Genomic DNA, 56,507 nt, shown 5'->3' with positions numbered 1-56,507 from the left:
GTGAAGGAGGGTCAGTCCCTGCAACTCGGCCGTGGCCGCCACCACGAGGTCGACGGCTCCGGCACTGCGGTGCTGTCCGCGCTGGGTGAGGATCTCCTGGACCTGCCAGGCGCGGTCGTAGGCGCGGTCGTCGACCGGCACCCAGCCGAAGAGGAGACGCAGATCCGCGATGTCCTGTGCACCGACGACTCAGGGAAGCAGGGCGGTGGTTCGGGCCTGCCTGAGACGAACGAGCCGCGAGCGCAGGGATTGCAGCGATCTTCTCCGCGGTCAGGGTCGACCAGTCGGTCCAGGAGGGCGTGGACTGTGGTGACGACGACGGTTGCCGGCGTCACCAGATCGGCCTCGGTGAGCAGGGTGAACTCGACGTCGCGGTAACCGGCGCCCTTGCCGATGCGGGTGCCGTCGCGGTTGAAGGCAACGCTGCCAAGGACGATCGCCGACGCACACAGCGAGTGACGCGTGGACCAGCGAATGTTGGTGACGTATTCCTCTATGTACATCACCAACATCGTTTGCCTCGGAGGTGCGGCATGTCCGTGACGCAGATCGACATCGATGACGATGCCCTGGAGCGCGCCATGGCTCTGGCCCGTGTCCGGACCAAGAAGGAGGCGGTCAATCTCGCTCTGAACTTCTACGCCGAGCAGCAGGAGCGTGCGGCGCGCATCAGCCGGCACTTCGAGCGTGCTCGTGAGTGGGGTGCCGTCGAGGACGCCGAGCGTCTGCACAGGGCGGAGAAGCACAGCCGGTGATCTACCTGCTCGACACGTCCGGCCTGGTCCGGCTGCTCCGCGATCCGAAACTGCAATCGGCCTGGCACGACGCGATCGATGCCGGGGCCATCGCATCCTGCTACGTGCAACGCACCGAGTTCCTGTACAACGCCCGGAACCGCCGTGAGTACGACGAGATCGCGGAAATGTTCTCCGACCTCTATCCCGATGCGGCGGTGCCGAAGAACGCAGGGCGTTGGGTCAGCGCGGTGCAACACCGTATGGCTCAGGCCGGGGAGCACCGCAGGGCCTCGGCAGTGCACCTTGTCATCGCAGCCACCGCCGCCCATCACGGCCTGACTGTCCTCCACGACGATGCCGACTACAGCACTGTCGCCCGGCACGCGTCCGACCTGAACGAGCACAACATCCACGACGTTGTCTGACGTGCCATGCCGCGTGGTGGGTGGTGCGTGCCGAGGGGTGAGGGGCTGACGTAGGACGGGTGAATCCGCCGGGCAGCCGCTTCGGCAGGAGTGCGAGCCGTGGCGAGGGCGGCGGTGGAGCGGCTGGTGAGAGGCCATTGCCGGGCCACGCGGAGGATCCGCCGGCGGTGGTGCGCCGGCCGCTGACTCCGGTGATCGGCGCTCTGACTCGCCACGGCCGAGCGTGCGAAGCACCACATCGACGACCGCGCGCACCACAGGGAGGAGCCACCGGCGGGCTGGTGGTGCGGTTGTGATGCGGCACCCGCTCACCGGTCTGGACAACAAAGAACCCCCGGGTCACTGACCTGGGGGTTCGCATGGAGCGGGTGACGAGAATCGAACTCGCGCTCTCAGCTTGGGAAGCGAGGGCGCTTCACGGGTGAGACCACCTCTCACCTGCGGCTACGTATTCTGGAGCGCGCTTTCGGCTACCTGTTCCGCGCCGCTGTTTACCGTTGTTGTCCGGTCGTATGGGCACGCTGTGGGCACGAGGCTGGTCGGCGCTGCTTCGCGGAGGGCCGCTGGGCACTTGGCGATGAGGAATGCCTGGCGGGGGAGCACCGCTGCCACGGTGACTTGCGTGTGCACACTCCTAACCGAGGATGCCAAGATCACAAAAAGCGTCTCTTTGGGTACAGACTTCGATCTTCGCCGCAGGCAGCCTGGGGTTCTGGGCGAGGAGGCGGCCGATGTGGTGGATCGGGATGGGGCTCGGAGGCGTCGCGGGTGTTGTGGTCCTGCGCGTTCTGCTCCGGCAGGTCCGGGGGCTGTTGCTGGACTTCGGCGACGTGACGCGAGCCTGGACCGAGGTTTTGTCGAGTATCGGTGGTGGGGAAGGCCGACGGGTTGGTTGCTGCGCTGCGCGCTATCGGTGCCCCGGGGCCGTGGATGCTCCGAGGTGTGTACGCCGGCTCAAGTAGGCGATCTGTCGTGAGGCCATGGTCGATCCGAGTGCGGGCTGCGGGCGTTGCTCATGACTGCGGCTCTGGCGCGATCTCCTTGATCAGGCCCTCGACCAGCACCTTGATCTCGTCGCGGATCGGGCGGACGGCCTCGACGCCCTGGCCGGCCGGGTCCTCCAACTGCCAGTCCAAGTAGCGCTTGCCCGGGAAGAACGGGCATGTGTCGCCACAGCCCATGGTGATGCAGACGTCGGACTCCTTGACCGCGTCCACGGTCAGCATCTTTGGCACCTCGGCGGAGATGTCGACACCGACCTCGCGCATCGCCTCGACGGCGGCCGGGTTGACGTTCTCGCCCGGGTTGGATCCGGCGGAACGGACCTCGACGCGATCCCCGGCCAGGTGGGTCAGCCACGCGGCTGCCATCTGCGAGCGGCCGGCGTTGTGGACGCAGACGAACAGCACGGAAGGCTTGTCGGGCATCAGGAGGTCTCTCTTGTCTTGAGACGGCATCAGGCGCGCATGGCATCAGCGCCCGATGGTGTCAGTCACCACTGATGTGAGAGTATCAGTGCATGATGACGTCAGTCGACACTGACCTGATCCGGGTCCTGGCGGACCCGCTCAGGCTGCGGATCGTGACCCTGCTCGCCAAAGAGACGCTGTGCACCACCCACCTCGTGGAGGAGACCGGTGCCCGGCAGACCAACCTCTCCAACCACCTGAGAGTGCTGCGCGAGGCCGGCGTCGTCGAAACCGAGCCGTGCGGCCGCTACACGTACTACAGGCTCCGCCCGGACGTCATCGCCTCGCTCGCCGGTCAGTTCGCCGACCTGGCCGACTCCGCACGCAACGCCGTCGACAACAAGAGGGCCTGTCCGTGACCCGCACCGAAGCCCCCGCGACGACCGCCGAGGAGCCCTCCGTCGTCGCGAAGCTGTCGACGCTCGACCGCTTCCTCGCCGTCTGGATCCTCATCGCCATGGCCGTCGGCCTCGGCCTGGGCCGAGCCATCCCGGGCCTGAACGACGCCCTCGCCAAGGTCGAGATCGGCGGCATCTCCCTGCCGATCGCCATCGGCCTGCTGATCATGATGTATCCGGTCCTGGCCAAGGTCCGCTACGACAGGCTCGACGCCGTCACCGGCGATCGCAGGCTCATGGCCTCGTCGTTGGTGATCAACTGGATCGTCGGCCCGGCGGTGATGTTCGCGCTCGCCTGGATCTTCCTGCCGGACCTGCCCGAGTACCGCACCGGCCTGATCATCGTCGGCCTGGCCCGCTGCATCGCCATGGTCATCATCTGGAACGACCTCGCCTGCGGCGACCGCGAGGCCGCGGCCGTGCTCGTCGCGCTGAACTCGGTCTTTCAGGTCCTGGCGTTCGGCCTGCTGGGCTGGTTCTACCTCGATCTGCTGCCCGGCCGGCTGGGCCTGGGCGACGGCGAACACCTGGACATCTCCATGTGGAAGATCGCCCTGAACGTCGTCATCTTCCTCGGCGTTCCACTGCTCGCGGGCTTCCTCACCCGCCGCATCGGCGAGAAGAGGCTCGGCCGCGAGAAGTACGAGTCCCGCTTCCTGCCGAGGATCGGTCCGTGGGCGCTCCACGGCCTGCTGTTCACGATCGTCATCCTGTTCGCCCTGCAGGGCAGGACCATCACCTCGCAGCCGCTGGACGTGGTCCGCATCGCGCTGCCGCTGCTGGTGTACTTCGCGGTCATGTTCTTCGGCACCTTCCTGCTGGGCAAGGCGATCGGCCTCGCCTACGACCGGACGGCCACCCTCGCCTTCACCGCCGCCGGCAACAACTTCGAGCTGGCCATCGCCGTCGCCATCGCCACCTTCGGCGTCACCTCCGGCCAGGCCCTGTCCGGCGTGGTGGGACCGCTCATCGAGGTGCCCGTCCTGATTGGCCTCGTCTATGTTTCGCTGGCCTGGCGCAAGAAGTTCACCCCGTCCGCTCCGACCACCGAGGGCAGAGGCTACTGATGCATTGCCTCACGGCCCGCACCGTCCGGTCCACCACGTGCGCGGCGGCGCAGGCGGCATGACACAGCACTCCGACGTGGTGGTGATCGGCGGAGGCCAGGCAGGGCTCGCCGCCGGCTACCACCTGCGCCGCCTGGGCCTCAACTTCGTCGTCCTCGACGCCCAGGCCACGCCGGGCGGGGCCTGGCAGCACACCTGGGACTCGCTCCACCTGTTCTCCCCGGCCGCCTTCTCCTCGCTCCCCGGTCGCCTCATGCCGCCGCAGCCGGGCCAGGAGTACCCGGACGCCGGGCACGTGGTGGCCTACCTGAGCGACTACGAGAAGCGATACGACCTCCCGGTGCAGCGACCGGTCCGGGTGATCGGCGTGCACGCCGACAGCCGGCTGCTGCGAGTGGAGACCGACTCCGGCCCGTGGTACACACGCGCGGTGATCAGCGCGACCGGCACTTGGTGGCGTCCCTTCCTCCCCGCCGTCCCCGGCCGCGGCGACTTCCAGGGCAGGCAACTGCACACCGTCTCCTACCGCGGACCGCGGGACTTCGCGGGCCAACGCGTGATCGTCGTCGGGGGCGGCAACTCCGGCGCGCAGATCGCCGCCGACCTCGCCCACGACACCGAACTGACCTGGGTGACCCGGCGTCCGCCCCGGTACCTCGCCGACGACATCGACGGCCGCGCCCTGTTCGACGCGGCCACCGCCCGACGTCGCGCCCTCGACGAGGGCCGCACCGACACCGGAGGCGTCGCCTCGCTGGGGGACGTCGTCGCCGTACCGCCCGTGCGCGAGGCCCGGGACGCCGGGCGGCTCAAAGCGTCACCCATGTTCGCCCGCCTCGACCGCGACGGCGTCGCCTGGGTCGACGGCACGCGAGCGCCCGCCGACGTGGTGATCTGGTGCACCGGCTTCCGGCCTGCCCTCTCCCACCTGTCACCCCTGGGCCCGCGCGGCCCGCGTGGCCACATCCCCACCCAGGGCACGCGTGCAGTGGCGGACCCCCGGCTGCACCTCCTCGGATACGGAGACTGGACGGGCCCCGCCTCCGCCACGCTCATCGGCGTCGGACGGCCGGCCCGCGACGCAGCGCGGGAGATCGCCGGGCTTCTCGAAGGAGCAAGGTGATCCGCGTGCGCTACCGAACGGCCAGCAGTTGTCCCATCGCCGCCAGTACCGACGGCTCGACCCGGTAGTAGACCCAGGTGCCGCGCCGCTCGGACGTGAGCAGGCCGGCCTCCTTGAGTTTCTTGAGGTGGTGGGAGACGGTCGGCTGCGAGACACCGACGTCGGAGATGTCGCACACGCACGCCTCGCCGCCCTCGTGCGAGGCGACGGCCGAGAACAGCCGCAGCCGCACGGGGTCGCCGAGCGCCTTGAACATACGGGCGGTGCGCTCGGCCTCCTCGGCGGTGAAGGGACGCTCGCTCAACGGCGGGCAGCACGGCACCGCGGCGACGGGGGCCTCGGATCGTTCCAGCAGCGGCAGTGCCTTGACATTCGACATACGTCTATGTTGACACATGTCGAACTAGGCTGCCCAGAGTCAGCGGGCGTCGAGATGGGCGACAAGGCGCCGTACGACGAGGGCGGCGTCCCTGCCGACCCCGCGCAGGGAGTTCGAGGAGAGGCTGCGCTGCCATTCCAGGCCGACGTACGCCAGTCCGGGATGGGTGGTCGACAGGCCCTCCCGGTGGCGCGGGTGGCCGTCGCAGTCGAGGGCGCCGAGCGGGCGCAGATAGCCGAGGTCGGGTCGGTACCCGGTGGCCAGGACGATCGTGTCGATCTCCTCGGTGGCGCCGTCGGTCCATGTCGCCTTCGTGCCGTCGATCGCGCTGAACACCGGGCGCAAGTCCGGGGCGCCGGCTGCAACCGCGGCGCGGTAGCGGCCGTCGTCGATCACCAACTGTGTCGGCGGCGTGCGCAGGAACCTGCCCACCGGCAGGGTGTCGAGCCCTGTCCGCTGTAGCCACCAGTGCAGGTCCCGGCCCAGCGGGCGCTGCCGGGCGAACCGCACCGGATGCCGCGCCGCGAGCGTCACCCGGGTATGTGTGGCCAGCTCGGCGGCGATCTGCACCGCCGAGTTGCCGGCCCCGACGACCACGACCCTCCCCCAGCCTCCGGCCGGGGAGCCCCCCAGCCCGGCGAGTGGTTCCGGCCCCCGGTACTCGGCCGCGTGCAGCACGGTGCCCGTGAAGTCGTCCAACCCTGGGAGGGCGGGCCGGTGAGGCCGGCCGAAGGTTCCAGAGGCCGCCACGATGCCCCGGGCCGTCATGCGTTCTCCGGTTTCCAGGGTGAGGACGAAGGCTTCGTCGCTCATACGCACCTCCTGCACACGCATACCGGTGCGGACGTCGGCGTCCAGGCGCTCGGCGTAACGCAGCAGGTAGGAGACGACCTCGTCCCGGTGCGGGTAGCGGTCCGGATCGCCGCCGAACGGCAGGCCCGGAAGGGAGCTGCGGGCCGCGGGGGAGAAGAGGGTGAGGCTGTCGTAGTAGCGGGGCCATGACCCCGCCGGCTGCCCGGACGCTTCCAGGATCACCGGTGCCAGACCCTGCTTGCGCAGGGCGTGTGCGGTGGCCAGTCCGGACTGGCCACCACCGATGACCGCCACGTCGACGTGTTCCATGCCCGCTCCCTCGGATCGCTCAAGTACTACGGCTTCGATAAGTGTCTATGTTGACGCTCATCGAAGCAGGTGCCATCCTGGTCTCGCAAGGGATCGACAGATGTCGAAGCAAAAGGGAGTGTCGTCGCCGTGTCCAACACCAGCGTGTCCACCACCGACCACCAGCAGCCCGTTGTGGTCATCGGCGCCGGCCCCGTCGGCCTGGCCGCAGCCGCACACCTCGTCGAGCGCGGCGCGGAGCCCCTGGTGCTGGAGGCCGGCCAGTCCGCTGCCACTGCGGTGCGCGAATGGGCGCACGTCCGCCTGTTCTCGCCCTGGGCCGAGGTCACCGACCCGGCCGCCGAGAAGCTGCTCGCTTCAACCGGCTGGGTCCGCCCCGACGGGACGACGTACCCGACCGGCGGCGACTGGGTCGAGCGGTACCTCCAGCCGCTCGCGGACGTCCTCGGCGACCAGGTCCGCTACGGAGTGACGGTCACCGGCGTGGCCCGCGCCGGCCGGGACCGGATCGTCGACTCCGGCCGTGAGGAGCAGCCCTTCGCCGTGCACATCGTGACGGCGGACGGCGGCGAGGAGCGGATCACCGCTCGCGCGGTCATCGACGCCTCCGGCACCTGGTCCGTGCCCAGCCCGATGGGTGCGAACGGAATCCCCGCCCTCGGCGAGAAGAGGACGGCCGAGCACATCACCTACCGCGTCCCCGACCTGAAGGACCCGGTTGTCCGAGCCCGCTACGTCGGCAAGCGCACGGCGGTCGTCGGTTCCGGCGCCTCCGCGTTCACCGCTCTCGCCCTGCTCGCCGACCTGGCCGGGGAAGAGGCGGACACGCACGCGGTCTGGATCCTGCGCCGCAGCATCGGCGACGCCACGTACGGTGGCGGCGAGGCCGACCAGCTCCCGGCCCGCGGCGCCCTCGGCCTGCGTGCCAAGGCGGCGGTGGAGCAGGGGCACGCGAGCGCCGTCACCGGGTTCCGTACGGAAGCGGTCGAGCGTGACGGCGACCGGCTGGTCCTGGTCGCCGAGGACGGCCGCCGCCTGGACGCGGTCGACGAGGTCGTCGTCCTGACCGGCTTCCGCCCCGACCTCAGCTTCCTCTCCGAGCTCCGCCTCGGCCTCGACGAACGCCTCCAGGCCCCGACCGCGCTGGCTCCGCTGATCGACCCGAACGTCCACTCCTGCGGCACGGTCTACCCGCACGGCGTGAAGGAGCTGTCCCACCCGGAGCAGGGCGTCTACCTGGCCGGCATGAAGTCCTACGGCCGCGCCCCCACCTTCCTCGCCATGACCGGCTACGAGCAGGTCCGCTCCATCACGGCCGCACTCGCCGGTGACCACGAGGCGGCCGAACGCGTCGAGCTGACCCTGCCGGAGACCGGTGTGTGTGGCGGCGCGGGTCTGTTCGACGAGCCCGACGCCGCGCGGAGCGGCGAAGGCGGAGGTTGCTGCGCGGCCCCTGCCACGCTGCAGATCGGCATCGGCGCACCGGCCGCCTCCGGCGGCTGCTGACAGACCGACACCGCGGGCGCTGGCGCGTTCCTTGCGTTGGCGGCGAGTACGTCGGGGTGACGGGCCTTGGTGCCGCCCAGAAGCGCAGGTCGAGGGAAGCACACCTCGACCTTGTTCTTCATCGCGTGCGGCGATGACGGTGAGTAGCCCGGTGATCGTGGAATCCCGGCCGTCGTCGGCCGAGGAGTACCGTGAAACCAGGAGACTTTCGGTTTGCCGTCCCCGGTAGGCAGGCGAGTGCGATGTCCGACCCCGACCCCCCGCGGGTGAGCAGGCTCCTGCCCGACGCTGTGCATCAGGCGGTTTCGCGACCTGGAACCGCGGTGGTGCGGCTTGAGACGACGCATGACCGGAAGGGTGCGCTCGACGGGGCGTGGTGGCCCCGCTCCCGCGACATCGCCGGTGAACTGCCCGGCCTCGTCTCCGCGCTGTCCGAGTACCTCGGGCCGATCACACGTGTCGGTCTGGACACCGACGCCTGGGACGAGCTGCCGACGCGGCTGACGATCGACGGTCGTGTCGTCCGCATCGACTCCTTCCCGGTCGGAGACGACACCGTTCTCATCACCCGGGGCAGCAATGATCTCTTTTCGCTGCTGGTGGTTCCGCCGCACACCGCGGCCGACGCGGCCCGCGCGGCCATGGCCGCGGCCGTGCGCGCCGGCAGTCAGACGTCGGCGGAACAGATCCTCATCGACACCGGCACGGAGCGTGTGGGTCCGGGGCATGCACGCGCCGCTGCGCTACGCCACGGCCGCCATGAGCCGGGCTGCTGACGACGCGCTCGTCGGGGGCGGCACCACGAGGAGATCCCAGCGGCCCGCGGTGTAGGACTGCAGCAGGATCCTGTGCGGGTTGAGCACCTCGGTGAATCGGTCGACCGCCACCTCGTAGCCGTTGACGACGACCAGGCCGTGCGGGAGAGGCTGCCAGTGGCGGGGATTGACGGCCACGTGGGTGAGCCGGCCCCACAGCGGATCGATCACGTCGGCCAGTTCGCCGAGTTCTCGTGCCAGGTCGCGGGTCCGTGGCCACCAAGCGCCGTCCGGACGGCCGAAACGGCTGGCGGATCCGAGGACGAGGCGCGCGGCACGTGAGCGGAACGGTGCCGCGTGCGGACGCAGCTGAGTGGAGTTCATGATCATGAGGAAGAAGCCTGACTGCGGGCCTGCGCTGGCTGACGGAGCGCCCGGTGGTTGGGTGACCGAGGACGGGACCGGCGGCGCCGGTGCACGAAAGCCCTCGAAGTCCTCAGGCTACTCCTCGACGAGCCCCGACGAGAGGCTTCGGCCTCATCGGGTGGGCTGCTCCCGGCGTACGGCCTGCTCGGGCGCCGCGAAGAGTAGGCTGGAGGTACCGGGAACACTCCGCGCACGGACATTTCGCGTCTGTGCCGTTTTCGGTGATCGAATACGCCGGGTCGGCTCAGGCCCGCCCGGGGCAGGGTTCGCGTCATGACTGCGACCGTCTCCCCTCCGACGACGTCCGAAGACCGGCGTCCCATGTCCCCCGTACGCCTCTCGCTCGCTCCCGCCGGTTCGGCACCGCTTCTGCTGGACGGCGCCTGGTGGCCACGCTCGCGTGATCTCGCCGCCGAACTGCCTGCCCTGGCGTCTGTTCTCGATCCGCTGTGGGGGCGGGTCACCCGGGTCACGGTGAACCCCGCCCAGTGGCCGGTCGTCCCGCGCAAGGTGCCTGTCGCCGGGCACGTGGTGAAGGTGGGCTGGTTCCGCTTCGAGCAGGACGAGCACGAGTTGCTGCTGCTCTCCTACCACGTGGGCCGCTGGAACCTGCTGGTCGTTCCCCCGCAGACGCCTCCGGCCGCGGCCGCCTGGCTGATGGCCGCTGCGAGCGACCCGCGCCGGATAGCGACCGCGAGCAGCCTGCTGGCGGATGCCGCGCGTCTGACGGTGACCGCCGAGGCCGACCGCACCAGGGAAGCGGTGTGGGAGTCCGAAGGAGGACATGGAGCCGGTGCTTCCGTCACTTCTCCATGGCTTCGAGTCGCCGTCGCCACACCGGAGGACCGGCCGGAAAGGGTGTGAGGGCCATGGACATCCTGGTGACGGTGTTCGTGCTGCTGGCGGTGATCGCGGCAGGCGCGTTCCTCATCCACTGGCTGAACTCTCAGCACGGGGACAGAAGCGCCGCCTTCCACTACGGCCGCAGCGGTGTCGTCGCACCAGACCGGAAGACCGACGAAGGGCCGGCGGTACGCCGACGGTCCCCGGTTGCCAACGACGGCGGCGAGCGCCGGGGCTCCTGGTACGGCGGACGCGGACGGCTGCGTCCTGGACGCCGCCGTACCCACGGCGGCGTCTCGCCCCGCTAGGTGGGGACGCGGGTCCGTCGGAGCGGGGCGCCGGCGTCGTGGAGGCTGGTGAGTGCCAACCGGTAGGAGGCGACCAGGCCCGTTTCCGCGTAGTCGACGCCCAGGTCCCGGCAGTACCGCCGGACGATGGCGCGGGCCTTGCGCAGGTTGGGGCTGGGCATGCTCGGGAACAGGTGGTGCTCGATCTGGTGGTTCAGGCCGCCGAGCGCCAGGTCGGTGAACCGGCCGCCGTTGACGTTGCGTGAGGTCAGCACCTGGCGGCGGAGGAAGTCGGGGCGGTCGTCGGCCGTCAGGATCGGCATCCCCTTGTGGTTGGGTGCGAAGGCCGAACCGAGGTAGACGCCGAACAGGCACTGGTGGACGGCGAGGAAGGCGATCGCCATCCCGGGCGGCAGGACCCAGAACAGGGCGGCCAGGTAGACGGCGCAGTGCCCCAGGAGCAGAGCGCCGTCGACCGCCCGGCGTTTGAGCCGGCGGTTGGCCATGGCCCTGCAGCTCGCCACGTGCAGGTTGAAGCCCTCCAGCGTGAGCAGGGGAAAGAAGAGGAACGCCTGCCAGCGGCCGAGCAGGCGGGGCAGTCCGGTGGCGGCGCGGGCCTGGTCCGGGGACCAGACGAGCAGGTCGGGTCCGATGTCGGGGTCGAGGTTCTCGGTGTTGGGGTTGGCGTGGTGACGGGTGTGCTTGTCCTGCCACCAGCCGTAGCTCATGCCGATCGACGCGCCGGCGATCCGTCCGGACAACTCGCTGGCCCGGCGGCGGCGGAACACCTGCCGGTGGGCCATGTCATGGGCGACCAGGGCGACTTGCCCGTACATCACGGCCAGGAACGCGGCGATCGCCAGTGTCCACCAGGAGGCGCCGACGAGGATGAACGCGGCCCATCCGGCGGCGTAGAGCCCGGTCACGGCGGTGATGCGTAACGTGTAGTAGCCGGGGCGGCGCCCCAGCAGTCCGGCGTCCGCGATCTTCTTCGACAGCCGGGCGAAGTCGCTGCCGGGAGTGTCGGAGCGCGTGGCGGTGGTGGTGGCCATGGTCATGAGGACGTCTCTCTCAGAAGCGGGCGGATGACTCGGGGCGGCCCCAGGGCGAGTTGGGCGCGGGGAGCGGGTGCGTACATGGACGTGCCCGCGGCGGCTCCTACCACCGAGGTGCCCGGGTGCCCCGCCCGGTGGGTCCCACACGGCCGTGGGGACCTGCCGCCGCCGTCGGGGTCGGGGGCCGGGCTTCTCCGTCGGCGCCGGGCCGCCGGTCGTCCAGGGCGGCGGCCGTGAGGAGAGCGGCTGCTTCCTCCGTCGCGTCCGGCGGGATCACCTGCAGATCCCAACGGCCGAGCCCGGGGGAGAGCAGGACGACCCGGTCCGGAGCGTGCGGAGAGGCGGGGGCCTTGTGCAGGCGGACGACCTGGTTGGCGACGAACATGCGCCCCGGTGCCGCCGACCAGGCCGCGGCGTCCACGGTGACGCCGGTGATGTCGCCCCACGCTCTCGGCAGCGCGGCGAGCATCTTCGGGAGCTGTGTCAGAAGATCGCGGGAGTACGGCCACCACACCCCGTCGATCCGGCGCGGCAGCGCGCCGTGTGGCGCGAGACGCAGGCGGACGAGGGGCAGGGGCGGGGGCGGAGGCGGGGTGGACGGTGCGGTGGGGACTGTGGTGATCACGTGGGTTCTTTCTGACGAGGTGGGTGCCGGCCGGTTCGGCAGGGCACGGCGGCCGACGGTCCGCGGGCTGTCGGGCAGCGCCGGACGTGGCCGGTGGATCCGGGTGCTGGAGGTCGTGCCTGGCCGCTCTTGCCGGAGGAAAACGCCGACGACCGCCGCGAGTTCGCGGGAAGGGAGTCGGCGGGCGTATGCGGGGTGAAGGGGGAGACCCTTCCGCGTGACGAACGCCGGTGGATACCGGGGTGGAGCCGGTCCGCCACCGGCGTGCCTGATGCCCTCGGTCTCCTCAGACTACTCCTCGGCGCGTAAAGGCGGCGTGACAGCAGGTCATCAGTGGCGTGGCAGATGGTGGGCGCCTCCGCGGCACCGGCCCGGTCCGACGGCCACCACGTCTCATGGCGGCGGTACACGCAGGGCGAGCAGAGCCACGTCGTCGGTGCTGCCGGGCGGCAGGTGGGCGAGGACCTTTCCGCACAGCCTGTCCAGCGGTTCGTGGACGAGAGTGAGGGCGTGCCGGAGCAGCCGGTCCAGGCCCGTGTCGAGGTCGCTGCCCGGTGTCTCGACGAGCCCGTCCGTGTACAGCAGCAGGGTGGAGCCGGGCTTCAGGGGATGCGTGGCGTCCGGTCGGTCCGCGTCGCCGACGGATCCGGTGCCGAGGAGCAGCCCCTGGCCGGCTTCAAGAAAGCATGCGGTGCCGTCCGGGGAGAGGAGCAGCGGGGGCGGGTGCCCCGCGCTGGTCCAGCGGAGCGTCCACGGTCCCGTGTCCGGGTCGCCCTCGACGCGGGCGAGGATCAGGGTGGCCAGCGGGACGGTGGTGATGACCGGCATGGCGGCGTCGAGGCGGTCGACGACGGCGCCGGGCGGTCCCGTGTGGTCCCAGGCCAGCGAACGCAGAATGCCGTGCAGTTGGGCCATACCGGCCGCCGCGGTCAGGTCGTGGCCCACGACGTCACCGATGACCAGGGCGAGCGCGCCGTCCTTCAGGATGAAGGCGTCGTACCAGTCCCCACCGACCTGCGAGCCCGCAGGTGCGGGCTGGTAGCGGGCGGCCAGCCGGAGATGGCCGTGCTGCGGCAGCGGGGCGAGCAGGTTGCGCTGCATCGCCTCGGCGACGGCGCGCTGACGGCCGTAGCGGCGGGTGCTGTCGATGACCACGCCGACCCGGCGGCCGACGTCACTCACTGCCGCCAGGTCGTCCTCGTCGAAGGGATGCGCCGGGTCGGTGCGCACCACCGTCAGCGCCCCGGTGATCCGGTCCCGGGCGCCGAGCGGCACCGTGATGGCGGAGCGCGCACCCACCGCGGCCAGGAAGCCACTGTGGAGAGCCACCAGAGGCGGATGTGCGGCGGCCGGGGTGACGGCAGCCACCCGCTCCTGGAGCACGGATTCGCCCCCGGTCAGCGCACGGCCCAGCGGCGAGTCCTCCCCCTCACCGGCTCCCTCCGCGCCGAGTACGCTCCGGCCCTGGAATCCGGCGTCCCGTCCCTCCGGACCGGTCACCGTCACCCGGTGGACCTCGCCGGAACCGGTCCGCAGGTCCACCGCGGCCCAGTCGGCCAGACGGGGCACGAGCAGCCGCACCAGGCGGGCCAGCGCCTCGTCGGTCTCCAGAGTCTGCCCCAGGACGTCCGTGATCTCCGCGACCAGGGACAGCCGCTCGTTGAGGTCCTCCAAGGCGCGCGTGCGCGCCGTTCGCTCCCGATGGACGCGGCGGTCCCCCGTGGCGTCCGTGAACAGCAATGCCATGCCTTGCACGGAGCCGTCCTCCGTCAAGGGGGACGCGGACCAGGAGACAGCCAGCAGACGACCGTCACCGCGCAGATACGTGCCGCCCTCCCCTCGCGCCCCCTGCCCCTCGGCCAGCGCGTGGAGCAGTGGGCACCGGTCTCGCGGCACCTTGTTGCCGTCCGCGTCCCGGTGCAGCAGATCGTGTGCGTCGGCGCCCCGCATCGCGGCGGCGGTGCGGCCCAGCAGCCGCTCGGCCGCCGGGTTCGCGGCGATCACCCGTCCGGCTGTGTCCAGCACCAGCACCGCCGTGCCCAGCCGCTCGACGACCTGCCGCCAGAAACCCGGTTCGTCCGCCGGCCACGGCCCCACGTCATCACCCACCGCATCGCGCACGGACCCTCCAGTGGCTGCCTTCCCGTCGATGGTGCTCCGACGCGGCCCTGCTCGCACGGCACCGGGGCAGTCGGCGCACACCGCGCGGGCACGGCCCACGGGCCAGCCAGGTATGTCCGGACCAGGGGCAGTCGTCATCCCGCTGTCTGTCCAGACGCAGTGTCTCCCGGGCGGTTGGTCGGCTCGTCTCCGGCGAGCCGTACTCAGCGCCGTCCTCGCCCCGGTCCGCGAGGAGCGCAGCTCCGCCCGGGCACGGGCGTCGGATGCTCAGGACCACGGACGCGGTCAGGACCGTGACGAGGACGGCGAGGCCAGCAGGTGGCGGGATCCCCGGGATGCTGCTCGATGAAGGCGTCGTCGCCGACCGTCAGGACGGCGAGCACACTGTTTACGGCTACGACGGTGTTGCAGCGGCTGACGGGCTGGCCACGATGGTGACAGTCAAAGCCTCGGCGGTCGTGGGGGAGGAAGCCCGTCCCGAGTCGGGACAAGAGGTTTGTCCCGAGTCGGGACATGACGCCCGTCCCGAAAAGGGACAACCAGAAACCCCGCAGAACAGTTCGGAGCCGCGCGCATGCTCAGCAGGATCCGCCCGCTGTCCGGCCCCCTCGCCGCGCCGGTCCCACAGGAGCTGAACCGTGACGCGGCGGTCGGAAACGAGCCGCGAAGGGAGGGCCGATCGACGCCGTAGGAAGCCCGGCGGTTGCGCAGGCCGACTTTAATGGCAGTCCCGTGCGACTACTTCAGAGCGTCCTCGATCGCCTCGAAGATGTCCGCGTCGGTCTCCTTCTGCCAGTCGGGCAGGGCAGCCCAGTCGGCGACATAGCCCGGCTTCGGGTTCTCGAAGTGCTTGTACATCTGCGCGGTCCAGCAGGTGGCGACAAAGCGGCTCTTCTGCTCGCGGGTGAGGCGGGAGGCGTGGCGGTCGCTGAGGTCGAGGAACTGGCGCACCTGGTCGTGGACGGCGCCGGCGGCCTGGCGCTCCCACTCGGGTGTCTCTTCCCAGGGGGTGACGTAACCGGGCTTGGGCTCGCCGGGGAAGTGCTTGCGCACTCCGGTGATCCAAGCCTCGCGGAACAGTCGGGCGCCCTCGGACTGCGACATGCCTTCCCCTCTCGTCACGTCGTGCACAGTGCGTCGATCTCGGCGCCCAGCTCCGCCACACGAGCGTCGCGGGTGAGCGGGCCGAGGTCGGTTCGTAACCCCAGAAGCTTACGGGCGACGTAACCCGAGGAGGTCGTGCGGGCGAGTCGCAGCGCCTCCCCGCCGTAGGCGATTACTTGGTCGGGGTCCTGGCGCCGGGCGCCGACGGCCGCGAGGTCGGTCAGGACCGCACCGCGTCGGCGGAAGGACTGGCTGGAAGCGAGGATGTCCTGGCTGAGCGCGCTGCTGAGTGCCTTCTCGGCGAGGTCGAGGCGACCGAGCTGGAGGTAGCGCGCGCCACGCTCTTCTGCGCCTGGGCACCCGAATGGCGCTGGTGTGGCGGCCTGGACTCGACTTAGGGCACGCCGAGGGCACGCCGCCCCCTGATTGGACTAGACAACAAGTAAGGCCCAGATCGGTGATCTGGGCCTTCTTCGTGGAGCGGGTGACGAGAATCGAACTCGCGCTCTCAGCTTGGGAAGCTGATGTTCTACCATTAAACTACACCCGCGTAAGTCGCCTGAACGCCGTCGAAGTGATCGGTGTCCGGACGCTTGCTCACTGTACCCCATGTCAGGCCCCCGGTGTTCGAGACCCGGGGGCCTGATGGTGTTTCAGGGGATGGATGCGGCTGCGGGGGGCACACGTTGGGGCGTACGGTGGAGGGGTCGGGGAGGCGTCGCGGGGGTGCGGAGTGCCGCCTGGAGGGTGGTCCCTTTGATCCCGTAACGTGGCTTTTGGCGTCCAGGGCAGCAAGCCGGACGCGCCTCTTGGGGAAGGGACTCTGGGACTTGATGGAGCGCACCGTCGTCCGCTGTGCCGATGGGCACGTGTTCACCGCCGCCTCGTTTCCGATGCAGCAGGCCGAGCGGCTCGGCCCCGGTCGGCTTCTGCGCTGTCCGCGCTGTGCGCGGCTCCGCAGTGTCGTGCCGGTGACGCTGCAGAAGCGGTAGAAAACGACACATACCGGCTGAGGTGGAGCCGGGGCGTGGGCGCGTGGGACGGCGATGGTGGCCGGTCCGCGCGCCTTGCGTATTCTCGGGGCGTGCTTCTCTCTGACAAGGACCTCCGGGCCGAGATCGACGCCGGGCGGGTGCGCATCGATCCCTTCGACGATTCCATGGTGCAGCCGTCCAGCATCGACGTGCGTCTCGACCGCTTCTTCCGGGTGTTCGAGAATCACCGGTACCCCCACATCGACCCCTCCATCGAGCAGCCGGATCTGACCCGCCTCGTGGAGCCCGAGGGGGACGAGCCGTTCATCCTGCACCCCGGTGAGTTCGTGCTGGCCAGTACGTTCGAGGTGATCTCGTTGCCCGACGACCTCGCCTCGCGGCTCGAGGGCAAGAGCTCGCTCGGGCGGCTCGGGCTCGTCACGCACTCCACCGCCGGCTTCATCGACCCCGGGTTCTCCGGGCACGTCACCCTGGAGCTGTCCAACCTGGCCACGCTGCCGATCAAGCTGTGGCCCGGGATGAAGATCGGCCAGCTGTGCATGTTCCGCCTGACCTCGCCCGCCGAGGCGCCGTACGGCAGTGAGCGGTACGGGTCCCGGTACCAGGGGCAGCGCGGTCCCACGGCCTCGCGGTCCTTCCTCAACTTCCACCGGACGCAGGTGTGAGCGGCGTGAGTGAGGAGAGCGGCGTGAGTGGTGGCGGTGACGTGCGGGAGAACCTGAGCTACGAGCAGTTCGGGGTGGCGGTGCGCGAGCTCGCGCAGACCATCGCCGACGACGGGTACCGGCCGGACGTCGTACTGAGCATCGCGCGCGGCGGTGTCTTCGTCGCCGGCGGGCTCGCCTACGCGCTCGACTGCAAGAACATCCACCTGGTGAACGTCGAGTTCTACACCGGGGTCGGCACGACCCTGGAGATGCCGGTCATGCTGGCTCCGGTGCCGAACCGGATCGACTTCACCGAGAAGAAGGTGCTGATCGCGGACGACGTCGCCGACACCGGCAAGACGCTCAAGCTGGTGCGCGACTTCTGCCTCGACGCGGTCGCCGAGGTGCGCAGCGCCGTCGTCTACGAGAAGACGCAGTCGCTGGTGAAGTGCGAGTACGTGTGGAAGCGGACCGACGACTGGATCAACTTCCCGTGGAGCGTTCAGCCGCCCGTCGTGCGGCGGGACGGCCAGGTGCTCGACGCCTGAGGGCGCGGGCGGCGGCCGGTACGCGCGTGAGGGGCTGCTCCCGGTCGGACGAGACCGGGGGCAGCCCCTCACACGTGTGTGAGGTGGGTCAGCGGGTCACAGGGTGCCCAGCTTGATCAGGGACAGCAGGGCGATCAGCTGGATCGCGGACGCGCCCAGGGCCTTCGGCCAGGGCAGGTCGTGGGAGCGGCTGACCATGACGGTGAGCAGCGCTCCGCCCGCGACCCAGGTGGCCCAGCCGACCATCTGGACGAAGGTCGCGTCGCCCCCGGCGAACATGGCGAGGAGCAGGCGGGGGGCGTCCGTGATCGACGTGATCAGCATGGACAGGCCGACCGTCGGCTGCCAGGCGCCGGTGCCGCCGAGCTGGCGGGCCAGGGTGTGGGTGACCACGCCCAGGATGAAGAAGCTGATGACCATCGCCACGCCCGTCATCAGCACGATCGGGACCGCGCTCGACAGGGTGGCGTTGATGGCCTCCTCGCGGGCCCCGTCGAAGCCGAAGACGGCGAGCAGGCCGTAGAGGAACGTGACGACGAGGGCCGGGCCCCACATCGCGTAGTCGCGCATCTGGAAGAACGTGCGGGACGGGGCGGTGACGATGCCCTTCAGCAGGTCCTTCCAGTGCAGGCGGGGGCCGACCGGGCCGGGGGCCGCGCCCGCCTGGTAGGTGCCGCCCTGGGTGTAGGGGTCGTCGCCGATGGCGAACGCCTGGGTGTGGCCGGGGTTGTTGGCGGCGTACGGGTCGTAGCCGCCCTGGGGGCCGTGGCCCTGCGGGTGGCCGTCGCCGAAGTACTCGGGCTCGCCGTGTCCGCCGTAGCCGCCGCCGGGGGCTCCCGGGTGGCCGCGGCGCCCCGCGTGGGGGTCGGGCCACGGGCTGCCGCCCCCACCGCCCGCGCTGCCGTACGACGGCTGCTGCGGGTACGGCGGCTGAGGCGCCTGCGGGTAGCCGTACGACGGCCCCTGCGGTGCCTGCTGCCCGTACGGGGGGTGTTGCGGTCGCGCGTGAGGAGCGCCGTTGTTGTCCCGGCCGCGTCCGATCCTGAATCCAGCCACGTCTTCGAACGTACCTGGTCCGGGCCCGGGGCGTGGCGGGCCCCGGCATTCGGGAGGGCCTTTGCGGCCGAGCTGTGACATCCCCTAAGGGGTAGTCAGCTGCGGTGTCCGTCCTGCGTAGGGGGTGTGCCCGGCGGGGTCCTCCGGGCGACGGACGGACCCCGCCGGGCGGGTGGGGAGCGGTGCGCCCGGACGGGGAGGGGAGGGAGAGGGGGACGGGGGTGAAGGGGAGGGGGAGCTACGCCGAAGGGCCGCCCGTGGCGGGCGGCCCTTCGGGGTGCTGCGTGCCGTGGCGTGGCTGCGTGCCGTGGCGTGCTCGGCCGCTCGGCCTACTTGACCGGCTCCGGTTCCGGTGCGTCCTCGGTCTCCGCCTCGCCGGCTGGGTCCAGCGGGGTCTTGACGGACTCCAGCAGGAGCTGGGAGACGTCGACGACCTGGATGGACTCCTTGGCCTTGCCGTCGTTCTTCTTGCCGTTCACGGAGTCCGTGAGCATGACGAGGCAGAACGGGCAGGCGGTGGAGACGATGTCCGGGTTGAGGGCGAGGGCCTCGTCGACGCGCTCGTTGTTGATGCGCTTGCCGATCCGCTCCTCCATCCACATCCGGGCGCCGCCGGCGCCGCAGCAGAAGCCGCGTTCCTTGTGGCGGTGCATCTCCTCGTTGCGCAGGCCCGGGACCTTGCCGATGATCTCGCGCGGGGGCGTGTAGATCTTGTTGTGGCGGCCCAGGTAGCACGGGTCGTGGTAGGTGATGAGGCCCTCGACCGGGGTGACCGGGATGAGCTTGCCCTCGTCCACCAGGTGCTGGAGCAGCTGCGTGTGGTGGATGACCTCGTAGTCGCCGCCGAGCTGCGGGTACTCGTTGGCGAGGGTGTTGAGGCAGTGCGGGCAGGTGGCGACGATCTTCTTCGCCGACGCGGGCTTCTTCGACTCGGGCGTGACGTTGCCCTCGTCGTCGATCTCCTCGCCGAAGGCCATGTTCAGCGCGGTGACGTTCTCCATGCCGAGCTCCTGGAACAGGGGCTCGTTGCCGAGGCGGCGGGCGGAGTCACCGGTGCACTTCTCGTCGCCGCCCATGATCGCGAACTTGACGCCCGCGATGTGCAGCAGCTCCGCGAAGGCCTTGGTGGTCTTCTTGGCGCGGTCCTCCAGGGCGCCGGCGCAGCCGACCCAGTAGAGGTACTCGACCTCGGAGAGGTCCTCGATGTCCTTGCCGACGACCGGGACCTCGAAGTCGACCTCCTTGAGCCACTCCAGGCGCTGCTTCTTCGCCAGGCCCCAGGGGTTGCCCTTCTTCTCCAGGTTCTTGAGCATCGTGCCCGCCTCGGAGGGGAAGGCGCTCTCGATCATGACCTGGTAGCGGCGCATGTCGACGATGTGGTCGACGTGCTCGATGTCGACGGGGCACTGCTCGACGCAGGCGCCGCAGGTGGTGCAGGACCACAGGACGTCGGGGTCGATGACGCCGTTCTCCTCGGCGGTGCCGATCAGCGGGCGCTCGGCCTCGGCGAGGGCGGCGGCGGGCACGCCGGCCAGCTGCTCCTCGGACGCCTTCTCCTCGCCCTCCATCGTCTTGCCGCCGCCGGCGAGCAGGTAGGGGGCCTTGGCGTGCGCGTGGTCGCGCAGCGACATGATCAGCAGCTTGGGGGAGAGGGGCTTGCCGGTGTTCCAGGCGGGGCACTGCGACTGGCAGCGGCCGCACTCGGTGCAGGTGGAGAAGTCCAGCAGGCCCTTCCAGGAGAACTGCTCGACCTGGGAGACGCCGAAGACGTCGTCGTCACCGGGGTCGGTGAAGTCGATCGGCTTGCCGCCGGAGGTCATCGGCTGCAGGGCGCCCAGGGCGGTGCCGCCGTCGGCCTCGCGCTTGAACCAGATGTTGGGGAACGCCAGGAAGCGGTGCCAAGCGACGCCCATGTCGGTGTTGAGCGAGACGGTGATCATCCAGATCAGCGAGGTGCTGATCTTGATCATGGCGACGAAGTAGACCAGGTTCTGCAGCACGCCGACGGACAGGCCCTTGAAGGCCAGGACCAGCGGGTACGAGGCGAAGTAGGCGGCCTCGTAGCTCTCCACGTGGTGCAGGGCGCCCTCGAGGCCGCGCAGGACGTAGATCGCCAGGCCGATGGTGAGGATGACGTACTCGACGAAGTACGCCTGCCAGGCGGTGGAGCCGGTGAAGCGGGACTTGCGGCCGGCCCGGGAGGGCAGGTTCAGCAGCCGGATCACCATGAGCACGGCGATGCCGATCACCGTCATGACACCGATGAACTCGATGTACATCTCGAACGGCAGGAAGCCGCCGAGGACCGGGAGCACCCAGTCGGCCTCGAAGAGCTGGCCGTAGGCCTGGGCGAGGGTCGGCGGCAGCGTCAGGAAGCCGATCGCGACGAACCAGTGGGCGACACCGACGATGCCCCACCTGTTCATGCGGGTGTGGCCGAGGAACTCCTTCACCAGGGTCACACTGCGCTGGTAGGGATTGTCGGTCCGGGTGCCGGCCGGGACCGGCTGGCCCAGCCTGAAGTACCGGACGAACTGGCCGATCGCGCGTGCGATGAGCGCAACGCCGACCACGGTCAGTACCAGCGACACGATGATCGCGGCGAGTTGCATGGGGGCTCCTCGGGCCTGCGAGGGGTTCGGTGAGGGTCGTCCTCAGGGTGCTCCATGACGGGCTTCCCCGAGATTACTAAGCGGTAACTTATGCAGTCCGTTTGAGACTACCCCTATCTTCAGCCGCACTGTAGCCGGGCGCGGGGTGATCTGAGTCGCTGAGGGTTGCCTGAGAGGGCACCCGGAGGGCGCCCGCGCGGGGCGGTGACCAGATCGCCGCAAAAGGGGGCATCGCCCTCTAACCTATCTCCGGAGGGCGCGCGTGCGATGTGCGGCCCCGCAGCTGTTCCGGCCCCCTCGGTGGCGCCCCTCTCCCGCGCGTGTGGCGGTTGCGCGTAAGGAACGGATAAGAGTTGAGCCCGGTCGACTCAGCTCTGTTGATTCTGCGCGGCGAGTCAGGCATGCTTGAGTCTGATCCACTCAAGTCAGCTGGAGGAATCGAAATGGCACGTGCGGTCGGCATCGACCTGGGCACGACTAACTCCGTCGTCAGCGTTCTGGAGGGCGGCGAGCCCACCGTCATCACCAACGCCGAGGGCGCCAGGACCACGCCGTCCGTCGTCGCCTTCGCCAAGAACGGTGAGGTGCTGGTCGGCGAGGTGGCCAAGCGTCAGGCGGTCACCAACGTCGACAGGACCATCCGGTCGGTCAAGCGCCACATGGGCACCGACTGGAAGATCAACCTGGACGGCAAGGACTTCAACCCGCAGCAGATGAGCGCCTTCGTGCTGCAGAAGCTGAAGCGGGACGCCGAGGCGTACCTGGGCGAGAAGGTGACCGACGCGGTCATCACCGTCCCGGCGTACTTCAACGACGCCGAGCGCCAGGCCACCAAGGAAGCCGGCGAGATCGCCGGTCTCAACGTGCTGCGGATCGTCAACGAGCCGACGGCCGCCGCCCTGGCCTACGGCCTGGACAAGGACGAGCAGGTCATCCTGGTCTTCGACCTCGGTGGCGGTACGTTCGACGTCTCCCTGCTGGAGATCGGTGACGGCGTCGTCGAGGTCAAGGCGACGAACGGCGACAACCACCTCGGTGGTGACGACTGGGACCAGCGCGTCGTCGACTACCTGGTCAAGCAGTTCCAGTCCGGCCACGGCGTGGACCTGTCCAAGGACAAGATGGCGCTGCAGCGCCTGCGTGAGGCCGCGGAGAAGGCCAAGATCGAGCTGTCCTCGTCGACCGAGACCACGATCAACCTCCCCTACATCACCGCGTCCGCCGAGGGCCCCCTGCACCTCGACGAGAAGCTCACCCGCGCGCAGTTCCAGCAGCTGACCGCGGACCTGCTGGAGCGCTGCAAGACGCCGTTCAACAACGTCGTCAAGGACGCCGGCATCCAGCTCAGCGAGATCGACCACGTCGTTCTCGTCGGTGGCTCCACCCGTATGCCCGCCGTCGCCGAGCTCGTCAAGGAGATGACCGGCGGCAAGGAGGCCAACAAGGGTGTGAACCCGGACGAGGTCGTCTCGATCGGTGCCGCGCTCCAGGCCGGCGTGCTCAAGGGCGAGGTCAAGGACGTCCTGCTGCTCGACGTCACCCCGCTGTCCCTCGGTATCGAGACCAAGGGCGGCATCATGACCAAGCTGATCGAGCGCAACACCACGATCCCGACCAAGCGCTCCGAGATCTTCACGACGGCCGAGGACAACCAGCCGTCCGTGCAGATCCAGGTCTACCAGGGCGAGCGCGAGATCGCCGCGTACAACAAGAAGCTGGGCATGTTCGAGCTGACCGGTCTGCCGCCGGCGCCCCGTGGCGTCCCGCAGATCGAGGTCTCCTTCGACATCGACGCCAACGGCATCATGCACGTCACGGCCAAGGACCTCGGCACCGGCAAGGAGCAGAAGATGACCGTCACCGGCGGCTCCTCGCTGCCGAAGGACGAGGTCGACCGGATGCGCCAGGAGGCCGAGAAGTACGCGGAGGAGGACCACGCCCGCCGCGAGGCCGCCGAGTCCCGCAACCAGGGCGAGCAGCTCGTCTACCAGACGGAGAAGTTCCTGGCCGACAACGCGGACAAGGTGCCCGGCGAGATCAAGACCGAGGTCGAGTCCGCCGTCGCCGAGCTGAAGGAGAAGCTCAAGGGCGACGACACCGCCGAGATCCGCACCGCCACCGAGAAGGTCGCGGCCGTCTCCCAGAAGCTGGGCCAGGCCATGTACGCCGACGCCCAGGGCGCGCAGGCCGCCGGTGCCTCCGCCGGAGCCGGTCCGGATGCCGGTGACGCCAAGGCGGACGACGATGTGGTCGATGCCGAGATCGTGGACGACGAACGCAAGGACGGTGCGGCGTGACGGAAGAGACTCCGGGCTTCGACGAGCAGCAGCAGCCGCAGCAGCCCGACGTTCCCGCCTCTTCCGACGACACCGAGCCGACGGCCGCCGCCACTCCCTCCTCCGAGGAGGGGGCGGCCCAGGTCGGGGACGCGGGTCAGAACGCGGCCCTGGTGGCCCAGCTGGACCAGGCGCGGACCGCGCTCAACGAGCGCACCGCCGACCTCCAGCGCCTCCAGGCCGAGTACCAGAACTACCGTCGCCGCGTGGAGCGGGACCGGGTCGCCGTGAAGGAGGCGGCGGTCGCCAACATCCTCGGCGAACTGCTGCCCGTGGTCGACGACATCGGCCGCGCGCGGGACCACGGCGAACTGGTCGGCGGGTTCAAGTCCGTCGCCGAGTCGCTGGAGGGCACGCTCGCGAAGATGGGCCTGCAGCAGTTCGGCAAGGAGGGCGAGCCCTTCGACCCGACGATCCACGAGGCCCTGATGCACTCCTACGCCCCGGACGTCACCGAGACGACGTGCGTGGCGATCCTGCAGCCCGGGTATCGCATCGGCGAGCGCACCATCCGCCCCGCGCGGGTGGCCGTCGCCGAGCCCCAGCCGGGCGCGCAGCCGGCCAAGCAGGCGGAGGAGCAGCAGGCCGAGGCGGAGGACGACAAGGAGACCGGTGGCCCGGAGGAGGGCTGACGTCACGAAGGACACGCGGAAGGAGGGACGTCGGGGATGAGCACGAAGGACTTCATCGAGAAGGACTACTACAAGGTCCTCGGCGTCCCCAAGGACGCCACCGAGGCCGAGATCAAGAAGGCGTACCGGAAGCTCGCCCGCGAGTTCCACCCGGACGCCAACAAGGGCAACGCCAAGGCGGAGGAGCGCTTCAAGGAGATCTCCGAGGCGAACGACATCCTCGGTGACCCCAAGAAGCGCAAGGAGTACGACGAGGCCCGCGCGCTGTTCGGCAGCGGCGGGTTCCGTCCCGGCCCCGGGGCGGGCGGCGGCTCCTTCAACTTCGACCTGGGCGACCTCTTCGGGGGCGCCCAGGGCGGCCAGGCCGGGGCCGGCGGCTTCGGCGGCGGCCTCGGTGACGTCTTCGGCGGCCTGTTCAACCGGGGCGGCGCGGGCACCACGCGCACCCAGCCGCGGCGCGGGCAGGACATCGAGTCCGAGGTCACCCTCAGCTTCACCGAGGCGATCGAGGGCGCGACGGTCCCGCTGCGGATGTCCTCGCAGCAGCCCTGCAAGGCCTGTTCCGGCACCGGCGACAAGAACGGCACACCGCGCGTGTGCCCGACCTGTGTCGGTACCGGGCAGGTCGCGCGGGGCAGCGGGGGCGGCTTCTCCCTGACCGACCCGTGCCCGGACTGCAAGGGCCGCGGGCTGATCGCGGAGCACGCCTGCGACGTCTGCAAGGGCAGCGGCCGGGCCAAGTCCTCGCGGACCATGCAGGTGCGCATTCCCGCGGGTGTCAGCGACGGGCAGCGCATCCGGCTGCGCGGCAAGGGCGCCCCGGGCGAGCGCGGCGGTCCGGCGGGCGACCTGTACGTCGTCGTGCACGTCGGCACCCACCCGGTGTTCGGCCGCAAGGGCGACAACCTCACCGTCACCGTGCCCGTCACCTTCGCGGAGGCGGCGCTCGGCGGCGAGGTCCGGGTCCCGACCCTGGGAGGCCCTCCGGTCACGCTGAAGCTGCCGCCGGGCACGCCCAACGGCCGCACCATGCGGGCGCGGGGCAAGGGCGCGGTCCGCAAGGACGGCACCCGCGGTGATCTGCTGGTCACCGTCGAGGTGAGTGTTCCGGGGGACCTGTCGGGGAAGGCTCGTGACGCGCTGGAGGCGTATCGCGAGGCGACCGCGGACGAGGATCCGCGGGCGGATCTGTTCCAGGCCGCGAAGGGAGCTTGATACAGATGGACGGCCGTCGACGCAACCCGTATGAACTGACCCAGGACACTCCGGTCTACGTCATCTCGGTGGCGGCCCAGCTCTCCGGTCTGCACCCGCAGACCCTGCGTCAGTACGACCGTCTGGGGCTGGTGTCCCCGGACCGCACGGCCGGCCGTGGCCGCCGCTACTCCGCCCGCGACATCGAACTGCTCCGTCAGGTGCAGCAGTTGTCGCAGACCGAGGGCATCAACCTGGCCGGTATCAAGCGCATCATCGAACTGGAGAACCATGTCGCCGCCCTCCAGGCCCGGGTGGCCGAGCTGGAGGACGCCGTGGACGGGGCCGCCGCGGCGATGCGTCAGCGGGAGGCCGCGGTGCACGCCTCCTACCGGCGTGACCTGGTGCCCTACCAGGAGGTCCAGCAGACCAGCGCGCTGGTGGTGTGGCGGCCGAAGCGGCAGCAGCAGGCCGACTGACACCGGCGGCCGGTGAAGACACGCGTGGAGCCCGGAGGTTCAGCTGCCTCCGGGCTCCCGCGCGTGTGAAGGGAGTGGCGGCACTTCCTCGACCGCCCGCGCGCATTCCGCTCACGGTTGTGCGGGACGCATGCAGGGGTGTGCGGAGAACCTCCATGCCCCCTTCGCGAGGCCCTCACGAGTTCAGCGGACCGTGATGTGTCCATCTCGTTAAGTGGTTCCACTTGACTCCGGTGGTGGCTGAAGCGTTGGCTTTCAGTCACAAGGGTCGCAAAGTTGTGCCCACGTCCCGAACGCACCCCGAAGTGAGCTGTCGCATGCGTCGCAATGCCATATCCGTCGTGGCTGTCACCTCGTTGTCCGTCGTGCTCGCCGGCTGCGGCATGCTCGACGCGACGGGCAGCAGCGACGACGCGAGTCCGGCCAAGGGCAACGACATCCGGGTCGGCCTGCTGCTCCCGGAGAAGTCCAACACCCGCTACGAGCAGTTCGACTACCCCATCTTCAAGAAGAAGGTGGACTCGCTCACCAACGGCAAGGGCAAGGTCGACTACGCCAACGCGGACGCGAGCGCGGACAAGCAGGCCGGGCAGATGCAGCGGATGATCGACGACAAGGTCGACGTCATCGTGCTCGACGCGGTCGACTCGAAGGCGATCGCCGACGGGGTGAAGCGGGCCAAGGACGCGGGCATCCCGGTCATCGCCTACGACCGGCTGGCCGAGGGCCCGATCGACGCGTACATCTCCTTCGACAACGAGCTGGTCGGCGAGGTGCAGGGACGCTCACTGCTGGAGTCGCTCGGTGAGAAGGGCGACCTCACCGACAAGATCGTGATGATGAACGGCTCGTCGACGGACCCCAACGCCAAGCAGTTCAAGGCGGGCGCCCTGTCCGAGCTCAAGGGCAAGGTGACCATCGCCAAGTCCTACGACACCAAGGACTGGAAGCCGGAGAACGCCGAGGCCAACATGGCCGAGGCGATCAACGCCATCGGCAAGGACGACATCGCCGCGGTCTACTCCGCCAACGACGGCATGGCCGGCGGCATCATCAAGGCCCTGCAGGCCGCCGGGGTGACCGACATGCCCCCGATCACCGGCCAGGACGCCGAACTCGCGGCCGTCCAGCGCATCATCAGCGGCGAGCAGTACATGAGCGTGTACAAGTCCTACCCCGAAGAGGCGGAGAGCGCCGCCGAGATGGCGGTGGCGAAGGTCCAGGGCCGGTCCATCCAGTTCGACGCGCTGACCCGGGACCGGGTGGACAGCCCCACCGACAAGAACATCCCGGCCCAGCTGGTGCCGGTGGTGGCGCTGACGCAGGACAACATCCAGGACACCGTCATCGCCGACGGCATCTACACCAAGTCGGACATCTGCACCGCCAAGTACAAGGCGGCGTGCAGCGCGATCGGCCTGAAGTAGTCCCCCGCGCGGGAAGGCGCGGCCCCGGCCGGGGGGACGGCCGGAGCCGCGCGTCTAGGGAGCGGGGGAATCGGGCGGGCAGTCCTCGCCCAGCAGCCTGAGCCACTCCCGCTCCCGGTCCGTGAGCAGACCCGGACCGGGAGCGGACACGACGCGTTCCGTGCCGTCCACCTCGGGCGGCGGAGCGGCCGACGCCGCCCGGATGCCCGGCTGTTCGGTTTCCCACCTGGTCACAGTGGTGCCTTCCCCCGTCACGCGTCGCTCCCGGGACCGCCGGCCGGCGGTCCCGGGGCGGTTTCCCCCGGTGCACCGACCTTGGCACCGGCCGTGCGCCGTCACCACCCTCATCTTGTTGCGGCCCGTCATACCTGAGAGGGGGAATACCGGACGGATGGGTACTTATCGTGACCGGCGCGTGCGGGAGTCGTGTTGCGGATCACGTTCCGTCCGCGCATAGTTGCGCTTCGGAATGCGGCGCAACCGGGGGTGGGACGGGCGATGGCCGGGCACGGGACGGACGGGCATCCGCACGGTGCTGACCGGCTGTGCGGGGCCGGGGACCGCGTCTACTCCCGCGCCGTGCGCCGCGGACGGGTGCCGCGCCGGGACGCGGAGCCCGTGCCGTGCCTGCTGGAACTGGCGCTGCTGCACCCCGATCCGGACGACATGGACTGGCTGGTGCCGACCTCCCCGCAGGAGGTCATGACCCGGCTGCTGCGCGGTATGTACGACGAGGTCAGCGAGAGCCAGCGCCGGGTCGGGGCGGCCGTGGAGGCGTTCGAGTGGTACGCCGGTCTGGGCCGTCACGTGCCGCCGGCGGTGTCGGCGGAGGGCCCCGCGATCCGGGTGCTGGACGGGCTGGCGCGTATCCAGGCCGCGATGGACGAGGCGACGCAGGCGTGCACCGCCGAGGTGCTGACCGTGCAGCCCGGCGGCATCCGGCGGGAGGCGGAGCTGTCGGAGGGCATGCACCGGGCGATGGCGCTGCGGGGCCGCGGCGTGCGCATGCGGGACCTGTACACGCACGTGGCGCGGCACGGCCACGGGCTGCTGTCCTACCTGGAGCTGATGGGCGACGCGGTGGAGGCGCGCACGCTGGACGAGGTGATCGAGCGGCTGATCCTCTTCGACCGCACGGTCGCCTTCATCCCCGCCAACTCCGAGCGCACGATGGCGCTGGAGCTGCGGCACCCGGCGCTGGTGGAGTACCTGGGCACGGTCTTCGAGCGCCTGTGGCGGCTGGCCATCCCGCTGACGGCCCCGCTGCCCGACACCGGCATCGAGGGCATCTCGCACCGCGAGCAGTCCATCGCGGCGCTGCTGGCGGAGGGCCACCAGGACGCGGTCATCGCCGAGCGGCTCGGCATAAGCGTGCGCACCTGCCGCGCGCACATCGCCCGGCTCTCCGAGACCCTGGGCGCGGCCAGCCGCACCCAGTTGGGCGTGCGCATCGCCCAGGCCGGCCTGGACGGCCCCCGGCCCCGGCCGGCGGCCCCGCTCACGCTTCCGGGTCAAGGATCCCCGAGCGTGCGATGAGGTAGCCGAGCTGCGCCCGGCTGCTGCTGCCCAGGGTCGCGGCCAGCTTGGCGATGTGGACGCGGGCGGTACGGATGTTCATGCCGAGGCGCTCGGCGATGACGGCGTCGGTGTGGCCCTCGGTGAGGAGTTGGGCGATGGCGCGCTGGCGGGGGGTGACGCCGTTGACGCTGCGCAGGTCGGCGGTCCTCAGGTACATCGGTGGGGCCAGCCGCCAGAAGCGGTCGAAGGCGGTGCAGAGGTAGGTGACGATCGCCGGGTGCCGGATCTCGATGGCCACGGAGCCGTCCTTGTCGGCGGGGAGGAACGCGACCTCCCGGTCGATGAGGATGAGGCGGTCCATGACCTCGTCCAGTGCGCGGACCTCGACGTCGCCCTGCAGCCGCTCGTGGCGGGCCGTCACGATGGGAAAGTGGCGGACCGTGGCCTGGTACAGGGTGCGGATGCGGCCGCCGCGGTCCAGGAGGCTCTGGTCCCGGGCGAACGAGACGACGTCGGCTATCTCGCCCCGGCGGCCGGTCAGGCCCGCGCGCGGCTGCACGGTGAGCACTTCGTGGCGCGCCTCGTTCATGGCTTCCGTGATGGCCTCGTTGATCCGCGTCGTCCCGCTGAGCACCCGGAGGGTCGGTGGGTCGGCGGGTGCGGCGCCGCTGTCGTCGAGGCGCAGCAGCGGCTCGAAGGTGTGGGCCAGTTGTTCTTCCTGTCGGCGTACCTGCGCGAGGCGCTCCGCAGAGACGCGCAGCAGCCGCTGCAGGGCCACCGCGGGGGCGACCGGCTGGAGGCGTTCCAGGTCGTCGACGGCCGGGTGCAGGAGGCCGGAGTCCACGAGACACGGCGCCTCCCGGGCCTCCGCGGCGGTCACCTGGCCCTCGCGCAGGGCGCGTTCGTAGAGTGCCGTACCCGCCGGGCAGAGTTCACCCGGCCCGTGCTCGGTGTGCGGCGGCGGTGTCACTTGACCGTGGCCTCCTGGTTGAGGATTCCCGACTGGGCGATCAGGTAGCCGAGTTGGGCCCGGCTGCCGCTGCCGAGGGCGGACGCCAGCTTCGCTATGTGGGCGCGGCAGGTGCGGACGTTCATGCCGAGCCGCCGTGCGATCGCCTCGTCCACGTGTCCTTCCACGAGGAGCTTGGCGATGGAGTGCTGGATCTCGGTGATGCCGTCGGGTGCCGTCTCGTAGGGGGCGCCGACGCTGAGGGGTACCGCGCGGCTCCACATGAACTCGAACACCTTGCGCAGATAGCGCACGAGGCCGGGATTGCGCAGTTCGAGGGCGACCTGCTGGTCGTCGCGGCTGGGGATGAAGGCCACGGTCTCGTCGCAGATGATGAGACGCTCGACGAGTTCGTCGATCGTCCGGTGCTCGACCTTGCCGTCGGAGAGTTTCTCTGCGTAGGCGAGCTTCTCGGGGCTGTATCGCGCGGTGTGCTGATACAGCGTTCTGATGCGCACACCGCGTTCGATGAGGGGCCGGTCCCGCTCCAGCCCCTGGATCAGGCTGCGTTCCGGCCGGTTGCCACTCGGCTGGACCGTGAGCATTTCGGTCTGGCACTCCGCCGTGGCCAGGTTGAGTGCAGCGTTGATGCGCTGACCGCCTTCGAGGACCGTGATGGAGTCGCTGGGCGTCGCTGCCTGGGCACTGAGTGCCATGAACGGGGCGAAGGTCTCCGACAGGTGCAGTGACTGGCGTCGGCGCTCGGCGATTTCGTACTCCAGCGGGTTGAGCCGCTGGGCCAGGACGATGGCCGGCGGAACGGGCAGCAGCCAGTCCGGATCGTCCGCATCGGGGTGGAGGAGGGCGAACTCGATGAGGCAAGGAGCCGCCTGGACATCCGCACGGGCTATGCGTCCGGCACGCAGTGCAGCGGTGTACAGTCGCGCCCCCTCCTTGCACAACTCCGTCACCGCATGGGGATGTGTCTCATTGGTCTGATTCGTTGGCAAATCTCCACCCCCCAGGGTCCTGAACGTGCAGGAACATGATGCATCGATCCTGTGGCCATAACGTGCCCGAATGAGCCATCGTCGTATGCGACGGGGGAAGAGGGGACCTTCAAGTGAGGACGAAGCCGACTATGCGTAACAGAATGCTTCGCTCGGTGCTTGTCGCCGCCTTCTCCGCCGTCATGGCCGTCGGAATTCTGGTCGGCCTGTCCGAGTCGAGCGGTGATGTGCAGGCTGACAGCGCTTGGCCCGCCAGGGTGACGAGTGAGATGCAGCCGGCGGACAGTGCGTGGCCGGCGCCCCAACCGATCGTGCCGTCGTTCGACGGAGCCGGGAGCTGACGTGACCACTCCACCCGACGACCGCTCCTTCCGCAGGGAGATGGCCACCGCCTACCGGTCCGGCTGGCACTTCATCGACCTGGTCACCGCCATCCCCCACAGCGGTGACTCGTTGATGGTGACGGTGTTCGGCGAACCGGTGGTGGTCACGCGGGACGAGGACGGTGACGTACGGGCGTACCGGTGTCTGCGCCGCCCCCGGGGCGCACCCCAGCCCGTGCGGTGTGCCATCCGGTACGGAATGATCTTTGTGAACCTGGACCAGCGGGACCACCAGCGGGTGGAGTCCGACTCCCCCGTGACCCGGACCATCTCGGCCACCCCCCGCAGTGCCTGACGCGATTCCCCCGTCGTAAAAGATCGCTCAGGTGCTTCCCCCCGCAGCGGCGTCACCGTGACCTGAACACGGTGACGCCGCTGCAGTTTGGGCGGACATGTGGGGCTATCGGGCGGCCCGCCCGATGGCCGGAACCGATCGGCCGTCCGTGCGGCCGCCGTCCGCCCTGCCCGACACCCCGTGCGACCCGGCCGCCCTGCGCGCGCCGGGTCCTCGTGTTTGCCTGGTGCCCGGCGAGTGGTTGTGCGGCCCCCGGTGCGTCGAGTCGCCCGGCCCCCGGCACCGTAAGAAGAGGCGGGGGTGCCCCGCTGGGGGCGGTCATGGTGTCGTGCGCGCCGGGAACTCGCCCGATGCGCTCCTCGTTCTGGCCTTGAGTGGAATAGACTCAAGTTTATGTACGTTGACCGAGTCAGCCACGAAGGCCGCTGAAGGGTCACCGCAAGGAGGAGAACGGACACGTGGACGCCGAGCTGACCAACCGGAGCCGGGACGCGATCAACGCCGCCGGCAACCGCGCCGTGACCGAGGGACACCCCGACCTCACCCCCGCCCACCTGCTGCTCGCGCTGCTCCAGGGGCAGGACAACGAGAACATCACGGACCTGCTCGCCGCGGTCGAAGCCGACCAGGCGGCCGTGCGCTCCGGGGCCGAGCGCGTCCTCGCCGGCCTGCCGAGCGTCACCGGGTCCACGGTCGCCCCGCCCCAGCCCAACCGCGAGCTGCTCGCCGTCATCGCCGACGCCCAGGCCCGCGCCCGCGACCTCGGCGACGAGTACCTGTCCACCGAGCACCTGCTGATCGGCATCGCCGCCAAGGGCGGGGCCGCCGGTGAGGTGCTGTCCCAGCAGGGCGCCACGGCGAACAAGCTGCAGGAGGCCTTCCAGCGGACGCGGGGATCCCGCCGGGTGACCACCGCCGACCCCGAGGGCCAGTACAAGGCGCTGGAGAAGTTCGGCACCGACCTCACCGCCGCCGCCCGGGAGGGCAGGCTCGATCCGGTCATCGGACGCGACCAGGAGATCCGGCGCGTCGTGCAGGTGCTGTCCCGGCGCACCAAGAACAACCCCGTCCTCATCGGTGAGCCCGGCGTCGGCAAGACCGCCGTCGTCGAGGGGCTCGCCCAGCGGATCGTCAAGGGCGACGTCCCCGAGTCGCTGAAGGACAAGCGGCTGGTCGCGCTCGACCTCGGGGCCATGGTCGCCGGGGCCAAGTACCGGGGCGAGTTCGAGGAGCGGCTGAAGACCGTCCTGGCGGAGATCAAGGAGTCCGACGGGCAGGTCGTCACCTTCATCGACGAGCTGCACACCGTCGTCGGCGCGGGCGCCGGCGGCGACTCCGCGATGGACGCGGGCAACATGCTGAAGCCGATGCTGGCCCGCGGCGAGCTGCGCATGGTCGGCGCCACCACCCTGGACGAGTACCGCGAGCGGATCGAGAAGGACCCGGCGCTGGAGCGGCGCTTCCAGCAGGTGCTGGTCGCCGAGCCGTCCGTCGAGGACTCCATCGCGATCCTGCGCGGCCTCAAGGGACGCTACGAGGCGCACCACAAGGTGCAGATCGCCGACAGCGCCCTGGTCGCCGCCGCGACCCTCTCCGACCGCTACATCACCTCCCGCTTCCTGCCCGACAAGGCCATCGACCTCGTCGACGAGGCCGCGTCCCGGCTGCGCATGGAGATCGACTCCTCGCCCCTCGAGATCGACGAACTCCAGCGCTCCGTCGACCGGCTGAAGATGGAGGAGCTGGCCATCGGCAAGGAGACCGACCCGGCCTCCCGGGAACGCCTGGAGAAGCTGCGCCGCGACCTCGCCGACAAGGAGGAGGAGCTGCGGGGCCTCACCGCCCGCTGGGAGAAGGAGAAGCAGTCCCTCAACCGGGTCGGTGAGCTGAAGGAGAAGCTGGACGAGCTGCGCGGCCAGGCCGAACGGGCCCAGCGCGACGGCGACTTCGACACCGCCTCCAAGCTGCTCTACGGCGAGATCCCCTCCCTGGAACGCGACCTGGAGGCCGCCTCGGAGGCCGAGGAGGAGGTCGCCCGGGACACCATGGTCAAGGAGGAGGTCGGCTCCGACGACATCGCCGACGTCGTCGCCTCCTGGACCGGCATCCCCGCCGGGCGGCTGCTGGAGGGCGAGACGCAGAAGCTGCTGCGCATGGAGGACGAGCTCGGCAAGCGCCTCATCGGCCAGACCGAGGCCGTGCGGGCGGTGTCGGACGCGGTCCGGCGCTCCCGGGCCGGGGTCGCCGACCCCGACCGCCCCACCGGTTCCTTCCTGTTCCTCGGCCCGACCGGTGTCGGCAAGACCGAACTGGCCAAGGCGCTCGCCGACTTCCTCTTCGACGACGAGCGGGCCATGGTCCGCGTCGACATGTCCGAGTACAGCGAGAAGCACAGCGTGGCCCGGCTGGTCGGCGCCCCGCCCGGCTACGTCGGCTACGAGGAGGGCGGCCAGCTCACCGAGGCCGTGCGGCGCCGCCCGTACAGCGTGGTGCTGCTGGACGAGGTGGAGAAGGCCCACCCGGAGGTCTTCGACATCCTGCTCCAGGTGCTGGACGACGGCCGCCTCACCGACGGCCAGGGCCGCACCGTCGACTTCCGCAACACCATCCTGGTGCTGACCTCCAACCTGGGCAGCCAGTTCCTGGTGGACCCGCTGACCAGCGAGACGGAGAAGAAGGAGCAGGTGCTGGAGGTGGTGAGGGCCTCCTTCAAGCCGGAGTTCCTCAACCGCCTCGACGACCTGGTGGTCTTCTCGGCGCTGACCAAGCCCGAGCTGGAGCGGATCGCCGCCCTCCAGATCGACCGGCTGGCCCGGCGGCTCGCCGAGCGCCGGCTCACCCTCGACGTCACCGACGAGGCACTCGCCTGGCTGGCCGACGAGGGCAACGATCCGGCCTACGGCGCCCGGCCGCTGCGCCGGCTGGTCCAGACCACGATCGGGGACCGGCTCGCGAAGGAGATCCTCTCCGGCGAGATCCGGGACGGCGACACGGTGCGCGTCGACCGCTTCGGCGACGAGCTCATCGTGGGCCCCGCCACCGGCAAGACCCTGTAGGCACCGGGCCGCCCGGGACACCGGGCCGGGCCCCGCGGCGGCACCCGCCGCAGGGCCCGGCCCGACCCGTTTCCGGCCCTGTGTTCCCGTGTGCGGTGGGTGCTCCCCTCAGGGGGTACCCGGGCCCCGGCAGGACCACAGACCGGATCATTGACCGGATCGAGTCAGCCGAGGGCTGACAGGCCCCGTCGGGGCTTGCCACGCCCCTCCCCGCATGGGAGAGGATGGCGGGATCCGTACGAAGGGAAAATCACGGTGAGCATCGACCCGTCCTCGATTCCAAGTTTCGGGGGCCAGCCCGAGCCGCAGCCCCAAGGACCGGCGGGCCCCGTCGTCCCGGATCAGGACCTCGTGAAGCAGCTCCTCGACCAGATGGAGCTGAAGTACGTCGTCGACGACGAGGGTGACCTCGCGGCGCCGTGGGAGCAGTTCCGTACCTACTTCATGTTCCGCGGTGAGGAGGACCAGCAGATCTTCTCCGTGCGGACGTTCTACGACCGCCCGCACCAGATCGACGAGAAGCCCCAGCTGCTCGAGTCCGTCGACGACTGGAACCGCCGGACCCTGTGGCCGAAGGTCTACACGCACACCCACGACGACGGCACCGTCCGTCTGATCGGTGAGGCGCAGATGCTCATCGGCATGGGCGTCAGCCTGGAGCACTTCGTGTCGTCCACGGTGAGCTGGGTGCGGGCCGCGATCGAGTTCGACAAGTGGCTCGTGGAGCAGCTCGGCCTGGAGCAGGACATCAACGAGGCGGACAAGCCCGACGACGAGTAGTCCGCCGCCCCCGGCGGCCGGCGGCACCGGCCAGGTGGACGCCGCGCGGGAGCAAGCACAGCACAGCCCGGCCCGGAGGCCGGCCGACCCGGCCGGCTGCGGGGCCGGGCTCTGTCGTGCCGGGACCGCGGCGGCCACTCCGCTCCGTCCGGCTTCGCCTCCCCGCCCGCGAATGCCCGCTCCGGGCGCCCGGAGCCGCCTAATCTTGTGGGCATGACAGCCCAGCCCCCGGAGCACCTGCCACAATCCGTCCCCCCGGGCGGTCTCCGCGCCTCCCACGACGACCGGGAAGCGGTGGTGGAGCAGTTGCGCGACGCGGCCGCCGAGGGGCGCATCGGCCTCGACGAGCTGGACGCGCGCTTGGAGCAGGCGCTGACGGCCAAGACCTACGCCGAGCTGGACGTCCTGACCGCCGACCTCCCCAAGCCGCAGTCCCCCGTCGACCAGCCACCCCTGGTACTCAAGGGCGGCCTGCACGGAGCGTCCCGAGGCCCCGGGAGCTGGGACGTCCCCGGGCACGTGATCGCCCGCGGCGGCCTGGGCGGCGTCAAGCTGGACTTCACGCGGGTCGAGTGCCGCCTGCCCGAGGTCACGGTGGAGGCGTACGGGGAGGCGGCCGGCGTCACCGTCGTCATCCCCGACGGCTGGGCCGCGGACACCGGCGCCCTGGACCCCGGCATCGGTGGCCTGAAGGACATCACCACCCCCGACCGCCTCCCCGGCACCCCCCTGATCCGGCTCACCGGGTCCGGCGGCATGGCGGGCGTGGTCGTCCGCCACCCCAACCGCTGGGAGCGGCGCAAGCTGAACAGCAATCCGGTGCGGCGTTAGCCTCGACATCGCGACCCAGTCCGGTCCGTCGGCCAAAAGGGGTGTCCTTGTGGCTTGGGGTCCGACCCACACCGTAGGGACGGCCCGGTGGGCTGATAGGCGGGGCGCTAACGAGTCGGAGCAGTTCGTCTCTCGACAGTCAGCGTGCGGTGGTCCGTGGTGGAGTATGGCATGCAGCTCGGTCTGAGGAGCAACCGTCACGCGAGGGTTACGCCACCAACCGCCGGATGCCCGGCGAGGCGCCGTCCGGCGGAGTGGAGGCGATGCCGCAGACCTCGACCTGGACACCCCACGCTTCGAGGGTCCTGGCCGTTTGTACCAGGGTGACCTGCGAGAACGGGAACAAGGTGTCGGCGGTGAGGTCGGTGCCGTCCTTCAGCAGGATCCCGAAGACGACCTTCGAAGGCCGGAAGCCTTCCGGCAGGCCGCTCCCCTTCCGGGCCGCGGCCACCTTCTCGGCGAACCGTTCCCTCCCTTCCGGGGAGTTCCGCAGCGTCTGCACGGCGACGAGCGCCTGGCTGAAGAGATGGCTCAGTGCGTCGGAGCCCTTGGCACGCTTCACCATGACCAGGACGTTGTCCGGGCTCAGCAGATCGCAGATCTCCACGCCGTTCCCGCGGTGCAGCGCGGTCCGGACGTTGTCGCGATCGAAGCAGACGTACCCGGGCCGCCGGTCCGGCACGGATTCGTTGTACGTGCGTTCCTTCTCCCCGAGCACCCACGGAGGAAGGTCGACGGACGGGGTGTCGGTGATCAGCCGTTCGACGTGCGAGCGGATCGTCCTGAGGTACTCCTGGTCGATCTCGTACCAGTGCCCGTCCATCAGGAAGAACCGGCGGGAGCCGAGGAACACCTCCGCCTCGATCCACCGGAGGGCGCTGGAGGTCCAGATCTCGTCGGCCCGGTCGGCGCGGCTGTGCCGGTAGAGGGTGACGGTTCCTTCCCGGAGCGCGGTCATACGGCTGCCCGCACGCTGCACCCGCGCCCGGCAGAGGACGTACTCGAGGTCGAAGTCGTTGGTCGACCGGCCGACCTCGGTGCTCCTGATCCTGGCCCTGAAGGCCCGGGCGGCCTCGTAGTCGTCCCAGTGGTCGGCGGGGACGGCGACGCGGATCCTCCCGTCGGGCTCCTGGCCCAGGAGGTCGTCGAGGACCGCCTCCAGGCGGGTGAGGAGGAGGGGGTCACCGACGGGCACGACGTGCTCGACGAACTCCAGCTCCGGGCTCGGCTTCTCCTCGCGCAGCACCCGGGCGATCGCACGGATGTCGGAGATCAGGTCGGTGCCCTCCACACCGAGCTGCAGACGCAGACCGGCACCGCCTTCGGCGCTGGAGATCCGCGCCGGGTTGTTCCGGGAGATGGTGAGCGGGATGTCGTCCAGGTGGCCACCGAGACGGCGCACGATCTGGGCGTGCTCCACGATGCCCAGGCTCCACACCGAGGCGCCGCCCGGGACCAGGGTGATGTCGGTGCGCCCTCCGCCCGGGGTGTGCGACACCAGGTCCCGGATCCGGCCGGGGTCCACCCGGCGGGACGCGAAGCCCAGCCCGAAGCGGTGGTCCTTCAGCCGTTCGGGCACCAGGCGGAAGCCCTGGTCGTAACCGATGGCGTACACCTCCCCGTCGACGGCGAGCATCAGCAGTCCGGCCGAGCGCTTGACCGGCAGCACCACCTCCACCCCCGTCGTACGGAAGACCTCGTCGCACCAGCTCGCGACGGGCTGCTCGAAGCTGCCGGTGACCAGGACCGCCGGTACATCGAGGCTCTCGGGGATGTCGAAGTCCGCATGGACCCGTTCCAGCTGGCCTGCGTCCAGGGCGTCGAACATCGCCTCGACGGTGGGGGCGACACCTCTGAGCCGGTACAGGGTTCGCTTGGACGTACGGGTTGTCATGGTTCCGCTCCTTGTGCGCGGGTGCGATAACGGTCGTCCCCGCGGTGTCGTTCTCACGTGTGTCTCCTTGCGGCGGCGCGCTCCGCGCCGCCGCGGGCAGGCCCCGCCTCCCGGTCACCGGGCGGGTAGGGGTCGGTGGCCGGCGGTGGTCAGGGGGCCAGCAGCGTGATGACCGCCGCGACCTCGGTGCGCCAGGCGCGCACCTGGTCCTCCGTGGGACCGATCTCGTACTGGTGGTAGTGGCAGCCCAGGCAGAGCCGGCTCCACACGGCCCTGGCCCGGCGGGCGGTCCCGGCCTCGGCGCAGCAGCGGAGCCAGAGGAGTGCGCCGCGCATGCTGCCCTCACGGATCGTGCGCGGTGCGCCGTGCGCGGTGAGACGGGCGGTGACCGCGCTCTCCAGGGCGGCCCGGAGGGCGAAGGCGGCACCGCGGCACCGGCTCGCTGTGGTGGCGGTGAGCACGGCGGCCGACGCGGGTGTGGCTGTGCCCGCCGCCGAGGTGTCCACGGGTTCGCCGTCGTCCCAGACGAGCAGGTCGGCGGTGTCGAGCAGCTGGCGGATCGTCGGGTTCACGGCGTGGCCCCCTCCGGCTCGCGTACGGTCCGGGCGACGGCCGCGACGTCCCGCACGAACCGGAGGGGATCCGGCATCGGGGTGCCGGACGGGTGCGCGCCCTTCTGGCACCGCCGGACGAGGTCCACCGCCTCGGGGCCGCACCGTCTGCGCAGCTCGCGGTAGACGTCACCCGCCGTCTTCGACGGGTCTCCGAAGAGGCCCAGGGCGGCGATGTCCAGCAGCGTGACGGCTGCCGCGACGGTCTTCTCCGCCTCGTGCTCGGGCAGTCCGGCGCGGTGCAGGCGCAGCCACGCGGCCTCGGCGAGGGCGCACTCCAGGACGGTGCGGCACAGACCGGGCAGGACGTGGGTCATGGCGGCCGGCGGGAGGTTCGGCGTACGGGCGAGGGCCCGCGCGTCGGCCAGCGCCTGCGCGACCGGATCGGTCACCCGGCGCACGCTCACCGCCGAGTTCTCCTCCCGCTCCACCTCCAGGACGGTCACGGGCAGTTCCTGACCGGTGAAGGCCCGCTGGAGCCGCGTGTCGTGGGTGAAGACCACGACCTGACGGGTCTCGCCGAGGTCGTGCAGGACCTTCGCGAGGCCGTGGACCTTCGCGGGATCCATGGACTGCACCGGGTCGTCGATGACGACGAACCCGAAGGGGCTGTCGGGAGCGGCGGCGCGCGGCAGGAAGAGCGAGAGCGCGAGGGAGTGCAGTTCGCCCTGGCTCATGACGCCGAGGGCCGCCGCCTCCGTCCCGTCCACAGACACGTCCATCACGAGCTTGCGCACGGCGGCCTTCTCGCCACCGGTCAGGCGTACGGAGCGCAGGTCGACGTTGCTCTGCTGGCGCAGTTCCTCCCAGATCCGCTGCGAGTGGTTCTCGAAGGGCCGCAGCCGTTCCTCGCGCAGCTCCGCACACGCCTCCTTGAGCCACTTGCGGGCCGCCCGGACCTGGCGCAGCCGCGGCTTGCCGGCGTGGGCGGCGCGCGCCCGGCCGAGCCAGGCGGCGAGGCGGGTGACGCAGCGCCGCCACTCCTCGTCGAGCTTCTCCAGCTCCCGGGCGGCCCCCTCCCGCAGGGCCGCGCAGGCGTCGGCGAGGACCAGCGCGGCGGTCTCGGCGCGGGTGGCGAGCCGCTCGGCGTCGTCGACCGCCCGGCAGGCCGCCCACTCCTCCCACGGGTCGACGAGTGGGGCGGGCAGCCACGCGGGGACCGGAGTGACGAGGTGGCGGACGGCGTCCTCCGCGTCCCGCAGCCCGGTGCGGGCCTGCCGCGCGGTGGCGGCCTCCTCCCGCAGGACCGCCACCTGCCCGGCGGCCCGGTCGGCCCACTCCTCGTCGAGCGGCCGGTCGGACCCGCACACCGGGCAGGTGTCCTCGTCCGTGTGCCGGCGGCTGTGCTCCAGGGCCCTGTCCAGCAGTTCGGCGCGCTGGTGGGCGTCCTCGGCACCCGAGGCGCGCACGTCGTCGAGCACGGCCACGGCCTCGCGCAGCCGGTCCACGGCCGCGCCGACCGCGTCGAGGTCGGGACCGGTCAGCCCGACGGTCGCACGCAGTTCCCGCAGACGGTCGTCGTCCGCGTCGGGCAGTCCGGTCACCAGGGCGTCCAGCCCGTCGAAGTCGGGAGTGCCCGACCCGGTGACGGCCGCGAGCGCGCGGGCCGCCCGGGGGTCGTCCAGCGCGGACAGCGCCTCGACGAGTGCGGGCAGTTCGGCCTCGGCGTCCTTCAGCGCGGAGGTGAGCGCCCTCTCGACGGCGTGGAGCCGCTCGTCCGCGGCCGTCAGTTCGCCGAGCCCGAGGATGGTGGCGACCGAGTCGTACTGCTCGCTGGGCCTGCCGCTGATGACCTTGTCGAGGTCGGAGTAGGACAGGAAGGGCCGGTAGTCGTTCAGCGCCCGCCCCCAACCGGCGTTCTCGAAGGGCCGCCGGCCGTGGCCCGGCCGCCTGAACTCGACCTCGGGGGCCGTGACGTCGTCGCCCGGCCAGGTGCACGTCAGCGTGGACGGCCGGGGGTCCCCCGCGAGGGCGAGCCGGACCTCTATCTTCGGGTCGGCCCCGTCGTGCAGGTTGCGCCAGTGCCGGCGCCACACCTCACCGCGCCTCTTGTCGAGCCGGGCGGTCCGGCCGGTGAACGCCATCTCGGCGCCTTCGGCGAAGCTGGACTTTCCCGAACCGTTGCGCCCCGTCACGAGGATGACACCGGGCTTCGCGTTCAGCGGCAGACGTGCCGTGCGGCCGATGCCGCGAAAGCCGCTCACACTGATGGATTCGAGGAACACCCGCTGGTCGGGAGAGGGGCTGTCGGAGGTGCCCGAGGCGGCTGCCACCTCGCTCAGCGCCTGGCGGAGCAGCTCCCGGGGCGCCTCGGCGAGGGCGGACGCGTCGAGGCGGTCGGCCAGGCGGGAGAGCGTCGAGGAGCCGGATGCAGGGCGGGGGCGGGTGCCGGGGCCCGGGGGCTGCTCGCTCCGCTCGACGCTCTCCGGGTGCTGGTTCTGCTCGGGGTGTTCCGACATGGCGCTCTCCGCCCTTCCGCGGTCCGTTCCGATGAGGAGTCGACCGGGCGGGACACGGTGCGGGGCGAGTGCCTTCGGCTCCGTGCGAGCCCGGTGTGACGGAACAGACGTTAGGGAGAGGAGAGAGATTCATACCATGATTGCGTTGATAACCCAGGTTATCGAAGTAGATGCTATTTGCAGCAGAGTTGGTGCTTCCGTGCGCACCTCTGCCCACACCGTCTTGCCCAAGGGGCGGCGAGGCGCCGAACCCCAGCGCACCGCCAGGGCTTCCACGAGGAGCAGCCCTCGACCGGACTCGCCTTCGGGAGGGGGCGGGGGAGCGGAGGTGGGTGGCTGCTTCGCGGAGGCGGCGTCCGCGACCTCGACCCGCACCAGGCCCGCGACCTCGTCGAGAGTGAGCAGGAGGCCGAAGTCCCGTCCGGGGACCCGGCCGTGCTGTACGGCGTTCGCCGCGAGTTCACCGACGACGAGGGCGATCGCGCACGACACGTCCGACACGGGCGGGTGACCCCACGCCTCCATGCACCGGACGGCGAAACGCCGGGCGAGCTGCGCACCTTGTGGTGAGGAGGTGCACTGCGCGGTGGCCGTGGGCAGCCCACTTGCGTTGTCGGCGAGCGTGACGATGTCCGAAGCGGGGGGCGTGGAGCTCCGCCGTGGCTCTTCCCGAGAGGCGGTCGCTCCTGTGAGCACGGCTTCGTCCGTCCTTCTCCATCGAGCTCGAGATGCCTCGTGACGTACACGATTCATCACTTTCCGTGTTCAACGTTCGTCGGATCGCCCTACGCTCGACAGGAGGCGCAGGCTTACCTTTCAGGCCATAAGGAACGGAAGTGACGCTTTGGCCAACAGAATTGACCCCAGTGCGTCGATGGCGGCGCTGTTCGGTGCGCGGGTGCGCAGGCTCCGCACGGCGGCCGGACTCACTCAGGCCGAACTCGGCGCCAGGATGCACGTGGTGAGCACCCGGATCACGCAGATCGAGCGGGCGTCGGGAGCGAAGCCGACACTGGAGCTGGCGCGTGCGCTGGATGCGGCTCTCGGCGCGGACGACCTCCTGGTCGAGCTGTGGCCGTACGTGTACCGGGAGGCGTTTCCGGACTGGTCGCGGAGGTTCATGGAGTACTCGGAGTGGGCGGTGGCCATCAGGCAGTACGCGGCTCATGTGGTGCCGGGTCTGTTGCAGACGGAGGACTACGCGCGGGCAGTTCTCGGTCTGGACGCTTTGCTGGACGGTGAAGAGCAGTTGGAGGAGCGCTTCAACGCCCGCATGGGGCGGCAGGAACGGCTGAGCTCACCCGGCCGTCCGGAACTGTGCGCGCTCCTGGACGAGGCGGTACTGAGGCGCCCGATCGGCGGGCATGCCGTGATGCGGAAGCAGTTGGCACGACTGCTGGATGCTGCCGAGATGCGTCACATCACTGTGCAGGTACTTCCGTTTGACCAGGGTGGGCATGAAGCCATGGGTGGCTCGCTGACGGTCTTGATCATGCCGGACGGGTCGGAAGTGGCCTACACAGAGGGCGCGGACTACGGCCAACTCATCGAAGAGCCAGTCAATGTCAGTCGCTACAAGGTGATTTACGATCGGCTGCGGGCGGCAGCCCTGCCCCCGACCATGTCACTCGACATGATCCGGTCCACGATGGAGGGGAACTACCGTGGCGCAAATGTTCCGTCCCGACCTGACCGGCGCCGCTTGGCGCGAGAGCAGCTACAGCAATCAGGCGGGGGGCGATTGCGTGGAGGTGGCCGACGGATTCCCCGGCGTCGTCCCCGTCCGTGACAGCAAGGTTCCGCACGGTCCGGCACTGTGTTTCGAAGCCACTTCTTGGACCGCCTTCATAGGCGAACTGAAGGCGGAACCCCACCGTCCCTGAGTAGGCCGGGCTCCGGTCGCTGTCCGTCTTCCGGGCCCACCGGTTCCTCGTCCGCGAGGGCCCGGTGGGCCACTGACCTCCTCAAAGAACCAGGGGAAAGAACTACCCGCCCGCCCACCCACCCCGCCGAAAAGCCCGCGTCACCCGGACGGGTGACTAGCTTGCAGGCGCGGGTCACGGGCGGTTACGTTCGCCGCACCCACCGCAAACAGATACGGCCCCCGGCCGGGAGTGGCATCCCGAACGAGGGCCTGACCGATCAGGAAGAAGCAACCTTCCCGATGGCTGACTCGCAGTCTAACGCGCGCCCGCGCGCCGACGCCGGGGCTCCGACCTCCGGCGTGATCCACGTACGCACCCGGCTCACCGCCGACTTCACCGTGATCTCCAACGCCCTCGCGCAGCGGCGCGGCAGCGCGGTCACGGTCGGCGTCGCGGTCTACATCCTCTCCCTGCCCACCGGCACCCCGGTCAGCATCTCCGCCCTGTGCGCGCACTTCACCGAGGGCGAGATCCTGATCTCCCGGGCGCTGCGGGAGCTGGAGGCCGCCGGATACCTGGAGCGACGCCGGGAGCGTCTGCCCTCGGGGCGGATCCGCACCCGGACGTACTTCTACGACGTCCCCGGCGGCACTCCCCAGCCGGGCCCGGACGAGTCCCCGCAACCGCCGAAGCCGCCCCGGCCCCGGCAGCCGCCCGCAGCCGAGCAAGCTGTCCCCTCTCCGGCAGCTACGCAAGCAGCTCCCGTACCCACTCCGGACCAGCCGGAGGAGCTGGCATCGCTCTCCGACGCCGACCCGCAGGCGGTCGCCGTCCTGGCCTCCCTCCGCCGCGTCGATCCCCGGCTCGTCCTGTCCGAACGCGAGGCCGTGCGCCTGGCGCCGGCCGTCACCGCATGGCTGGCGGCCGGTGTCGCGCCCTCCCGGATCACCGCGGCGCTCACGACGGGACTCCCCGACCGCTTCCTGACCCGCCCGGCGGGCATCCTCGCCTTCCGCCTCCGGGAGACCCCGTTGCCCGTGCCGCCCCCGGATCCGCTCCCGCCGCTCCCCGACCGCCCGGCCGCGCTGCCGTTCCAGACCTGCGACGGCTGCGAGCGCGCCTTCCGCGCACCGGAGCCCGGACACTGCCGGGACTGCCGAGGCCACCTCGTCGGGGGTCTTCTTCGTGCGGCCGGCTGAGCAGAAGGGCGCGTGTGCGATCACTCGCCGGACGGGAGACTTGATGTGCGACGATGCGAGATCCGCCGGCGGACACGACAGACGGAGGAGGTGGGGCATGGTCGACCGGTTTAGGGACGGACTTCTGACTCCCACGGAAACAGCTTCTCACCTGCAGATTCCGCAGTCGACGCTGCTCTCGTGGCTGAAGAGCAGGGCCGCCGGGGCGCCGCTGGTCCACCAGGTGGAACCACTGCGCAGGGGACAGCCCTCGGTGCCGTTCATCGCGGTGGCCGAGGCACACGTTCTCCGTTCCCTGCGCACCCTGGGACTGCGAATGAGCGAGATCAGGGAAGCGGCTGCCGCCGTACGGGATGCCTTCGACACCCCCTACGGCCTTGTCTCGAAGCGGATCGCGACGGATGGCGTGGACATCTTCGTCGAGCACGGACTGGGGGACCTTCGCAGGGCCCGGGACGGTCAGGCCCCCATCCACGAAGTGGTCTCCGACTATCTCCGCTACCTGAACTGGGGACCCGACGACGACTTCCCCACCAGTCTGCGGCTCAGGCAGTACCCGGAGTCCGTCCCCGTCGTGATCGACCCGAGGTTCGGGCATGGAAGGCCCGTCGTGGCCGCGAACCGTGTCGCGGTCAAGGCCATCACCGACCTCTGGGAGGCCGGGGAGAGCGTCGAGGACATCGCGTACGACTTCGACATGACACCCGAGCAGGTCGACGCGTTGTGCCGGGCAGTGGTGCTTCTTGCCGCCTGAGTTCTTCCTCGACCGTAATCTCGGACGTCGCGTCGCGGAAGGACTGAGGGCGTGCGGCTGGATCGTTCACTGCATCGGGGACGTCTTCCCCGACGACGCACAGGACATCGCTGACGAAGACTGGATCGCTCACGGTCTCGACCAGTCATGGGTGCCGATCTCGAAGGACGGCCGGATCAAGAGCAGGGACCTGGAGATCCAGCCGGTGCTGGAGCGAGAAGCGGTGCTCTTCTACCTCGACAACCAGCAACTTCCCAGCGCTGAGATGGTCGGGCGGTTCGACACACACCGTGAGGCCATCCACCGGGTCGTGGCCAGGGGTGGCCCCGCGGCCTACGCGGTGCGACGCGACCGCATCGAGCGCACCTGGCCGTGACGTGCGTGACGGCCCGGACCTGGTCCCGGACCGTCACGCACGCGCAGCTACTTCTCCTTCGCGCCGGGCGCCCACAGGGCGGCCACGATCTCCATCTGCTTGAGGACGAGGTCCACCGCCTCGCGCTCCTCCTCCGGCGGGTAGTCGAACATCGCCAGCACGCGGCGGATACGGGTGCGCAGCTTGGCGCGCACGGGTTCACGGGACAGCCAGTCGACGGAGAGGTTCTTCCGGATGTCCTTCACCAGGGCCCTCGCGATCTCGGCGAGGGTGTCCTGGCCGCCCTCCATCAGCTCGGCCATGTCGCGGTGGGCGACCGCGTCGTAGAAGGCCAGCTCGGCGTGGCTGAGCGGCGGGTCGAACTGCTCGCCGCGGCGGGCCTCCGCCGACACCTCCCTCGCCAGGGCGGCGAGTTCGGCGATGACCTGGGCGCTGGTGAGCTGCTGGAGCATGTACCGCTTCATCAGGTCGTCGAGGCGCTGGGCGAAGCTCTCGTTCCGGACGACGTTGTGCTTGGTCACCTCGCGCATCTTCTGCTGGATCATGCGCCGCAGCGCCTCGGTGACCAGGTGCGGGGTCTCGGAGTTCTCCAGCTTGCGCAGCTGCGCCTCGTTGATGCGGGTGATGTCCAGCCGGCCGATGCCCGCGTCCGCGTACAGGTCGGTGATCTCGTCGGCGTCGACGACCGAGGCCGCCAGGGCTTGCAGATAGCGCTGGACCTCGGCACTGAGCGGCTGCCCGCTCGCCTCGCGCTGGGCGGCATCCAGCTTGATTATCCAGGCCCGGACCTCGCTGAAGAAGGCGATGTCACGGCGCCAGTCGTCCAGGTCCTCACAGCGTTCGGAGATCTCGCGGCTCATCGCACAGACGCGGTAGAAACGATCGAGCCGGGCGGCGCTGTCCTTGAAGCGGACGGAGAGTGGCTTGGCGCCGGGCTCGACCTGGTTGCCCGGGTTCTTCGGGTCGCGCAGGAAGTCGGCGGTCAGGCGCAGGGCGCGCTTGCGGGAGTCGGGGCGGCCGGTGTCGGCGAGCCACTGCCGCCAGTGGCATCCGGCGAGCAGTCCCTTGATGGTGGACAGCTCGTTCTTGACCTCGGTGATGGCCCGCTCGATGTCCGCACCGAGCGTCTGGTCCTTGCGGTCCTGGTCCGAGTACTCGCGCAGGGCCTTGGCGAGGTTGTCGGTGAGCGGCGCGTAGCCGACCAGGAGGCCGTCCTGCTTGCCCCGGAAGCGGCGGTTGACGCGGGCCAGGGCCTGCATCAGGTTGGCGCCCTGCATGGGGCGGTCCATGTACAGGGTGTGGATGGGCGGTGCGTCGTAGCCGGTGAGCAGCATCGAGTGGACGATGAGCAGCTCCAGCTCGTCGTCCGGGTCCTTGGCGCGGGCCTGGACGACCTTCTGCTGGGAAGGACGGAGAGCGTGCTTGCGCAGGTGCTTCTCGTCGGAGGGGTCGCTGTGGAAGACGATCTTCATGACGCCCTGGTCGGGTTCCTTGCCGACCCACTTGGGCCGCCGCTCGGCCAGCGCGTCGAAGAGGGACACACAGATGTCCCGGGTCATGCACACGACCATCGCCTTGCCGGGGCCGCCGAGGTCCGGCTTGACCAGTTCCCGACGTGTCTCCCAGTGGGCGATCAGGTCGTCGGCGAGCGTCGCTATCCGGTCGGGGGCGCCGTAGACGGTGTTCATCGCCGTGGCGAACTTGATGGCGCGGCGACGCTCGGCGTCGTCCATGCCCTCGGTGAGGGCGTTGGCCTGCTCGTCGATCTTGCCCGGCTCGACGTCCTTGGGCAGGTCGACCTCGATGACACGCGGCTCGTGGAACACGCGGACCGTGGCCCCGTCGTCGACGGCCCGCTTCAGGTCGTAGACGTCGATGTACTCGCCGAAGACGGCACGGGTGTCGGCGTCGGCCTTGGAGATCGGCGTGCCGGTGAAGGCGAGCAGGGTGGCGTAGGGGAGGGCGTCGCGCAGGTGGCGCGCGTAACCGTCGAGGCTGTCGTAGTGCGAGCGGTGCGCCTCGTCGACGATCACCAGAATGTTGCGGCGCTCGGAGAGGAGGGGGTGGGACTTGCCGGCGTCCTTCTCCTCCTTGCTCAAGCCGAACTTCTGGAGGGTGGTGAAGAGGATCCCGCCGACGGTGCGATCCTTTAGCGCGCTGCGCAGCTCTTCACGCGTGTTGAACTGGTGGGCCTTCTGTTGGAGCAGGGTCTCGCTGTCCCGGAAAGTGTTGTAGAGCTGGTCGTCGAGGTCGGTGCGGTCGGTGATGACGACGATGGTGGGGTTGTTCAGTGCCGGGTGGCGGTAGACGAGCCCCGCTGTCTCCACCATCTCCTCCGACTTGCCGGCACCCTGCGTGTGCCAGACGACACCGGCCTGCCCGGTCGAGCGAGACGCCTCGACGACCGCGTCCACCGCCTTGTTGACCGCGAAGTACTGGTGCGGCTTCGCGATCCGCTTGCCGGAGAGAGGCTCGCCCGGCTTGGGCGGGGGGAAGTTGACGAAGTTGCGGGTGAGGGAGAGGAAACGCTCCTGGGTGAACAGGCCGTGGAGTGCCAGGGTGAGGGCGTCCACGCCGTCGTAGCCGGGCGCGTTGGTGTCGACGCGCTCGCCCTCGTGGTCGACGTTCCAGGGCGCGAAGTGCTCGTACGGCGTGAAGACCGTGCCGTACTTGGCGGTTATGCCGTCCGAGACGAGGCAGAGCACGTTGTAGCGGAACGCGATCGGAAACTCCGAGACGTAAGTCTGGAGTTGGGCGTGCGCCGACTTGAGGGTCGCGTTTTCGTCAGAGGCGCTCTTCAGCTCGACGACGGCGAGGGGCAGGCCGTTGACGTAGAGGACGACGTCGAAGCGGCGGTGGCTGCCGTCGGTCTCCCGGACGGTGACCTGGTTGACGGCGAGGTAGCTGTTCGTGTCGGGGTTCGTAAAGTCGACGAGACGGACGGTCGGAGTCTGCTCGGCGCCGAACTCATCGACGTAGGTCAGCCGGATGCCGGTGGTCAGGTACTCGTGCGCCTGCCGGTTCTCCGAGTACGCCTCGCGGGAGGTGGGATCGGTGGCGATACGGAGGGCCTCCTGCACGGCGGCTGCGGACAGTTCCGGGTTCAGCTTCCCGATGGCTGCTTCCAGCTCTTCGTGCAAGATCAGGTCGTCCCAGTCCCGGCGGTGCCCGATGCCGGGGGCGAGATCCTTGCCTGCCTTGACCTCCCACTCCAGCTCGCGAAGCTCCTCAAGGGCGAGGTGCTCCCACGTGGCCTCGGTCATCTTGGCGTCGAGGTGGGCGGGGATGTGCCCGCTGCCGCTCTCGGCGGTCATACAGCGTCCCCCACGATCTTCTCAGCGTCACGGATGCGAAGCTTGCCGGACATCAGTTGCGGGAGGAGGGTGTCGCGAAGAGCAGTGAGGGTGCGGTTTTCGGCCGCACCGCCCACCAGTCGTTTATGGAGCGGCGCCGTAGCGGATTCAAAGGAAGACACCGCCTCCTCGCTTGGAATTTCCACAAGAAGTGTGGCCAAGTCGCTCTTGTTCAAATGCGCAACAGTTGTGCCAGTTTTGTAGCTTTCCACTAGCGCCAACGGGCCACGCATTGCCTCCCGACATAGAGGGCTTCCACCCCCGATTCGCGAGCGGACATGCATAACTCGCTGATTGAGCAATGCCTCCTCTCCTAGCCAAAATACTGGCCGGAATTCGGCATCCATCCCCGCCACCACATCGCCCGTTGCGACTAGGGTTTCTTTATCGAGTCGTTGCGTGGTCCATACTTTTGGGGTGAAAGTCTTCAGGTCACGGATGCGAAGTAGAGGTCGCCCGGTATTCTCTGAGCTAAATTCCGAGGATTTGAAAGGTGCGCCGAAAGTGATACTCAGGACGTCAATTAGAGAGGTCTTTCGGCTGCCCGGCTCGCGCAAATGAATGTCCCACAGCTCTTGGATCAACTCGTCGGTAGTGGAAGCGATGCGCTCGTTTGCGACGACCTTGTTGTCTAGCGCGCCCAATACAGCGGCGATCCCTTCCTGCTCGCGGCGAGGCGGCAAGGGAACGAGCAGCTTTCGGATCGACGTCAGCGGGGTCGCGATACCGGGAACTCCAACCGTCGAGGCATTGGCGAGAATCGATCGCTGCCCCTCGGTCGACCGAAACCAATAATAATAGAACTCCGGCACAGCGGTGGACTCATCGAGCCGTGTCTTGACTTGGCTTGACCCAATTACATACCGATTGAATCGGGGCTCCCGTGGAATCATTGAAACCTGTCCGATGGTTCCACGGTGCGTGAAGATCAAATCGCCAGGATCGACATTGGCTGACATGATTTCATCAGCCTTCTCGTTGGTGATGAATACGAAGTCGTCATCAATGAAAATTCCCCGTGCCAAGTTGACTCCGCGAACGACTGGAACCCCAGTGTTCACATAGTTTTCCTTAGTGATCTTGGAGCCGAATGGTCCCATGGAGAAGGCTGATTTCTCCTGTGCGGCGATCTCTTGATACTCGACATAGCGCCACTCAGTCATCGATCCTCCCCAACTGCTCCCGCACCACCGCGTCCAGCCGTGCCGACTCGTCCAACTGCGCGAACAATTCCTTCGTCAGCCGTGCAATCCGCTCCTCCACCGGCTCCGCGTCCGGGTCCTCCTCGACCTCCGCCGCCCCCACGTACCGGCCCGGGGTCAGCACGTAGTCGTGCTTCTCGATCTCCTCCAGCGTCGCGCTGTAGCAGTAGCCCGGGACGTCCTCGTACGTGAGGCCCTTGTCCTTCGCGGACTTCGTGCCGCGCCACGCGTGGTACGTGTCGGAGATCTTCTCCAGGTCCTCGTCCGTGAGGATCCGCTCCGTGCGGTCGACCATCGTGCCCATCGCGCGCGCGTCGATGAACAGGACCCGGCTGCGCCGGTCCTCCAGCGCCTTCGCGTTCTGCGGGGACTTGTCCTTCGTCAGGAACCACAGGCATGCCGGAATCGCCGTCGTGCGGAACAGGTTGCCCGGCAGCGCGATCATGCAGGAGACCAGGTCGGCCTCGACCATCGCCGCACGGATCTCGCCCTCGCCCGACTGCTTCGACGACATCGAACCGTTGGACAGCACCACGCCCGCGCTGCCCCGGTCACCCAGCTTGGAGACGATGTGCTGGAGCCAGGCGTAGTTGGCGTTCGACTGGGGCGGGGTGCCGTACCGCCAGCGCCGGTCATCCGACTTCCGCGCCCAGTCGGACATGTTGAACGGCGGGTTGGCCATCACGAAGTCGGCCTTGAGGTCCGGCAGCTTGTCGTCCGCGAACGTGTCCGCCCAGCGGTCGCCGATGCCCTTGGGGTCCATGCCGTGGATGGCGAGGTTCATCTTGGCCAGGCGCCAGGTGCGCTCGTTGGCCTCCTGGCCGTAGATCGCCAGGTCGTGCGTGTGGTCCTTGCCCTTGCGCCGCTCGACGAACTTGCCGCTCTGCACGAACATGCCGCCCGAGCCGCACGCCGGGTCGTAGACCCGCCCCTCGTACGGCTCCAGCACCTCGACGATCAGGCGGACCACGCTCGCCGGGGTGTAGAACTCGCCGGCCCGCTTGCCCTCGGCACGGGCGAAGCGCTCCAGGAAGTACTCGTACGTCTCGCCCAGCACGTCCTGCGCCGGACGGTCGCCGTGCCCCGTGAAGCGGGCGTCGCTGATGAGGTCGACGAGTTCCTTCAGGCGGTTCTGGTCGACGTTGTCGCGGTTGAAGATCTTCGGGAGGACACCGGTGAGGGCCTTGTTGGCCTTCATCACCTCGTCCATGGCCGCGTCGAGGAGCGCGCCGACGCCGCCCTCCGCGCTGGCCGCGTTCTCCGAGATGTAGTCCCAGCGGGCGGTCGGGGGGACCCAGAAGACGTTCTTCTCGGTGTACTCGTCCTTGTCCTCCAGGAAGGCCGCCCGGCGGTGTTCGGGGATCTGGGCCAGCTCGGGGTCGGCGGCCAGTTCCTCGCGGCGCTCGGTGAAGGCGTCGGAGACGTACTTCAGGAAGACCAGGCCGAGCACGAACTCCTTGTACTGGGCGGCGTCCATGGAGCCGCGGAGCTTGTCCGCGGCCTTCCACAGGATGTCCTGGATCTCCTTGGTGCTGGAGACACTGAGCAGTTCGCCCTGTCCGGGAGCTGCTGCGGCTCGCTTGCGGGGAGGCATCGTTCCTTCTTCCGAGTGGTGGGTGGATGGGCGTGGACGGTTTCGTACGGCGGCCGGGTCAGGTGTACGGATCGGCGAGGGTGAGCGTGCCGTCCGCCAGGCCGGCGACCGTCAGGTCACGGGCCTCGGCGAGGGCGTCGGCCTGGGCGCGCAACATGCGCTCCCGGTGCTCGGCCTCCGCCAGCAGGGCGTCGAAGCGCAGCACCTCGTCCGGTTCGAGGTCGGGGAGCTGGTACTCCTCGACGCGGCGGGCGGGCCGTACCGCGCTGGGACTGCGGCCGGTGCCCCGGGCGGCACCCAGCAGGGCCGCCAGGACCCGTGGGGTCAGCGGGCGGAGGACGTCGGGATTGACGCGCAGGACGCGGGCCGGGAAGGCGACCACCGAGAACCCCTCGTGATCGACGTACAGGCCGAGGCGGGGCGTGAGGGTGTAGACGACGTCACCGGGTTCGGTGAGTGCCACCCGGTCGTACTCGGCGGCCAGGACCAGCCGGTCGATGCGGCGCGCGCCGACGGCTCGTTCACCCGTGAGCTCCTCGGGGCCCAGGACGGTGTGGTGGCCGTCCGCCGTGAGGTGCCGGTCGTCGACGCGGTGGCCGGGGAGCTTGACCACCCTGCGCCCGGTGATCAGCCTGCCGAGGGTGATGCGCCGGGGCAGCCGGTCGACGCGACGCAGGACGTTTCCCCGGTAGGGGCCCTGCCCGTCCTCGTACGCGCGGGCGTCCGCCGCCGCGCGTTCCAGGTGCGCCTCGGCCTCGGCGATCAGGGCGGGGCGTTCTTTGACCTTGTCGGACCAGATCACGGAGACCGGCGGCGCCGGCGGGGTCAGCGGGCCGCCGAAGGCCCGGTCCAGGTTGGCGACGGAGACCACGCGGCCGTAGCGCGGGTCGTGGCCGTCGAGCGTCCGGAAACCTTCCGCGCGCCAGAGGAGGACGTCCTCGGCGAGCCGCACGCGCACGTCCGCCGTGAGCTGCTCGGAGCTGATGTCGGCCAGTAAAACCTTGCCCTCCGCCTCGGCGACGGGACTGCGCGTGAGCGTCCACAGAGCTGGGCGGTAACCGGGGCGGAAAGGCAGCACCCCGCCGGGGAGCGCGATGACGGACTCGACGATGTTGCGGCGCAGGAGGGCCGAGCGGAACTGGGACGCCTCGGTGTCCTTCAGTCCATCCACAAGCGCGTCGGCCGGACCCAGGACGACAGCCGTGCAACCGGGACGCAGGAGTTCGGCGACGTACTCGACCTCAGTCAGGGCGGTGAGCACGGAACGGCTCTCACCGGGGCGGTAGGGGAGCTGGGTAACGACGATGTCCGGGTCCGCGAGGTGTTCCTCCAGGTCGGGGCCAGTCTGCACGTCGAGGTCGAGTTCGCTGACGCCCGCGAGGAGGAGGCGGCGGCGCGTGATGCGGACCAGCCGTTCGTCGGTGTCGGCGGCGAGGACGGTGACGCGCTCGCGGTCGTCCGTGTCGTCGAGGAGCGTGGCGAGCAGATCGCCAGCGCGGGCATGCGGGTCGGCGAGGACAAGGGACTCGCCGTGCTCCAGCCGGACGCGGAGGTCGGTGAGCTGGGTGAACAGACGGCCCAGCTCGGGGGTGACGGCGTCGGCGGCGAGGGAGTCCAGACCGAGCCGTGAACGGGCAGCGAGCAGCCACTCGTACGCACCCCGCTCATCGTAGGCGGCCTCGACCAGATCCTCGGCTAGACGGATCAGCGGGGCCGCGGTGGCGTCGAGGGAACGCAGCTCCCAGAGGGCGAAGTCGTCCTCCGCGTCGATCCGCTCGGCGCGGTGCAGCACGGCGGACCACAGGGCGTCGTCCGCACCGGCGTCGGCCGGGAGACCGTCCGTGCTCTCGGTCAGCGGTCGGCCGTCGAGGTGGCGCAGGCACAGCAGGCTTCCCAGCGTCTCGACGAGTTGCCACGACGTGAACCGGTCCCGCAACGCGATGATGCCGAACAGGGCCAGCTCGGACCGGAGCTCCTTCGGGTCGGCGTTGCCCAGACCGGACGTGACCAGCCACTCGGCCACCTGCGTACCGTCGAACAGCGGCCTGCCCGAGCTCTCGGAGACGGCGACGGGGAAGTCCCCGTGACGCCGGCGCCAGGTCGACACCACGGGACGCTTGACCCGCGCGAACGCGGCAATGTCCGACATCGACACCAGAACGCGTGCCGACGAGCGTAGTGTCGTGTCCGGTGAATCGGAGATCACGCTGTTCGCCCCCTGCCCGTCCATCGGCCCGGCTGTCGAGCCGGCTCCCGCCGCGGCTTCGTCTTCCTTAACGGACGCCCGCCCGCCCCGCAGAACGATACGACGGTCTGCGGCAGTGTGAGGCTCAATTGTTGATAACGGGGATTATCAACATCACAGATGCTTGTCATCGCCTCCCTGACCATGGCCCCACCGCCTGGGCGGCTGGATGACAGCGGCCCGGAGGGCCTTGGTCATTAGCCTGCTTCGAGGGAGCCCGGCGGCCGCCGGGACAGGGGGACACGCGATGGGTGATCTGGCGAAAGCAGTGGCGAAGCTCGAAGAGGAGACCAGGGGCGTCCGTGAGCTGCGGCAGATCGTGGAGCGTCTCGACACGGAAATAGCGGCACGCATGGACGAGATCGAGACGATCGGCAGCGCCCTCCTCGAGCTTCACGGCGATCTCGACAACCAGATCGCCGAGTACGACTACATGGCCGTCGAACAGTCCCTCTCGTCCCTGCGCGGACTGGTGGACGTGGAGGAGGTCCTCCCCGACATCGACGCCGTGCTGCTGCTCACCGCGCTGCGAGACGACACCCCCGTGCCCGACCTCAGCCTGCCGCTGTCGTCGTTCGAACGCGACGACGTCGGGGAGCATCCCCGTCTCACCCAGGAGGACCTGGACCGCGCGTTCGAGGCCGCCCTGGCACGGGCCGATCAGCGCTGGGAAGAGATCTGGGGCGACCACGCCTGGGCTGACGCCCACGAACGGGACTCCCAGCGGGCCGACGATCGGGCCGAGGCCAGGCAGGAAGCAATCAAGGACCGCGCCGGCCGGGCCGGCAACCACGTCATGGAACTCGTCGACCACATCGGTGACACGCTGTGGCCCGACCTCGTGGAGGCGGTGGAGGCCGGCGACCGGGGGCGCGCGGTCCGGGTGCTGGCGGAAGCATGCGCGGCGGCACGGGAGACCGAGCCCGCCTACAAGCTGTACGAGGTCAACCTCTCCCTGCAGTACGAGTCGTCGCCCATGTCCCTCGGTGCCATGGGCGAGGCCCTGAGCGACTTCGAGACATGGCTGGGGTCGCCCAGAGCTGAGTGACCAGGAGCGTGAGGAAGCCCAGCGCGACGGATCGGTGCACGAGGGCACAGCCTCACGCACCGGCATGGAAACGGTTCTTGCTCAGCGGGCCCCCGCGCCCTTCAGTCGCCGCGCCGCCTCCTCCAGCACGGACGTCTGCTTGCAGAACGCGAACCGTACGAACGGCGCCCCCGTCTCCCGGTGGTCGTAGAAGACCGCGGTCGGGACGGCGACGACGCCCGCGCGTTCCGGGAGGGCCCGGCAGAAGGCGATGCCGTCGGTCTCGCCCAGGGGGCGGATGTCGGCGGTGATGAAGTAGGTGCCGGTGGGGCGGTAGACCGAGAAACCCGCCTTCTCCAGCCCGGCGGCGAGGAGGTCCCGCTTGCCGCGCAGGTCGTCCCGCAGCCCCGTGAAGTACGACTCGGGCAGCGCGAGCGCCTCCGCGACCGCGTACTGGAAGGGTCCGGCGGAGACGTAGGTCAGGTACTGCTTGGCCGAGCGGACGGCGGTGATCAGTTCGGGGGATCCGGTGACCCAGCCGACCTTCCAGCCGGTGAAGGAGAAGGTCTTGCCGGCACTGGAGATGGTGACCGTGCGGTCGCGCATGCCGGGGAAGGTCGCCAGGGGGATGTGTTCGGCGTCGTCGAAGACGAGGTGTTCGTAGACCTCGTCGGTCACGACGAGGAGGTCCCGTTCCACGGCCAGCTCGGCGATCGACGCCAGCTCCGCGCGGGTGAGGACCGTGCCGGTGGGGTTGTGCGGGGTGTTGATCAGCAGCATGCGGGTGCGGTCGGTGACGGCGTCGCGCAGTTCGTCGAGGTCGAGCCGGAAGCGGCCGTCCCGGGCGCGCAGGGTGACCGGGACGCGGCGGCCGCCCGCCATGGCGATGCTGGCCGCGTAGGAGTCGTAGTACGGCTCCAGGGCGATCACCTCGTCGCCGGGTTCCACCAGGGCGAGCAGGGCGGCGGCGATGGCCTCGGTGGCGCCGGCGGTGACCAGGACCTCGGTGTCGGGGTCCGGGGTGAGGCCGTAGCGGCGCTGCTGGTGGGCGGCGACGGCGGTGCGCAGTTCGGGGATGCCGGGGCCCGGCGGGTACTGGTTGCCGCGGCCGTCCCGCAGCGCGCGCACGGCGGCCTCCCTGACCTCTTCGGGACCGTCGGTGTCGGGGAAGCCCTGGCCGAGGTTGATCGACCCGGTGCTCAGGGCCAGGGCGGACATCTCGGCGAAGACCGTCGTCCCGAACTCGGCGAGGCGGCGATTGAGGAGGGGGCGCGCGCTGGAGGTCATGGGCCATCCTGCGCCGAAGCCCGGACCTTCCTCAAGCGGGGCAGCCGTGGGCGTGGTGCGGTGCCGGGGGCCGATACCGGAGGTGTGCGCTCCGGAAACCCCTCCCTGTTTTCCACCCTCAGAACTTCCTCAACTCTGCTTTGGGCCGTGACGGCATCGGGCATCTCCCGCTCACACGCGTGAGCGAGGCACCCACGGGGGGCGCTTCGGGGGATCACGGGGGAACTGGGAGGAGGGGCCTCATGGAAGCCCTCTACTGGGTCGTTGTCATGTTCGCGATCATCGGGGTGGTCGTGCTGTTCGGCACCCTGACATCCGGCGGAGCCCGGCGGGCCGGGCCCGCGTCCGGGCGGCGGCGGGAGAGCTGGTGGGCGTCGGGGGACGGCGGGGGAGGCTCCGCGGGGTCGTCCTGCGGGGGGAGCGGCTCGTCCTGCGGAGGCGGGTCGTCCTG

50 protein-coding genes, 1 tRNA gene and 4 pseudogenes (1 of these 55 running past the window's edge) are annotated in these 56,507 nt (G+C 70.0%); 28 read left to right on the top strand and 27 right to left on the bottom strand.

The genetic code is table 11. The annotated features are described in order from the left end of the window. Window positions 1-171, bottom strand: a pseudogene (locus G3I53_RS33585) (PIN domain-containing protein); its annotated part reaches 66 nt to the left of the window's first position; the annotation flags it as partial. A 182-nt stretch (window positions 172-353) separates the two neighbouring features. After that, window positions 354-503: pseudogene (locus G3I53_RS34510) on the bottom strand (5-formyltetrahydrofolate cyclo-ligase); the annotation flags it as partial. A 30-nt stretch (window positions 504-533) separates the two neighbouring features. Here G3I53_RS34510 and G3I53_RS03755 point away from each other — a divergent pair. Then, entirely contained in the window at window positions 534-755 is a 222-nt protein-coding gene (locus G3I53_RS03755; protein WP_203591804.1) for a type II toxin-antitoxin system VapB family antitoxin, read from the top strand. Continuing rightward, window positions 752-1,162, top strand: coding sequence for a PIN domain-containing protein (locus G3I53_RS03750; protein WP_164334047.1), 411 nt, complete (start codon window positions 752-754; stop codon window positions 1,160-1,162). The genes G3I53_RS03755 and G3I53_RS03750 overlap by 4 nt, the downstream gene beginning before the upstream one ends. Window positions 1,163-2,175: 1,013 nt before the next feature. On the opposite strand, the gene G3I53_RS03745 is transcribed toward G3I53_RS03750, so the two are convergent. Further along, entirely contained in the window at window positions 2,176-2,589 is a 414-nt protein-coding gene (locus G3I53_RS03745) for an arsenate reductase ArsC (protein ID WP_164334046.1), read from the bottom strand. Window positions 2,590-2,681: 92 nt separating this feature from the next. Here G3I53_RS03745 and G3I53_RS03740 point away from each other — a divergent pair, with 92 nt between their 5' ends. From G3I53_RS03740 to G3I53_RS03730, 3 genes are read left to right on the top strand one after another with little or no spacing between them, the layout of a single operon-like run. Beyond that, entirely contained in the window at window positions 2,682-2,990 is a 309-nt protein-coding gene (locus G3I53_RS03740) for a metalloregulator ArsR/SmtB family transcription factor (protein ID WP_164334045.1), read from the top strand. Then, complete coding sequence (gene arsB / locus G3I53_RS03735) at window positions 2,987-4,096, top strand: ACR3 family arsenite efflux transporter (protein ID WP_164334044.1); 1,110 nt, start codon at window positions 2,987-2,989, stop codon at window positions 4,094-4,096. The genes G3I53_RS03740 and arsB overlap by 4 nt, the downstream gene beginning before the upstream one ends. A 58-nt stretch (window positions 4,097-4,154) precedes the next feature. Continuing rightward, window positions 4,155-5,219 (top strand): ArsO family NAD(P)H-dependent flavin-containing monooxygenase, encoded by a 1,065-nt coding sequence (locus G3I53_RS03730; protein WP_164334043.1) that lies wholly within the window; start codon window positions 4,155-4,157, stop codon window positions 5,217-5,219. A 10-nt stretch (window positions 5,220-5,229) separates the two neighbouring features. On the opposite strand, the gene G3I53_RS03725 is transcribed toward G3I53_RS03730, so the two are convergent. Then, window positions 5,230-5,598, bottom strand: coding sequence for a metalloregulator ArsR/SmtB family transcription factor (locus tag G3I53_RS03725; RefSeq protein WP_151785050.1), 369 nt, complete (start codon window positions 5,596-5,598; stop codon window positions 5,230-5,232). Window positions 5,599-5,637: 39 nt separating this feature from the next. Then, complete coding sequence (locus G3I53_RS03720; protein WP_164334042.1) at window positions 5,638-6,720, bottom strand: NAD(P)/FAD-dependent oxidoreductase; 1,083 nt, start codon at window positions 6,718-6,720, stop codon at window positions 5,638-5,640. Between the two features lie 129 nt (window positions 6,721-6,849). Between G3I53_RS03720 and G3I53_RS03715 the strand changes: the two genes are divergently transcribed. Then, entirely contained in the window at window positions 6,850-8,226 is a 1,377-nt protein-coding gene (locus tag G3I53_RS03715; protein ID WP_343240550.1) for an NAD(P)-binding domain-containing protein, read from the top strand. Between the two features lie 242 nt (window positions 8,227-8,468). After that, entirely contained in the window at window positions 8,469-9,002 is a 534-nt protein-coding gene (locus tag G3I53_RS03710) for a DUF5994 family protein (protein ID WP_007453348.1), read from the top strand. Here the strand turns inward: G3I53_RS03710 and G3I53_RS03705 are convergent. Then, a complete protein-coding gene (locus G3I53_RS03705) occupies window positions 8,970-9,365 on the bottom strand; it encodes a DUF5994 family protein (protein WP_203550461.1) in 396 nt (131 codons plus the stop codon). The two genes, G3I53_RS03710 and G3I53_RS03705, sit on opposite strands and share 33 nt — an antisense overlap. Before the next feature lie 315 nt (window positions 9,366-9,680). Here G3I53_RS03705 and G3I53_RS03700 point away from each other — a divergent pair, with 315 nt between their 5' ends. Continuing rightward, entirely contained in the window at window positions 9,681-10,271 is a 591-nt protein-coding gene (locus G3I53_RS03700; RefSeq protein ID WP_033276641.1) for a DUF5994 family protein, read from the top strand. Window positions 10,272-10,276: 5 nt separating this feature from the next. Next, on the top strand, window positions 10,277-10,558 hold the full coding sequence (locus tag G3I53_RS03695) for a hypothetical protein (protein WP_164334041.1): 282 nt from the start codon (window positions 10,277-10,279) through the stop codon (window positions 10,556-10,558). Here G3I53_RS03695 and G3I53_RS03690 read toward each other — a convergent pair. The 6 genes and pseudogenes from G3I53_RS03690 to G3I53_RS03670 all read right to left on the bottom strand — a co-directional run bounded on the left by G3I53_RS03690 (window position 10,555) and on the right by G3I53_RS03670 (window position 15,992). After that, window positions 10,555-11,595, bottom strand: coding sequence for an acyl-CoA desaturase (locus G3I53_RS03690; protein ID WP_037640745.1), 1,041 nt, complete (start codon window positions 11,593-11,595; stop codon window positions 10,555-10,557). The two genes, G3I53_RS03695 and G3I53_RS03690, sit on opposite strands and share 4 nt — an antisense overlap. A 100-nt stretch (window positions 11,596-11,695) precedes the next feature. Beyond that, window positions 11,696-12,217 carry a DUF5994 family protein gene (locus G3I53_RS03685; RefSeq protein ID WP_037640747.1) on the bottom strand — a complete coding sequence of 174 codons (522 nt, stop codon included), beginning with the start codon at window positions 12,215-12,217 and terminating at the stop codon, window positions 11,696-11,698. Window positions 12,218-12,610: 393 nt separating this feature from the next. Then, window positions 12,611-14,338 carry a SpoIIE family protein phosphatase gene (locus G3I53_RS03680; protein ID WP_164334040.1) on the bottom strand — a complete coding sequence of 576 codons (1,728 nt, stop codon included), beginning with the start codon at window positions 14,336-14,338 and terminating at the stop codon, window positions 12,611-12,613. A 738-nt stretch (window positions 14,339-15,076) separates the two neighbouring features. Then, window positions 15,077-15,442 carry a hypothetical protein gene (locus tag G3I53_RS03675; RefSeq protein WP_007453337.1) on the bottom strand — a complete coding sequence of 122 codons (366 nt, stop codon included), beginning with the start codon at window positions 15,440-15,442 and terminating at the stop codon, window positions 15,077-15,079. 14 nt (window positions 15,443-15,456) lie between these two features. Then, window positions 15,457-15,792 (bottom strand): annotated as a pseudogene (locus G3I53_RS33575) (transcriptional regulator); the annotation flags it as partial. A gap of 126 nt (window positions 15,793-15,918) precedes the next feature. Then, window positions 15,919-15,992 (bottom strand) — tRNA-Gly (locus G3I53_RS03670). Between the two features lie 283 nt (window positions 15,993-16,275). On the opposite strand from G3I53_RS03670, the gene G3I53_RS33165 reads away from it, so the two are divergent. From G3I53_RS33165 to G3I53_RS03660, 3 genes are all read left to right on the top strand, one after another. Then, the gene (locus G3I53_RS33165; RefSeq protein WP_168713453.1) at window positions 16,276-16,434 is read left to right on the top strand and encodes a hypothetical protein; all 159 of its coding nucleotides are present in this window, start codon (window positions 16,276-16,278) and stop codon (window positions 16,432-16,434) included. 92 nt (window positions 16,435-16,526) lie between these two features. Continuing rightward, the gene (gene dcd / locus G3I53_RS03665; protein WP_164334039.1) at window positions 16,527-17,102 is read left to right on the top strand and encodes a dCTP deaminase; all 576 of its coding nucleotides are present in this window, start codon (window positions 16,527-16,529) and stop codon (window positions 17,100-17,102) included. 41 nt (window positions 17,103-17,143) lie between these two features. Beyond that, window positions 17,144-17,632 (top strand): phosphoribosyltransferase, encoded by a 489-nt coding sequence (locus tag G3I53_RS03660; RefSeq protein ID WP_205077784.1) that lies wholly within the window; start codon window positions 17,144-17,146, stop codon window positions 17,630-17,632. 96 nt (window positions 17,633-17,728) lie between these two features. Here the strand turns inward: G3I53_RS03660 and G3I53_RS03655 are convergent, their stop codons facing one another. Then, complete coding sequence (locus G3I53_RS03655; protein ID WP_164334038.1) at window positions 17,729-18,769, bottom strand: Yip1 family protein; 1,041 nt, start codon at window positions 18,767-18,769, stop codon at window positions 17,729-17,731. Between the two features lie 248 nt (window positions 18,770-19,017). Further along, complete coding sequence (locus tag G3I53_RS03650) at window positions 19,018-21,300, bottom strand: (Fe-S)-binding protein (RefSeq protein WP_164334037.1); 2,283 nt, start codon at window positions 21,298-21,300, stop codon at window positions 19,018-19,020. Window positions 21,301-21,743: 443 nt separating this feature from the next. Between G3I53_RS03650 and dnaK the strand changes: the two genes are divergently transcribed. The 5 genes from dnaK to G3I53_RS03625 all read left to right on the top strand — a co-directional run bounded on the left by dnaK (window position 21,744) and on the right by G3I53_RS03625 (window position 27,368). Continuing rightward, entirely contained in the window at window positions 21,744-23,597 is a 1,854-nt protein-coding gene (gene dnaK / locus G3I53_RS03645; protein WP_164334036.1) for a molecular chaperone DnaK, read from the top strand. Continuing rightward, on the top strand, window positions 23,594-24,268 hold the full coding sequence (gene grpE, locus G3I53_RS03640; protein ID WP_164334035.1) for a nucleotide exchange factor GrpE: 675 nt from the start codon (window positions 23,594-23,596) through the stop codon (window positions 24,266-24,268). Before dnaK ends, grpE begins: the two co-directional genes overlap by 4 nt. Before the next feature lie 36 nt (window positions 24,269-24,304). Further along, window positions 24,305-25,483 carry a molecular chaperone DnaJ gene (gene dnaJ / locus G3I53_RS03635; protein WP_164334034.1) on the top strand — a complete coding sequence of 393 codons (1,179 nt, stop codon included), beginning with the start codon at window positions 24,305-24,307 and terminating at the stop codon, window positions 25,481-25,483. Window positions 25,484-25,488: 5 nt separating this feature from the next. After that, a complete protein-coding gene (locus G3I53_RS03630) occupies window positions 25,489-25,941 on the top strand; it encodes a helix-turn-helix domain-containing protein (protein ID WP_164334033.1) in 453 nt (150 codons plus the stop codon). A 317-nt stretch (window positions 25,942-26,258) separates the two neighbouring features. Beyond that, window positions 26,259-27,368 carry a substrate-binding domain-containing protein gene (locus tag G3I53_RS03625; RefSeq protein ID WP_203591802.1) on the top strand — a complete coding sequence of 370 codons (1,110 nt, stop codon included), beginning with the start codon at window positions 26,259-26,261 and terminating at the stop codon, window positions 27,366-27,368. Window positions 27,369-27,422: 54 nt separating this feature from the next. Here the strand turns inward: G3I53_RS03625 and G3I53_RS03620 are convergent, their stop codons facing one another. Next, window positions 27,423-27,602 carry a hypothetical protein gene (locus G3I53_RS03620; RefSeq protein ID WP_164334031.1) on the bottom strand — a complete coding sequence of 60 codons (180 nt, stop codon included), beginning with the start codon at window positions 27,600-27,602 and terminating at the stop codon, window positions 27,423-27,425. Between the two features lie 264 nt (window positions 27,603-27,866). Between G3I53_RS03620 and G3I53_RS03615 the strand changes: the two genes are divergently transcribed. Further along, the gene (locus G3I53_RS03615; protein ID WP_164334030.1) at window positions 27,867-28,904 is read left to right on the top strand and encodes a helix-turn-helix transcriptional regulator; all 1,038 of its coding nucleotides are present in this window, start codon (window positions 27,867-27,869) and stop codon (window positions 28,902-28,904) included. Here G3I53_RS03615 and G3I53_RS03610 read toward each other — a convergent pair. Both G3I53_RS03610 and G3I53_RS03605 read right to left on the bottom strand, forming a co-directional pair. Continuing rightward, the gene (locus G3I53_RS03610; protein WP_164334029.1) at window positions 28,867-29,856 is read right to left on the bottom strand and encodes a LuxR family transcriptional regulator; all 990 of its coding nucleotides are present in this window, start codon (window positions 29,854-29,856) and stop codon (window positions 28,867-28,869) included. The two genes, G3I53_RS03615 and G3I53_RS03610, sit on opposite strands and share 38 nt — an antisense overlap. Beyond that, complete coding sequence (locus G3I53_RS03605) at window positions 29,853-30,845, bottom strand: helix-turn-helix transcriptional regulator (protein ID WP_164334028.1); 993 nt, start codon at window positions 30,843-30,845, stop codon at window positions 29,853-29,855. Before G3I53_RS03605 ends, G3I53_RS03610 begins: the two co-directional genes overlap by 4 nt. Before the next feature lie 381 nt (window positions 30,846-31,226). Between G3I53_RS03605 and G3I53_RS03600 the strand changes: the two genes are divergently transcribed. The 4 genes from G3I53_RS03600 to G3I53_RS03585 all read left to right on the top strand — a co-directional run bounded on the left by G3I53_RS03600 (window position 31,227) and on the right by G3I53_RS03585 (window position 36,190). Further along, window positions 31,227-31,523, top strand: coding sequence for a (2Fe-2S)-binding protein (locus G3I53_RS03600; RefSeq protein ID WP_164334052.1), 297 nt, complete (start codon window positions 31,227-31,229; stop codon window positions 31,521-31,523). Window positions 31,524-31,981: 458 nt separating this feature from the next. Further along, entirely contained in the window at window positions 31,982-34,579 is a 2,598-nt protein-coding gene (gene clpB / locus G3I53_RS03595; protein WP_164334027.1) for an ATP-dependent chaperone ClpB, read from the top strand. Between the two features lie 255 nt (window positions 34,580-34,834). Then, window positions 34,835-35,359, top strand: a complete 525-nt coding sequence (locus G3I53_RS03590; protein WP_164334026.1) for a YbjN domain-containing protein — start codon at window positions 34,835-34,837, stop codon at window positions 35,357-35,359. 213 nt (window positions 35,360-35,572) lie between these two features. Beyond that, a complete protein-coding gene (locus G3I53_RS03585; RefSeq protein ID WP_164334025.1) occupies window positions 35,573-36,190 on the top strand; it encodes a DUF1707 domain-containing protein in 618 nt (205 codons plus the stop codon). A 208-nt stretch (window positions 36,191-36,398) separates the two neighbouring features. Here G3I53_RS03585 and G3I53_RS03580 read toward each other — a convergent pair whose 3' ends face one another. The 4 genes from G3I53_RS03580 to G3I53_RS03565 form a co-directional block, all read right to left on the bottom strand. Beyond that, window positions 36,399-38,084 carry a TIGR04141 family sporadically distributed protein gene (locus G3I53_RS03580; RefSeq protein ID WP_164334024.1) on the bottom strand — a complete coding sequence of 562 codons (1,686 nt, stop codon included), beginning with the start codon at window positions 38,082-38,084 and terminating at the stop codon, window positions 36,399-36,401. A gap of 149 nt (window positions 38,085-38,233) precedes the next feature. Continuing rightward, entirely contained in the window at window positions 38,234-38,656 is a 423-nt protein-coding gene (locus tag G3I53_RS03575; protein ID WP_164334023.1) for a hypothetical protein, read from the bottom strand. Continuing rightward, on the bottom strand, window positions 38,653-41,154 hold the full coding sequence (locus G3I53_RS03570; RefSeq protein ID WP_164438014.1) for an AAA family ATPase: 2,502 nt from the start codon (window positions 41,152-41,154) through the stop codon (window positions 38,653-38,655). The genes G3I53_RS03575 and G3I53_RS03570 overlap by 4 nt, the downstream gene beginning before the upstream one ends. A gap of 129 nt (window positions 41,155-41,283) precedes the next feature. Then, window positions 41,284-41,907 carry an ATP-binding protein gene (locus tag G3I53_RS03565; RefSeq protein ID WP_203591409.1) on the bottom strand — a complete coding sequence of 208 codons (624 nt, stop codon included), beginning with the start codon at window positions 41,905-41,907 and terminating at the stop codon, window positions 41,284-41,286. Window positions 41,908-42,028: 121 nt separating this feature from the next. Here G3I53_RS03565 and G3I53_RS03560 point away from each other — a divergent pair, with 121 nt between their 5' ends. The 5 genes from G3I53_RS03560 to G3I53_RS03545 all read left to right on the top strand — a co-directional run bounded on the left by G3I53_RS03560 (window position 42,029) and on the right by G3I53_RS03545 (window position 45,348). Further along, entirely contained in the window at window positions 42,029-42,943 is a 915-nt protein-coding gene (locus G3I53_RS03560) for a helix-turn-helix transcriptional regulator (protein WP_164332432.1), read from the top strand. Further along, complete coding sequence (locus tag G3I53_RS33570) at window positions 42,900-43,037, top strand: DUF397 domain-containing protein (protein ID WP_343240549.1); 138 nt, start codon at window positions 42,900-42,902, stop codon at window positions 43,035-43,037. Before G3I53_RS03560 ends, G3I53_RS33570 begins: the two co-directional genes overlap by 44 nt. A gap of 281 nt (window positions 43,038-43,318) precedes the next feature. Further along, window positions 43,319-44,218: a hypothetical protein gene (locus G3I53_RS03555; protein ID WP_164332431.1), complete on the top strand. Its 900-nt coding sequence runs from the start codon at window positions 43,319-43,321 to the stop codon at window positions 44,216-44,218. A gap of 97 nt (window positions 44,219-44,315) precedes the next feature. Next, entirely contained in the window at window positions 44,316-44,972 is a 657-nt protein-coding gene (locus G3I53_RS03550) for a DUF433 domain-containing protein (RefSeq protein WP_164332430.1), read from the top strand. Continuing rightward, window positions 44,962-45,348: a toxin-antitoxin system, toxin component, PIN family protein gene (locus G3I53_RS03545; protein WP_164332429.1), complete on the top strand. Its 387-nt coding sequence runs from the start codon at window positions 44,962-44,964 to the stop codon at window positions 45,346-45,348. Before G3I53_RS03550 ends, G3I53_RS03545 begins: the two co-directional genes overlap by 11 nt. A gap of 47 nt (window positions 45,349-45,395) precedes the next feature. Here the strand turns inward: G3I53_RS03545 and G3I53_RS03540 are convergent, their stop codons facing one another. From G3I53_RS03540 to G3I53_RS03525, 4 genes are read right to left on the bottom strand one after another with little or no spacing between them, the layout of a single operon-like run. Next, window positions 45,396-48,662, bottom strand: coding sequence for a type I restriction endonuclease subunit R (locus tag G3I53_RS03540; RefSeq protein ID WP_164332428.1), 3,267 nt, complete (start codon window positions 48,660-48,662; stop codon window positions 45,396-45,398). Then, window positions 48,659-49,864, bottom strand: a complete 1,206-nt coding sequence (locus G3I53_RS03535) for a restriction endonuclease subunit S (protein ID WP_164332427.1) — start codon at window positions 49,862-49,864, stop codon at window positions 48,659-48,661. The genes G3I53_RS03540 and G3I53_RS03535 overlap by 4 nt, the downstream gene beginning before the upstream one ends. After that, a complete protein-coding gene (locus tag G3I53_RS03530) occupies window positions 49,857-51,497 on the bottom strand; it encodes a class I SAM-dependent DNA methyltransferase (RefSeq protein ID WP_164332426.1) in 1,641 nt (546 codons plus the stop codon). Before G3I53_RS03530 ends, G3I53_RS03535 begins: the two co-directional genes overlap by 8 nt. A 58-nt stretch (window positions 51,498-51,555) precedes the next feature. After that, window positions 51,556-53,646 carry a hypothetical protein gene (locus G3I53_RS03525; protein ID WP_164332425.1) on the bottom strand — a complete coding sequence of 697 codons (2,091 nt, stop codon included), beginning with the start codon at window positions 53,644-53,646 and terminating at the stop codon, window positions 51,556-51,558. A 343-nt stretch (window positions 53,647-53,989) separates the two neighbouring features. Here G3I53_RS03525 and G3I53_RS03520 point away from each other — a divergent pair, with 343 nt between their 5' ends. Further along, entirely contained in the window at window positions 53,990-54,790 is an 801-nt protein-coding gene (locus G3I53_RS03520; protein ID WP_164332424.1) for a hypothetical protein, read from the top strand. An 81-nt stretch (window positions 54,791-54,871) separates the two neighbouring features. Here the strand turns inward: G3I53_RS03520 and G3I53_RS03515 are convergent, their stop codons facing one another. Both G3I53_RS03515 and G3I53_RS33160 read right to left on the bottom strand, forming a co-directional pair. Further along, window positions 54,872-56,056 (bottom strand): pyridoxal phosphate-dependent aminotransferase, encoded by a 1,185-nt coding sequence (locus G3I53_RS03515; RefSeq protein ID WP_164332423.1) that lies wholly within the window; start codon window positions 56,054-56,056, stop codon window positions 54,872-54,874. A gap of 253 nt (window positions 56,057-56,309) precedes the next feature. Continuing rightward, window positions 56,310-56,507: pseudogene (locus tag G3I53_RS33160) on the bottom strand (hypothetical protein); the annotation flags it as partial.

The organism is Streptomyces sp. SID14436 (genome assembly GCF_010548465.1).
Classification (GTDB): Bacteria; Actinomycetota; Actinomycetes; order Streptomycetales; family Streptomycetaceae; genus Streptomyces.
The sequence above is the reverse complement of the archived record's forward strand: the minus strand, read 5'-3'. Positions and strand labels throughout refer to the sequence as shown.

Excerpts from the sequence above, each read along its gene's own strand:
- G3I53_RS03535 (WP_164332427.1), bottom strand. The coding sequence starts at position 49,864 with ATGACTGAGTGGCGCTATGTCGAGTATCAAGAGATCGCCGCACAGGAG.
- G3I53_RS03655 (WP_164334038.1), bottom strand. The coding sequence starts at position 18,769 with ATGTCACAGCTCGGCCGCAAAGGCCCTCCCGAATGCCGGGGCCCGCCA.
- G3I53_RS03745 (WP_164334046.1), bottom strand. The coding sequence starts at position 2,589 with ATGCCCGACAAGCCTTCCGTGCTGTTCGTCTGCGTCCACAACGCCGGC.
- G3I53_RS03705 (WP_203550461.1), bottom strand. The coding sequence starts at position 9,365 with ATGAACTCCACTCAGCTGCGTCCGCACGCGGCACCGTTCCGCTCACGT.
- G3I53_RS03695 (WP_164334041.1), top strand. The coding sequence starts at position 10,277 with ATGGACATCCTGGTGACGGTGTTCGTGCTGCTGGCGGTGATCGCGGCA.
- G3I53_RS03550 (WP_164332430.1), top strand. The coding sequence starts at position 44,316 with ATGGTCGACCGGTTTAGGGACGGACTTCTGACTCCCACGGAAACAGCT.
- G3I53_RS03520 (WP_164332424.1), top strand. The coding sequence starts at position 53,990 with ATGGGTGATCTGGCGAAAGCAGTGGCGAAGCTCGAAGAGGAGACCAGG.
- G3I53_RS03730 (WP_164334043.1), top strand. The coding sequence starts at position 4,155 with ATGACACAGCACTCCGACGTGGTGGTGATCGGCGGAGGCCAGGCAGGG.
- G3I53_RS03615 (WP_164334030.1), top strand. The coding sequence starts at position 27,867 with ATGGCCGGGCACGGGACGGACGGGCATCCGCACGGTGCTGACCGGCTG.
- G3I53_RS03555 (WP_164332431.1), top strand. The coding sequence starts at position 43,319 with ATGGCTGACTCGCAGTCTAACGCGCGCCCGCGCGCCGACGCCGGGGCT.
- G3I53_RS03690 (WP_037640745.1), bottom strand. The coding sequence starts at position 11,595 with ATGACCATGGCCACCACCACCGCCACGCGCTCCGACACTCCCGGCAGC.
- G3I53_RS03720 (WP_164334042.1), bottom strand. The coding sequence starts at position 6,720 with ATGGAACACGTCGACGTGGCGGTCATCGGTGGTGGCCAGTCCGGACTG.
- G3I53_RS03560 (WP_164332432.1), top strand. The coding sequence starts at position 42,029 with ATGGCGGCGCTGTTCGGTGCGCGGGTGCGCAGGCTCCGCACGGCGGCC.
- G3I53_RS03725 (WP_151785050.1), bottom strand. The coding sequence starts at position 5,598 with ATGTCGAATGTCAAGGCACTGCCGCTGCTGGAACGATCCGAGGCCCCC.
- dnaK (WP_164334036.1), top strand. The coding sequence starts at position 21,744 with ATGGCACGTGCGGTCGGCATCGACCTGGGCACGACTAACTCCGTCGTC.
- G3I53_RS03525 (WP_164332425.1), bottom strand. The coding sequence starts at position 53,646 with ATGTCGGACATTGCCGCGTTCGCGCGGGTCAAGCGTCCCGTGGTGTCG.
- G3I53_RS03530 (WP_164332426.1), bottom strand. The coding sequence starts at position 51,497 with ATGCCTCCCCGCAAGCGAGCCGCAGCAGCTCCCGGACAGGGCGAACTG.
- G3I53_RS03675 (WP_007453337.1), bottom strand. The coding sequence starts at position 15,442 with ATGTCGCAGTCCGAGGGCGCCCGACTGTTCCGCGAGGCTTGGATCACC.
- G3I53_RS03515 (WP_164332423.1), bottom strand. The coding sequence starts at position 56,056 with ATGACCTCCAGCGCGCGCCCCCTCCTCAATCGCCGCCTCGCCGAGTTC.
- G3I53_RS03700 (WP_033276641.1), top strand. The coding sequence starts at position 9,681 with ATGACTGCGACCGTCTCCCCTCCGACGACGTCCGAAGACCGGCGTCCC.
- G3I53_RS03540 (WP_164332428.1), bottom strand. The coding sequence starts at position 48,662 with ATGACCGCCGAGAGCGGCAGCGGGCACATCCCCGCCCACCTCGACGCC.
- G3I53_RS03570 (WP_164438014.1), bottom strand. The coding sequence starts at position 41,154 with ATGTCGGAACACCCCGAGCAGAACCAGCACCCGGAGAGCGTCGAGCGG.
- G3I53_RS03565 (WP_203591409.1), bottom strand. The coding sequence starts at position 41,907 with ATGAATCGTGTACGTCACGAGGCATCTCGAGCTCGATGGAGAAGGACG.
- G3I53_RS03580 (WP_164334024.1), bottom strand. The coding sequence starts at position 38,084 with ATGACAACCCGTACGTCCAAGCGAACCCTGTACCGGCTCAGAGGTGTC.
- G3I53_RS03740 (WP_164334045.1), top strand. The coding sequence starts at position 2,682 with ATGATGACGTCAGTCGACACTGACCTGATCCGGGTCCTGGCGGACCCG.
- G3I53_RS33165 (WP_168713453.1), top strand. The coding sequence starts at position 16,276 with ATGGAGCGCACCGTCGTCCGCTGTGCCGATGGGCACGTGTTCACCGCC.
- G3I53_RS03600 (WP_164334052.1), top strand. The coding sequence starts at position 31,227 with ATGGCCACCGCCTACCGGTCCGGCTGGCACTTCATCGACCTGGTCACC.
- G3I53_RS03710 (WP_007453348.1), top strand. The coding sequence starts at position 8,469 with ATGTCCGACCCCGACCCCCCGCGGGTGAGCAGGCTCCTGCCCGACGCT.
- dnaJ (WP_164334034.1), top strand. The coding sequence starts at position 24,305 with ATGAGCACGAAGGACTTCATCGAGAAGGACTACTACAAGGTCCTCGGC.
- G3I53_RS03625 (WP_203591802.1), top strand. The coding sequence starts at position 26,259 with ATGCGTCGCAATGCCATATCCGTCGTGGCTGTCACCTCGTTGTCCGTC.
- G3I53_RS03630 (WP_164334033.1), top strand. The coding sequence starts at position 25,489 with ATGGACGGCCGTCGACGCAACCCGTATGAACTGACCCAGGACACTCCG.
- G3I53_RS03585 (WP_164334025.1), top strand. The coding sequence starts at position 35,573 with ATGACAGCCCAGCCCCCGGAGCACCTGCCACAATCCGTCCCCCCGGGC.
- G3I53_RS03650 (WP_164334037.1), bottom strand. The coding sequence starts at position 21,300 with ATGCAACTCGCCGCGATCATCGTGTCGCTGGTACTGACCGTGGTCGGC.
- G3I53_RS03755 (WP_203591804.1), top strand. The coding sequence starts at position 534 with ATGTCCGTGACGCAGATCGACATCGATGACGATGCCCTGGAGCGCGCC.